Origin of the sequence: Vibrio sp. D431a, assembly GCF_030248655.1 — a bacterium.
Lineage (GTDB): Bacteria > Pseudomonadota > Gammaproteobacteria > Enterobacterales > Vibrionaceae > Vibrio > Vibrio alginolyticus.
The window spans coordinates 115,344-173,014 of sequence record NZ_JAHGAP010000024.1 but is presented as its reverse complement, the minus strand read 5'-3'; the positions used below and the strand labels follow the sequence as shown (position 1 = coordinate 173,014).

Sequence of the window (57,671 nt, the reverse complement as noted above, 5' to 3'; positions counted from 1 at the left end):
ACGTTGATTAACATCATCAGCGGATTGGTCACTCCAAGGCAAGGGTATGTTGCGGTTGGTGAGCATGTTTTGTTTGACAGTGAACAGGGAATCAACCTACCAACGCACAAGCGTGGTATTGGTTATGTGTTTCAGGATTCACGTCTGTTTCCTCACTATTCGGTTCAAGGCAATTTGTTATATGGCGTTAAAGAAAAAGATGACGAGTATTTTGATGCAGTCACCGAACTCTTGTCTATCAAACCGTTACTAAAGCGCTTTCCGGTATCACTTTCTGGTGGTGAAAAGCAACGTGTTGCGATTGCGCGCGCATTGCTATCTAAACCCAATTTGCTTTTGATGGATGAGCCACTTGCCTCACTCGATATGCCAAGAAAGCGTGAGGTAATGCCTTTTCTTGAGGAGTTGTCGGAGAAGGTAAATATCCCTATTATCTATGTCACACACAGTCTCCAGGAAATTTTAAGGCTTGCTCAACACCTTGCAATTATTGACCAAGGTAAAATTTCGAGTTCAGGTAAGCTTGAGGAAGTGTGGGCTTCTCATGCTATGCGTCCATGGCAATCTTTCTCAGATCAAAGCAGCTTATTTGAAGGCCGGATTGCTGAACATCATGAACGTTATGCACTGACTTGTATCAGCCTTGCACCTAATGTATTCCTGTGGGTGCAAAAGATCGACGGAACACCAGACACGCCAATACGCTTGCAAGTGCGTGCCAACGACGTTTCTATCACGCTCGAGCAACCCAAGGCGACGTCGATTCGAAATATTTTGCCTGCTATTGTCGATTCCATCGAGGCGTTTAACGCAGCCGATGACAAGCAGAGTATTAATGTATCACTCAAGCTAGACGAGAAATGTTATTTGTGGGCAACGATCACACCGTGGGCCCTTGATGATCTCAACCTAAAAGTTGGTAGCCGTGTTTTTGCACAAATTAAAGGTGTCAGTGTGACACAAAAAGATATGGCACTAGCGCCTCATTAACCGTTTAGACTGATTTACGCTTCATGATCAAAAAAGGCCGCAAAGTGCGGCCTTTGTTACTAGAAGAATGTCGGAATTACTTCGCGAATACTTCTTTGAATTCACGCTTAAGAAGTGGGTCACGACGTGCTTTCTTAAGTTGCTTAACCATGTCTTTCACACAGTTGTGAAGCACATTATCAAGTAGTTGAGCACGGTATTCTTCTTTATCTTCATCTGTCATGTTTTCTGGCAGATTAAGAGTCGGAAACTCTTCCATCACATTAATACCAGCGAATGCTTGGCCTACAGAAACTAGAGCATGAAACTGTTCAAAGTTGTCTAGAATGTTCTGTGCACTTGCTGGCATTTCGTCCCATGATTCACGTACCGCTTCTTCAGACACTTCATGGATAGAGGTAACCATTTCGAACATTTGCTCTGGAACTTCGTCAAATTCGATAACTTTACGTAGCTCTGGAGAAATGCTGGCTAGATCGATTTTTTTGCTTTCGCTGTTAGTTGCTTCTGACATGGTGTGTCTCTCATTACAAAAAGGCGGGAATATTAATACCAAATGCATCAAATAGCTATACCCATTAGTCCGCAAGATGACCAAAGTGAATGAGTTTGTTGAACTTCTGCTCACAGGCCATGATTAGATAGGGTAACGTCCAGTCTAACTGCTTTATGCAATGGATTCCGTGATATTCAAACAAAAATATAGCACTTAATTATGAGTCGAATGCAACAACTCTATGAGTATGGTATATGTTTAATAAAGACATAATTAAAAATGGAACGCGTTATGCAACCGACAGGGACATCGATGCGAATCCTTCTGGTTGACGATGTTCAGCTAGACAGGATGCAGTTGGCTATTCGTCTAAAGCAACTTGGACATATTGTAAAAGCCGTAGGTAGTGGACTAGAGGCGTTAAATACCTACGAGAGTTTTGATCCGGAACTGGTGTTACTCGATATATCAATGCCAGATATGAACGGTTTTGAAGTCTCTCTTCATATAAGAGAAACGTTTCCGGATTGGATCCCAATTATTTTCTTGAGTAGTCACGAAGAGCCAGAAATGATTGCTAAAGCCATAGACGCGGGCGGTGATGACTATTTAATTAAGCCGGTAGATAAACTGGTACTGAACTCCAAACTTATCGCAATGCAGCGTATTGCTCATATGAGACGAGAGCTTAAGCAAGCGACAGCTCAATTAGAGCAAGTTAATCAACTTTTGACTCAACAAGCGAATGAAGATGGCCTAACCAAACTCTATAACCGCCGTTATATCGACCATAAGTTGGAATCGATGGTTGCATGGCATGGTCGTCACAATATGCCAATGGCTTTGATTCTATTGGACGTCGATTTTTTTAAACCGTTTAATGATAATTACGGTCATATTGAGGGCGACCGTTGCTTGCAAGCGATTGCGAATCAACTAAAGGCGACGTTTTGTCGCTCTGGGGAATATGTAGGTCGATATGGTGGAGAAGAGTTTGTCGTGTTGCTAGGGTGTACCGACACTCAAACAGCAGAAAGAGAAGCCGAGCGTATACAAGAGGCTATGTATTTTCTCGATTACCCACATGAGTATTCTAGTGTGTCAAATAGGGTGACAGTGTCACAGGGTGTTTTTGTTTTTCAACCGACAGGGAAAGAAGTGCAATCAGACTTGTATGCGACAGTTGATAAAGCACTATATACATCAAAATCTTTGGGAAGAAACACACATACTGTGGTTAATTCTTTTTAAAAACAAAATCTTATGAATATCACTCCTTTTGTTGCGTTGTCACTTTTTGGTGGTTATTTTAAAGCTAACTCAAAGTAAGATAGGCGACACAGTGCGAACGGAATGTCGCAATCAGGCGTATACCTTATACCTTTGATTAGATAGATAACATCGGGATAGTGGCAACGATGAGTGCAGTTATTATGCTGATGGGGAAGTTCGGTTTTGTTTTAAACCCGGACAAGCTTGTTAACTTTCACGATTGGTGAGGGTCTAACGAAGCTTTATGCAGTTACGTCCGGCCTTTTTCGCTTTGTAAAGTGCTTCGTCCGCTAATTTAATGACGTCCAGAGGAGCTTGCCCATTCCGGCTATCAGCAACTCCGAAACTTGCGGTAACAAAAACCGACTTTCTTTTCGAACTGTTGCTACCACGACGTTTTTGTCCTTGTTTATGGTTCTCAGGGCGAGATTCTTCATCGCGTAATATCATCTCGTATTCTGCAATCGATTTGCGAGCTTCTTCCAAAAAGTTCTTACATTCGTCAGCGTATTTGCCTTTAAAAACGATGGTAAATTCTTCTCCGCCAAATCGATAAACTTTTGCGCCGCCTGGGGTTTTAGTGAGGCGCGAAGCGACCATTTTTAGAACGTCATCACCAGTATCGTGACCGTAGGTGTCGTTAAACTTTTTAAAATGGTCAACATCAAGCATTGCGATCGTGAACTTCTTACCCATGTGTTTTAGATCGAGATCAAGTGCACGTCTGCTCGGAATCAGTGTTAGACTATCGGTGAAAGCTAGTTGATGGCTAGCGGAAGCGGCATAAATAATGATAAGCAGCCCTGTTAGCGTAAACATGGTGCTTGATATGTACTGCACATCAAAGAAAATGAACGTCGCAGACGCCAATACCATGGCAGAGTAGGTCATCGCATGGATAATTTCATTCTTCTTTAAAACAAGGATTCCAAGAAAACAGACAATACCCACGCAATATAAAACAAGAATTAAAGGCAGTTTAGAGACCGTAGGTACAATAAATAAAATACCGCTTGTCCATTGTTCAAACCCTCCTTCAACGTAATATGCTAGCGTTAGATAAGACCAAAGAACGAACATTGCTAACATCAAGATGTAAGTCAACATGGCTCTAGAGTCAAAACCTTCTTTACTAAACAAAAATACCGTAAGAAACGAGACAGGAAGTAACGTGGCTAAAATGGTTAGCTCAAGTAAAGCGGTACCACTTTGAAGCGGGACTTGTAGGCGGTGCTGTATCACGAAGTAGGCTAGCAACATTGCCAAGCACACCATGGACTCTCTGCCTTGCTTAAATGAATAACAAAGGAGTAGCGCACAACCTAATAGTATGTACGGCAAGTTTGCGGCAATGCCCCAGTTTGCCTGAGTCATCTGAATAATGCTGTCCATGCCCGAACTCACTATGCCCAGTAGCAAAAAAGGGAATAAGAATCTGAAGCCTGATGAAGTCATTGACGATGAGGACATCTATTACAAACTGCCTGAAAATAGTTGACTATATAATTGGTTAGGTAAATCGTTTTATCAATATGGATATTTATCCGTTATTGAATTTCGAACTTTGAGAACTAGCAAGAATACGTCTATTTGTTCCTTTTCCCAAGTATTTTGGAAGACATTACGGCAAAAAGAGAGAGATTGATTAAATTAAGAGCAATCAATAAGTTGTTATAAACAAGTCGTTGCTATACTCATTTCATAGGAAAAAGGAGATTTACAGATGCAGATAAGCTCAGATGTGCACAACTACATGGAAACATTAGTAGGCCAGGTTCTCAGTTTGCCCGAATTTTTAGAACAGTATGACAACGAACAGTTAGCCGATATTGCTTGCCTTGCGCTTATCCAGCTCAAGCCTGTCTATATCCGTCATGATATTGATTTTTTGTCTTCACTTCCTGAACAAAAATTAAGCCAGTTTAAGCAAAGCGCGGATATAGCGGTGAAAAACGCCGCAGAAATGGTGAAAGAAGACAGGCGTAAGAACCGAGAGTATGATGTGCCTGTAATTTTTTCCCATACTAGTTATGATGATGACAAAGAGTTGGATTGGTATGAAAAACCGATCCTTAACGTTAATATTAAGTAAGAGTCGCTCAGTTGACTAGTGAGCTGACCCAAGGAGGAATCGTGGGATTTTTTTCGCGTTTGTTTGGTGGTAGTGAGAAAACGGTTGAAGCCAAAAATATCGAACCAGTTGAATATAAAGGTTTCCTTATTTACCCAGAGAGCCTTTCAGAGGGCGGACAATATCGCATCGCTGGTCGAATAGAAAAGCATGACGATGATGAAGTGAAAACACATCGGTTTATTCGCTCCGATTTGCTTGGCTCAGAGCAAGATGCCAATGACCTTATGTTGAAGAAATCTCAAATGTTTATTGATCAAATGGGCGATAAAATCTTCGACTAGCAATTTACTGCAATTTGATTCCAGTCATCTTAAAAAGAGCCATTAGTGTATATGCTAGTGGCTCTTTCTTTTTAACGCTTAAATCTCTGTTAAGTCAGTATTTAATCGTTACCTGGTTAGACCTCAGTCTAGTACGGTGTTGCGTTGTTATTTTTCGTGCACAGAGCGACAATCATTCATTACTTAGCGTTATATGTAATGAAATTTAGTATTTAAATTACAAAACACTTGAAGTAATGAGACGCGTTCGATACAAACAGAATAATAACAGGGCTGTTAGTCAAGGTGTTATTATGCAAATGGGTGTCCCCAAACATCATCTTTCGTTTGCAATTGTCTTGCGTGGTAAACAGATAGAAATAAAAAAGAATTAGAGTAGAGCGACGCTCTGTTTTGGGACTAATTTATTGATATGTATACAAGGAGTATGCGTTTTGCAAATCGGTGTACCTAAAGAGATACTCGCGGGTGAATCGCGAGTGGCTGCATCGCCGAAGTCGGTTGAGCAGTTAATAAAATTGGGATTCGATGTCGCGATTGAATCCCAAGCGGGGGTGCTAGCGAGTTTCGATGATGCCGCTTATGAAGCAGCTGGTGCGAAAATCGTTTCTAGTGAAGAAGTTTGGGCATCTGGCCTTATTTTAAAAGTTAATGCGCCAATTGTGGATGATGAGCAAGACATTGACGAAATTGCGTTACTGCAAGATGGAGCAACACTGGTTAGCTTTATTTGGCCGGCTCAAAATGCTGAGTTGATGGAACAACTTTCCAGTAAGAACATTAACGTTCTTGCCATGGATTCCGTTCCTCGTATCTCACGTGCACAAGCCTTAGACGCGCTATCTTCGATGGCTAATATCGCTGGTTATCGTGCAGTGGTTGAGGCAGCTCATGAGTTTGGTCGTTTCTTTACAGGTCAAATTACGGCTGCCGGTAAAGTACCTCCAGCGAAAGTATTGGTTGCGGGTGCTGGCGTCGCTGGCTTGGCGGCTATCGGTGCTGCAGGTAGCTTAGGTGCCATTGTCCGTGCGTTTGACGTCCGCCCAGAAGTAAAAGAGCAAGTTGAATCGATGGGCGCTGAGTTCCTGACCGTTGACTTTCAAGAAGAGTCAGGCTCTGGGGATGGCTACGCAAAAGAAATGTCTGATGACTTCAACAAAAAAGCGGCAGAGTTATACGCAGAGCAAGCTAAAGATGTTGATATCATTATTACGACCGCGCTCATCCCTGGTAAACCTGCGCCGAAGTTGATCACCAAAGAAATGGTCGACAGCATGAAAGCGGGCAGTGTAGTTGTCGACTTGGCAGCTGCTAATGGCGGTAACTGTGAATATACAGTGAAAGACCAAGTTATCATGACGGATAACGGCGTAAAAATTGTTGGTTACACTGACATGGTTGGTCGTTTGCCAACACAATCTTCTCAGCTTTACGCGACAAACCTTGTCAATCTTCTAAAACTGCTGTGTAAAGAGAAAGATGGCAACATCAATATTGATTTTGAAGATGTTGTTATCCGTGGCGTTACCGTGGTGAAAGCAGGTGAAGTTACTTGGCCAGCGCCACCAATTCAGGTTTCAGCTCAGCCGCAAGTGAAACAAGAACAGCCTGTAAAGCCAGAGCCTAAAGTAGAAGAACCTACGTCTCCAACGAAGAAAATTATTGGTGTGGCAGCGGCTGTTGGAGCCTTTGCATGGGTAGCATCGGTTGCTCCGGCAGCGTTTCTTTCTCACTTTACTGTATTTGTTCTAGCGTGTGTTGTCGGATACTACGTAGTATGGAATGTTACCCATGCACTTCATACTCCACTAATGTCAGTAACGAATGCTATCTCTGGCATTATTGTCGTTGGTGCATTACTGCAAATTGGACAAGGTAATGGCGTCGTTTCATTCCTATCTTTTATTGCCGTATTGATCGCGAGTATCAATATCTTCGGTGGTTTCACCGTCACCAAGCGTATGCTTGAAATGTTCCGCAAAGATAAATAGGAGTCACAATGTCTGCAGGATTAGTACAAGCAGCTTACATTGTTGCTGCATTATTTTTCATCATGAGTTTGGCGGGGCTTTCAAAGCAAGAGTCTGCTCGTAATGGTAACTACTACGGTATCGCTGGTATGACGATCGCGCTAATAGCGACGATCTTTAGCCCAGATGCGCAAGGTTTTGGTTGGATCATTATCGCGATGGCGATAGGTGGTGCGATCGGTATTTTCTATGCGAAGAAAGTAGAAATGACCGAGATGCCAGAACTGGTTGCGATTCTACACAGTTTTGTAGGTTTAGCTGCGGTTTTAGTTGGCTACAACAGCTACCTAGATGCGCCAGAAGCAGCAACACATGCTGAGCATGTTATCCACCTTGTAGAAGTATTCTTGGGTGTGTTCATCGGTGCCGTAACTTTCACCGGTTCAATTGTCGCATTTGGTAAGCTGCGTGGTGTGATTTCTTCGTCGCCACTTAATCTGCCTCATAAGCACAAAATGAACCTCGCAGCGGTTGTTATTTCTACGCTTCTTATGATCTACTTCGTAAAAGCAGATGGCAGCATGTTCGCTCTTATTGTGATGACTTTGATCGCGTTCGCATTCGGCTACCATTTAGTCGCTTCAATCGGTGGTGCAGATATGCCAGTTGTTGTCTCTATGTTGAACTCATACTCAGGTTGGGCAGCAGCGGCAGCAGGTTTCATGCTAGCAAATGATCTATTGATTGTAACAGGTGCTTTGGTAGGTTCATCAGGTGCGATTCTTTCTTACATCATGTGTAAAGCAATGAACCGTTCGTTTATCAGTGTTATTGCCGGTGGTTTTGGTCAAGAGATAGTGATTTCAGGTGACGAAGAGCAGGGCGAATATCGTGAAACAACGGCTGAAGAAGTTGCAGAGATGTTGAAGAACTCAAAATCAGTAATCATCACTCCAGGATATGGCATGGCAGTAGCTCAGGCACAATACCCTGTTCATGAAATTACTGATGTACTTCGTTCACAAGGTATTGAAGTTCGCTTTGGGATTCACCCAGTAGCGGGTCGTCTACCGGGGCATATGAATGTGTTACTCGCTGAAGCAAAAGTACCGTATGATATCGTTCTTGAAATGGATGAAATCAATGATGACTTTGCAGAAACCGATACCGTATTGGTTATCGGTGCTAACGATACGGTCAACCCAGCCGCACTGGAAGATCCGAACAGCCCAATCGCTGGTATGCCCGTATTGGAGGTATGGAACGCGAAAAACGTAGTGGTATTCAAGCGCTCAATGAATACTGGTTACGCAGGAGTACAGAACCCACTGTTCTTCAAAGAAAATACATCAATGCTATTTGGTGATGCGAAAGAAAGTGTTGAGTCTATTTTTAAAGCACTTTAACCATTCTTGATTTAAAACTATACAGGGTCAGCAATCGCTGGCCCTTTTTTGTTCCGTTTCAATGTTATAGTAATGCAAATCCTTCTGTTAGCAGATGTCAATTGCTTGTAGATTGATGTATAGTTTTGGCTAATGTAACAAGTGACGGTAACAGTTTGATTAAAAAGTTTTTGCTCGGTTTTGCAACTGTATTGCCGCTTTTTTCGGCACCTGCATTTTCCGATTCACTACCAGAAAGAATAGATACGTTTACAGAGCTATTTAACTATGAAGTAGCTCTTAAGTCGTACGATATTCGTATTCTGCAATCAAATTATCCTACCAAGTTACTTGCGCCAGATTCGCTTCTGCCGCAAACGTCTGACTATCCGTTAAAAGATATCCAACAGCTTTACAGCTTGGCGAATACTTGTCGTGGCAAATTACCATTAAGTCCTTTAATTACTGAGCCTTTAGTATTTACAAGGGCGATTTGTAAAGGGACGCAGCTGACACCTCGTTGGTTCTCGCGTAGTGGTCTCATTCACCCTGGTGGTGGGACGTATGCGGCACGTTATGTGGATAAGTATCCAGAACTCAAACCCAAACTATCTCAGTACATGCATATAAAAGAGCGTGATAACGAGGAAGGGGATGAGTTGCTAGAAAGCTTGAAAAACATGGATGACGACGCCATTAATGCTTTGATTGCAGGCGCGAGCATGTTTATTGAAGGTAACGAACTTTGGTTAAGACGTGGTGACCGTTACTTTGTTTTCGAGAAAGATATCTGGCAAGAGAACGTAGCGAATGCGGGTCTGTCATACGCTCTAGCGTCTCAAAGCAAAAGTTGCTTTGTTAAACGAGGTAATATTTGTTGGGATGTAGAAGATCACTCGCAAGTTTTGCGGATCAGTATGATCATACTGGTAATCGCCAATATTCTTTTGGTGATTGGTTGGGCGGTGTACCGTTGGAATAGCAAGCGAGAAGAACTACGTAGTAGAATGCTCGTGTTGCAAATTTTAACGCATGAGCTCAGAACACCGATTGCATCTCTGTCACTAACGGTTGAGGGCTTTCGTCGAGAGTTCGAGCATTTGCCTGAAAGTGTGTATGACGAATTCCGCAGATTGTGTGAAGATACGCGCCGCCTGCGTCAATTGGCAGAAGCGAGTAAAGATTATTTGCAATCTGATAACCAAATGCTTGCAACAGACTGGGTACCATCCGTTGCAGATTGGTTAGAATTTAAGATCGAAGAAGAATTTGATAGTGCCGTGCTTTTTAACATCAATGAAGATGTGGCTGCTAAAGTTAATGTGTACTGGTTAGGAACTTGTATCGATAACTTGCTTCGTAATGCGCTTAAGTACGGTGTCGCACCGGTTGAATTGGATGTCTCAACTAGTGAAGAAAAAATAGTATTCCAAGTCCGAGATGCAGGAGGCCTAACGGCTAAAGATTGGGCAAATTTGAAGAAACCGTTCGTAAGTAAGAGCGGGTTAGGACTTGGATTAACAATCGTTGAATCTATGGTAGGCCGCATGGGCGGAAAAATGTCCTTAATGGGACCACCTACAACTTTTATATTGGAGATACCTTGTGAAACAGACTCTGCTTCTCGTTGAGGACGATAAAAACTTGGCTGACGGCCTGTTAGTAAGCCTGGAACAAGCAGGATATGAGTGTTTACATGTGGAGCGTATTGCAGACGTAGAGCCACAATGGAAAAAAGCTGACTTGGTAATTCTCGATCGCCAACTCCCTGATGGTGACTCTGTACAATGTCTCCCAGAATGGAAACAGATTAAAGACGTACCAGTTATCTTGTTAACGGCACTTGTTACCGTAAAAGATAAAGTTGCAGGCCTTGATTCCGGCGCGAACGACTACTTAACAAAGCCTTTTGCTGAGGCGGAGCTTTTTGCGAGAATCCGTGCACAGCTACGAGCACCGGATTCAGCAGAACAAAGCAACGCTGATAAAGTGATTACAAAAGACTTAGAGATTGACCGCTCGACTCGTGAAGTGACTTATAAAGACGAGCTAATTACGCTTACTCGAACAGAGTTTGATTTGCTGCTTTTTTTGGCGTCAAACTTAGGTCGCGTGTTTACTCGTGATGAGCTACTTGACCACGTTTGGGGTTACAATCACTTCCCGACAACACGTACGGTTGATACACATGTACTACAGCTTCGTCAAAAACTGCCAGGACTGGAAATTGAAACACTTCGTGGTGTTGGCTACAAGATGAAAGCATAAGTCGTAATGAAAATACTACTCCCTGTAGTTCTCTCATTAGCGTTAGTGAAACCAGTCCATGCAATGGACTGGTTTCAAACTAACACGCCTTTAACACAGGCACATCAACACTTACTTGAAGATGATCTTGCGGGTATGTTCAACTCTCTTGTTGAACTCTGGCAAACGGAACCAAGTAAAGATTTGACTCCTCACCTTAATGATCTTCTTGGTCAGTCACTATCTAAAAACTGTGGCAAGGCTCTCACTGGTGTAACGCTGCCTGATTGGATAAGTGGTGTGAACGTTATTCGTCAGACTATTCAAAGCCCTGGGCGAGATACATTTAGATTGGTAATCAAGCTAAGAGCTACAACTGACATCGAAAATATTTCATTTAATCGATGGGTGGATGATTCTATATCCGCGGACAGTTCATTCAGCTATGAACAACAGCCGAGCGGGACAGAACTTGCCAACGAGCGTAGCTACTCGAAACGCTATAACTTAACAGGTAAACTTGAAGCTGGTTTATATCACTTAACCGTTGTTTCTACTGATAAACAAGAGTATCGAACTTGGGTAATACTTGGAGATTCAAACTCTTCTCAATATGTTCGTTGGACATCTAAAGAGAATTGGAAAGTAGAAAAGAGCGCACTTCGTAATCCCCATTGTCCATTACCGCAACTTGAAGTCGGTTTGTATGACTACATTGATGGCCAGTACGAGCAAATGTGGAAAAAGACTTACGAGTCTAACTATCCAAATTCATTGGAGCTAGCGGGTGTCCCAAACGATAGATACGTATTGGCGGTAAGTATCAATAGTCGCCGTTGGCAGGGCGATATAATTGTTGAGCAGGCTCAAACTATTAGCCGAACCTATGATCTTTCCCAGGAAGAATAGTTAAAGAAATACTACTTGTGCCGATAAAGGTTCAGGACGAACTAAAATCATAAGTGTAGTATGAAAAACAAATATAAAATTCTTGCCACTTCTGTTGCTACTATTCTTTTCGCTAATGCTGCTTCTGCTGCTACTTATGCGATAGAGGCTCGTAGTGATGCAATGGGGGGCGTTGGTACCGTATCAGCAACTTATCTAACTGCGCCTTTTTTCAACCCCGCTCTTACTGCGATTTATCGCCGAAATGACGATGCAGGCATGATCGTGCCAAGTTTTGGTGGCAGCTACGATGATCAATATGATCTAGTTGATGAAATCGAACGCATCAGCAAATTGACAGACGTCGATGAAATCAAAAAATCGATGGATGCTATCGATGGGAAAAAGACAGACTTTGATCTTGGTGGTGTCGTTGCCATTGGTATCCCCAACAAATTCTTATCTGCAACTGCATACGGTAAGCTATACACTGAATCATTCGTACAACCAAATGTTGATACCTCAGGTACTAATCCATTAGATGATAGCTATGTACAAGGTGTTTCTATTGGCGTGGCTGAAGCTGGTATTTCACTTGCTAAATACACTAATTTCATGAACCAACACCTTTCTTTTGGTGTTACTCCTAAACTTCAGCGTATATACACATACTCATACGCCACGAGTTTTCAGAATTTTGATACTAAAGACTTACGTGAAAATGAGACCGCGGAAACGATGTTTAACTTAGACGCAGGCGCACTTTGGTTCTTTGGCCCATATCGTCTCGGTATTTCAGCGAAAAATTTGATCGGAAGAGACGTTAAAACAAAATCATTCCAATATGGCAGCGATACGATAAAATCATACGAATATAGCATGCGTCCTGTATACACCGTTGGGGCAGGGATTGTTGCCGATTACTTTACGATGAGTGTTGACTACGATCTTAACGAAGAAAAACGTTTTTCATCCTTTGATGATAATACGCAAATGATTCGAGCTGGTATTGAATTTGATATTTTGCGTCAAATGGCATTACGAGCAGGGTATATGAAGAACTTAGCTCGAAGTAAGGACGAAGGAACCATTACTGCTGGTATCGGGTTGTCTCCACTTAAGTTGTTCGAATTGGATATCGCAGCTCAGTACACAAACGAGAACGCTATGGGTGCATCCATTAATTTCCTTGCTACCTATTAATTGAATCGTTATAGTCAGCTCCTCAAAATGAGGAGCTTTTTATGTTTGACGATTTACCCCCTCTATCTCACCAAGAGCAACAACAAGCTGTAGAGAGAATTCAAGAATTGATGGCGAAGGGCACAAGTACTGCAGAAGCTATCAAAATTGTTGCCGAACGGATTCGTTCTGAGTACGCAGAAAAACAACAGCAACAAAACTAATCAATTCATGGACAGGGCATACGCCCTGTTTTTTTTGCCTTTCTATTTTCAATTCCTTTACATTCCCAAACACCACCCTAGTTACGCTGTAACTACAATTTACTAAACCTATATGATTTTAATCTTGTTCAATTGCCTTTAAGACTAAATAGCGAGTTAGTAAAATTTTACCCAATCGTGTTAACCTTAGTTTTCGTAGCACAGGTAATTAGGCGTTTTTTAAAGAACTCATAAATTAAACTCAATAATATCAATTCTTTACCTCGGGCATTTAATCTGCCGACCATATTGGTTGCGATTAATCTTGTAATTTAATTACAAAGTGCGTGAGGGCTTCGTTCCCAGGTAGAGGATTATGCTGAAAAAAGAAAAAAAGATACACCGTAACTTATAACGGTAATTAAACTAGACTTATTAAATAAGCGATATAAGAACAGTAAGCACTCGCAGACATATGTAATAGATGAATCGAAGTTCATCTTATTGAGCTGCTTTTTTAGCCGAAATACGTCTCCTGGATTTGAGCGGAGCGTTACATATTGAACACGCTTAACCTAAAGTAGTTTTACTAAACTAGGCGACGTTGAAGTGGGTAATATGAAACCTCAAGAGTAGTAGAAATCAAGAGCAGTAACGCCTATTACAACGTAACGTTTCCTGACGTCCTTCCTGTTAAATAGTCCGATAATTAGAGAAGAAATTGGGAAAACATCGTTGATCTTTGGATGAGTAGCAGTAGTTTTGATGTTGTGTTCGCTCTATGTGGACTAGACTTAATATGAGAACAAAAACTAACCAAGGGAGGAATGATGGGTTACAAGCACGTTTTGGTTGCTGTCGACTTATCTAAATCTAGCCAAGCCGTTATCGAAAAAGCAATAATGCAAGCAGATAACTCAAGCAGCAAACTCTCATTTGTTCACGTAGATGTTGATCGCATAGTCATGGAAGCGAAGGAAGAGCAAGAATTGGAAAGAAGGCTGCAAGAGCTCGCTGATAAATGCTTATACCCAGTAAACGAGACCATGGTAGTAATCGGCGATCTTCATATAAAACTATCGGGAATCGTCAAAAAAGAGGGGATAGATTTAGTTGTCTGTGGTCATCATCACAACTTATTGAGTCGCTTTTTTTCATCGATACCAAAGGTTGTGAACGAAGTTGAAGCTGATTTATTAATCGTCTATTTAGACGAGTGATCGACAACTCTTGTTCGCACTCATCATTTTTTGTCACTAACAAGCCGAACGTTTATGTTCGGCTTGGTGTATCGGTGATAATAAAAGTTTTTAGCCAGGAATGATTGATGCCTCATGAGATAAAACAGATGCAGACTCCGCGTTTGACTGCAGATCAAAATGTACGTTAACTTGCACGCCTTCTCGCTCAAAAGTGACATCATCAAAATCGGTCATAGCGATTTTGAATCCATTTCTAGCAAAAAAGCCAGTCACCATAGTTCGCTGCTTAATTTCTAATGCAGACGCGAGTAGCTTATCCATGGCATTCTCCTTGGTTATTGTGGGGATATGGGTAGAAGATACACATAGATTGGTATGAAATCAATTTTATATAAAGTTGCTTTTGATGAAAATTTTAATGTAAGTCAATCTATCGTTTACCCCACGTGATTTATTCCACGCAAAACCTTGATAACAAGACGGCAGAGCATCTCACATTGTGATAGCAAGCATAAAGATGGGGGTGTTAATAAATACCGCCGAAACAATATGTTACAAAGATTAGTGTTAGGCCTAGTTGAGTAGACAACGCAAAATTCTAAATCTGAACAACCGCCCTAAAATGACTCACTCTTCAATACTTGTGATAACTCAGACCTAATAAAAGTAGATATCTCAGCTAGCTTTCTTGGCAAAGGGTTTTGATAAGGGTAGGCAATATACATGGAACGTTCTATATCAAAAGTTTGCGATATTCGGATGTTTTTGTCTATATAATTACTTTTAACAAGATAGTTTGGAATGACACCAACCCCAACTCCCTCAGAAACAAAGTTTATTAAAATAGAGGTGTTATCAACTTCGATAACATCAGTATATTGATTTTTAATTGATTCCTTATTCGAATGATGTTTGTAGATTAATAGTGTTTTGTTGTTAGTATTACTTATCCTAGATATCAAAACATCACTATAATCACCAATTTTATGTGCAATAAGAGTGTCATCAATAACATTATTAAGCCTAATCGCTAAATCTACATTGCTTTCTAATAAATTTTCTACATTGTTACTTGACGATATTTCAAAATCAACTTTTGGATATCGTTCTTTTAAGTCTTTAAGAACAGAACCAAAAATAGAAGAGGCTATAGAGTTGGGCATTGTGATTTTAAACTTTCCATCAATGCATTCACTCAACGAGCTAGCTCTGTAATTTAACTCGTGCAAACTCTCTAACGTCTTGATAGCAAGCTCTCTAATGCTTTCGCCATGATCAGTTAAAACGAGTTTCCTTGTTGTTCTGTGGACGAGTGTTACGCCAAGTTGTTTTTCTAATGCTGCTAGCTGCCTGCTGACTTGAGCTTTAGACTTTCCAAGTTCTTTTGATGCCTCTGTAAGAGAGAGGTGTTTACAAATGGCTGCAAAGCAGATCAGCTCATTGTTCATCAATTCCATGATTGTTACCTTTTTGCAACTCTGAGTCACGTTGTCTTTTAACTGGTGGGAAAGTATAACTTGCATCATCGGAGGGGGACAATGATATTTAAAAGCCGCCATGAAATAATGGCAGACTACTATCTTAATAAAACCATATTGGATATTAAGTTAAACCGATATCCTGAAGGAATTAACTCAATCGGATTAAATATAGAAATAAAGATTTAAAAATAAAAAAAATTGTCTCGCGAAATTACTAAGTTGGATTCGGGTGATTTAATTGTTGATTGTGCATCATTGATAATGACTCATTCCATATCGGAAAAAGTAATAATAAAAGTTGAAATTGATTCTTTAAATTATAAAGTTAAACGTGTGAGGATATTTAAATATGAAGACTGCAATACAAAATTCGAAAAGATCTGTTTATCAGAAAGATACATTGTATAGAATTATAAATAATATTAGTACTTTGTATACCAAATCACTAGTAAAATTATTTGGTGAAGAGTTGAGAATCCATCATTGCAAACATAAGATTAATGTAAGAACCACTAACGAGTTGAGTGAACATATGAAGAAAGATCTAGGTATAGATTGAAAAGTAGAGAGTTTACATCTGTTAGATTCCTTGTTCCTATAAAACTAATGTAGTACTTACACGTTTGAGTTAAGCAAATGCGTGTCCATGTTGACTCATGTTGAATGAGCAAGATGCAGAACCAACGTGTACAGTGTTGAACGTAACCCAAGATACAATGAAGGAACTTAATCAGCCACACGGTTTTAAAGTTGATGACTGGTTATTATCAAGTTGTCGCTTTGGTGAAATCGAAGTTCACGGTCCATACAAGACAGCTGATGAGGCTTGCAAAGCAGCAACAGCCAAATACGGTGTAACTAAACTGACTTCACCAATGCTAATCTTCTAACTCTTAAGATCGCATTATGTATATTATGTTAAATTGTATATCGCCGTACGCTAAATGTTGTCTGAGTATGCTCCTATTCCCCTGCAGATTTTAAATTTAAGGGCCTTACTGTGAGCATTAAACATAATGGTTATTTACCATAAAATAGCTAATATCGATCTATCAATCTACGATTGCTTGCTCTTCAATTAGCAACTTATAAAAAATGGCGCCTATTTCTTTAGACGCCATTTTTGTTTACTGGAAATATTAAATTAGCCACCGGCTAATTTGACTGTCATGCCTTTCTTTTCAAGATGTGCCTTGATCTTGTCTCTAGCATCACCTTGAATCTCGATATTGCCATCTTTTACAGAGCCACCACAGCCACAGACTTTTTTGAGTTCTGCCGCTAATAACTTTAAAGGTGCATCATCCAAGTCTAAACCTGTAACAATGCATACGCCTTTACCTTTACGGCCTTTCGTTTGCCGCTGAATCCGAACAACACCATCGCCTTTAGGGCGAGATACTTTTTCTTCTTCCGGTTTAATTCGACCGGTTTCTGTTGAATATACCAGAGTCATTCTATTGTTTCTTTTGTTGTTGAGCTTGCATCGCTTTTTGCTTTGCAATCAAATAAGCTTCGATATGGCGTTGAATAGCGGCTTTACTGCCCTTAATCAGTTTACCATTAAACATACAGTACCAAGAGTTAGGTTGGCCTGTATCGTTTTGAATAGTATAGCCGTTAAAGACCTCTGATTTTGCAACACCAGTTTGCTGCACTCTTTGTCCGAGTGAAGCAAACTCTTTGGGATCAATAATCGATGCGGTGTCACACCACCAATCAATGCTTTTCTTTACCGCCGTCAAACTGCCCTGTAAAACGTGGTTCTTGATTTTAACCTTCCAAACACTGCCATCTGATCCGACTGACTGCAGGTTAAAACCTCTATAATTTGAAATCGCCATACCACTGAGTCATCTGTTTAATGCGTTGATATAATCATAATTGCTACTGAGCAATATTCAAATACGGCTTGAATAATCCTTGCTCTAGAAAACAACTTGTATCATAAAACGCGTCTCGATAACGTTAATCACTTTGCACTGTTTATACAATCTTCCAAGAACTCATGAAATTTGTGCCCGTTGTTTTGAAGCATTTTAGGGAACATTGAGATCGGAGTCATTCCTGGAAATGTGTTTACTTCGTTTAAGTAAATCTCATCATCTTCCGTTAGGAAAAAGTCGATACGAGATAAATGACGAAGATTCATTTGCTTAAATACCGTTTCTGACGCGTGTTGGATGGAATCTAATTGTACTTGAGTTAGATTCTTCGCCTCAACTTCTGTGAGCGAGTGACTTGAACTGCTGTACTTTTCATCGTACGAGTAAAAAGCACCATCAGGCGCGATGACCTCGCCTGGCTTAGTGATATGTAGTTGGCCATTCATCTCATATGCAGCAACTTCAAGTTCTCGAGGTTTTACTGCTTTCTCAACCAACACTTGGTCAGAAAACCCAAAAGCATCATTTACTGCACTAGAAAGCTTGTCTTTTTCTGTGACACTGTAACAGCCAACGGAAGAGCCTTGGCGAGCGGCTTTAACAAAAACTTTTCCCCACTTTTCAAAGGCTTTATGAGCTTGAACGTGAGCTTCTTCATCGTTTCGCGTTAAGAATAAGTATGGCGTATTGGGTATGCCAATAGCGTCGTACCAAAGCTTAGATGTGATTTTATTGAAACTATTGCTACTCGCTTCTGGCCCGCAGCCAAGATAAGGAATACCTGCGATTTCAAACAGAGATTGAATGTCGCCTGTTTCGCCAGGAAAACCATGTATACAAGGCACGATGAAATCAATGGTTTGATTAGATTCACTTGAGCACAACTGCTTGGTATTGAGATCCAAGTAAACCAACTCACCTTGGTTGGTCATCCAACCTTCGTTTTTTATTTCTACGCGTGTAACGTGAACGTCTTCAATAAGATTTAGTTGTTGTTCGACAAAGTTTGCAGACAATAATGAAATCTCGTGCTCAGAAGAGCCACCGCCGCATAGTAAAAGAATATTTTTAATCATGAATCCATCTTTCCGTGACCTACAAAAGATACTATTTATTATGATAAACCTTTGAAGTGTGACGTACAGTAATTTTAATGTGAGGAATGTTGTTCGAATAGGATTTGAGCAAATAAATAAGGGAGCTATTCGCTCCCTTATTTGATGTGTTAATTTAATTTGTTAAGCGTTGGGTAAGCTGAGTTTTTGATTGCATCAATGCTTTTAACAAATGGTCTTAACTGCTGAAATTGAGCTGGCAAAGTCGAAATCGCTTGCTTGGCTTCTGCGCTTGTTGCGTAGTCTCCGTATAAAACTGAGAACCACTTAGTACCGTTTACAACTTTGTAGTTTTCCCAAATTGGCTGACCGTTCTGTGGCAGCTTATTTGCAAACTGATCGACTTTAGCTTGGCTACCCACAGCTGCGACTTGAATGGTATAGCCGAATCGTTGAATGCCAGCTTGCTTTTTACTTGGTGGTACGATCTTAACTGGCTTCGCCTGCTCTTTTGGCGTTAGCTTGACTACTTTCTTTTCTTCAGGCTTTGCCGTCATTTTCACAACAGTTGGTTGTACGTCTTTTTCTACTACAGCGTTTTCAGACGCCATAATTGGTTTAGAGATACGATCTGATTTGTAGTCCTCTCGGTAACTTTCTGAGGTCACATCCGTGATGTAAGTTTCAGATGCACAAGCAGAAAGCAGAACTGACAAGCCGATGATTGCGATTTTTTTCATGAAGTAACAAATGCTCTGGATAAATATTACGATAAATCATGCCGATAGCAGGGCCGTTTATCAAGCATCAAATACAATAATCTGTGATTTTGATGTGATGAATAACACAAACTCCATAAGCATCGTACACATTTTCTGCAATGTCTGGTCTGAAGATGTTTTATCAGTAAATTATTCGTTATGATTGATATGAAACCGAGAAGCCAACGTGACTTACAAACGGCCAGGAGTCAGCATGAATAAACTACATAAACTCTTTAAACCCAACTCTGTGGCCGTTATTGGGGCATCTCAAAAAGCATTGCGAGCAGGACATGTTGTGATGCGCAACCTTCTACAAAGTGGATTTGGTGGCGCGATTATGCCAGTAACGCCGCGATATAAAGCCGTATCTGGCGTGATCGCTTACCCTGATGTAGCTTCCCTGCCCTATACGCCAGATATTGCAATTTTGTGTACGAACGTTTCACGTAACGAGCAATTGCTTAAAGAGCTAGATGAGAGAGGCACACCGTTTGCGATTGTTATCTCTGATGACCCTAATCCTTTAGATATCTCATCATTGAACATTCGAGTCTTAGGCCCAAACAGCTTAGGTATCATCCTTCCTTGGCACAATTTTAACTGCACGTTTTCCCCTGTTGCAGCTAAACCCGGAAAAATTGCTTTCATCTCACAATCCGCGGCGGTTTGTACCACGGTTTTAGACTGGGCAAATGATAAGAACATTGGTTTTTCTTCGTTCATTTCGATTGGGCGCGGACAAGATATCGATTTTGCAGATTTGCTCGACTATTTGAGTATGGATGGAAACACTGAAGCTATTCTGCTTTATGTTGATAATATCCAAGACGCTCGCCGATTTATGTCTGCTGCGCGCGCCGCTTCACGTAACCGACGTATATTGGTGCTAAAAGCGGGCCGATCTAAAGAGATGAATACTTTTGAGCAGCAAGACGGAGATACACTTGACGTAATTTACGATTCTGCTATTCGCAGAACTGGTATGTTACGAGTCAGCAATACGCATGAGCTTTTTGCCGCGGTAGAAACACTCACGCATTCTGTGCCACTTCGTGGAGAGCGTTTAGCGATCATCACCAATGGCGGCGGCCCTGCTGTTATGTCCGTTGATACTTTGATTGAACGTGGTGGCCAACTCGCAACGCTTGATGACGCTTCCATTGAGCAATTACAAGCAGTACTTCCATCCAACTGGCGTGCTCGAAATCCAATTGATCTGTCTGGTGACGCAACCCAAAAACGCTATATTGATACCATTAACGCACTGATGAATAACGACTGTGCAGATGCGATATTGATTATGCATAGTCCTTCTGCTGTTTCTGATCCTCTTGAAACTGCTCAAGTCGTTATTAATGCCATCAAATCTCACCCTCGGCATAAGCATTTTAATATCTTGACCAACTGGTCAGGAGAACAAACGTCGAGAGAAGCGCGACTGGCCTTTACTCAAGCAGGCATTCCAACCTATAGAACACCTGAAAGTGCGGTTGTAGCATACATGCACTTGGTCGAATACAGACGAAACCAGAAACAACTAATGGAAACGCCAACGACGGCAGAGCCATTACATTCTGGAAGTGTGAGTTCAGCAAAAGAATGGGTAAACGAACGACTACTGGATAAAAACACAGTCACCTTGGATACGCATCAAACCAGCCCATTATTTAAGCTGTTCGGGTTTAACGTTTTGCCTACGTGGATTGCATCTGACGACATTGAAGCCGTTCATATGGCAGAAAATATTGGATATCCTGTTGCGGTTAAATTGCGTTCTCCAGACATTCCTCATAAATCGGATGTTCACGGTGTTGCTCTAAATTTAAGAAACAGTCGAGAAGTTTCCAACGCAGCGCTATCCATTTTAGATACCGTAAAGCTCAGTTACCCTTCCGCCAATGTACATGGGCTGTTAGTACAAGGGATGGCAAAGCTCGGCAGCGCTGAAGAGCTACGGATTAGTATTGCAGTAGATAAAGTCTTTGGACCAGTGATCTTGCTTGGTCAAGGCGGCTCTGAGTGGAATATCGCCCAAGATGCCGTCGCTGCACTTCCTCCTTTGAACATGACGCTTGCGCGCTACCTTGTCGTTGTTGCCCTAAAGTCTGGAAAGATTCGCCTGCAGAAACACAAAGATGCGCTCGATATTACTGAGTTGTCGAAGTTCTTGGTTCGTATCTCCCAAATGGCAGTTGAGTTACCAGAAATACAAAAACTGGATATCCATCCAGTACTAGTGTCCGGAAGCGATTTAACTATCCTTGATGCAGATGTCACACTGTGTAAGTACGAAGGAGACGCCCAAAAACGGCTAGCGATTCGCCCTTTCCCGGCAGAGTTTGTCGAAACGGTGACGCTTCGAGATGGCCAACCTATCCTGCTCCGTCCTATCTTGCCAGAGGATGAGCCGCTGCATGCTCAATTCATTAATAGCGTATCGAAAGAAGATCTCTATAAGCGTTTCTTTTCTGAAGTTGGAGAGTTCAACCATGAGGCTTTGGCAAACTTTACTCAAATCGACTACGACCGCGAAATGGCGTTTGTTGCGGTAGCGTTTAATACTGACGGACCGTCTATCATAGGGGTAGCCCGCGCATTGATTACACCAGACAATAGTGACGCTGAGTTTGCTATTTTGGTTCGTTCAGATTTGAAAGGAAAAGGTTTAGGCAAAGTGCTGATGCAGAAAATAATCAGCTATTGCAAAGTTAAAGGCACAAAGCAAATGTCTGGAATGACCATGCCAACAAACAGAGGGATGTTGATGTTGGCTCAGAACTTGGGGTTTGAGATCGATGTCCAGTTTGCAGACGGTACGGCAGATATGGTGCTCCCTTTAAATCGAAAAGCGCAGCATTAGTCTTACATTCGGTAATCAATGGGAATCTAAGAAGTAAAAGTTACGTTGTTACTTTAGTTTCCAATTCTTTTTTAAGTACTGAATACACCAGGATTTTGCTTCACCCATAGTGTTCCGGCGCCATGCCAAAATAATATCCATCGGCTGTTCTTCAGTGCCTTCGATTCGTTTCAATACACCACTATCAATAAGAGGTTGTGCAATTTGGCTTGGTAATGTACCAATACCTAAACCTGCAGTGAGCGCTTCTACTTTTGCCGTAAAGTTGGTGACGGTCAAGCGAGGCTGTTTTTGAATGATATTAATTGAGAGCGCTGGTTGCTCACGTGCGGTATCTGCAATAGCAATAATCCGATACTTTTCTCGCGCTGCTTCATCAAACTTACCACTACGCTTGTGAACATAGTGATCAGCGGAAGCTACCCAATACATACTCATTTTACCAATTTTTTCTGACTTAACTTCTTGAGGAAGCGTATCCAGTGATGGGCAAATCAGTAAATCAGCTCTCCCCGTATTCAACGACTCCCAGCTACCAGCCAGAATCTCCTCTTGCAGCCTGACTCGAGTTGAGCTGACCTCGGCCAGCGCATCAACCATCGGGAAAAAATTGGATATAGGAATAATGCCATCAAAGGCAATGGTAATATCCAGTTCCCAACCATTCGCCAATAACGTTGCATCGTTCACTAACTTTTCACTGGCTTGTAAAATGGCTCTTCCTCTTTCAAGAATAAGCTTACCTGCTTCAGTAAAATGGGCTTTGTGACCAGAGCGATCGAAGATAATAATGTCTAAATCTTGCTCGAGTTTCTGGATTTGATAGCTCAGCGATGACGGGGCTCTGTCTAACTCATTCGCAGCAGCAGCAAAACTCCCTCTTCGATCAATAGCATCTAGAATATGGAGTGCTTCTAACGTAATTGGACTCTGCACATGGCCTCTCTTAATGTGACATTTATCACATTCGTTGTATTTGGATGAACTTATCAAGAACTAACGACAAATTATATAACATATTGATAACTAAAGACTAGGAATGCTAATAGCCTAAGAAGAAGATTCAATACAAATCAATAAATGACAATGGTAATGATAGTAATTACCATTTAGATCCATTAATATCCGCGTGTTGTTACCTATTATGGATCTAAGGTATTGAAGCCAATGTATAAAAAATCAATTTTGTCAGCCTCCATTTTAGTTGCCCTTTCCCATACTGCTTATGCGGAAGAAGCTTCTAAGTTTGAAGAAGTCGTTGTGTCGGCCACCCGTACCAACCAAACCATAAACACTGTTGCTGCTTCTGTTGCTGTTGTATCAGAGAAAGACATCGAAGAAAACATGGTAAAGGACTTGAATGATCTATTCGAGTATACGCCAGGTGTTACTGTTAATGGCACTCAACGCCAAGGCGTCCAAAGTATTAACATTCGCGGGATGGAAGGTAAACGAGTTAAAATCTTAGTAGACGGTGCATCTCAACCAGGTGTATTCAGCGGTGGACCATATTCGTTTATCAATTCTAGTGCCGTTACTGTCGACCCCGATATGCTAAAGAGTGTCGAAATTGTTAAAGGAGCAGCTTCTAGCCTACATGGTAGTGATGCAATTGGCGGTGTTGTCGCATTCGAAACAAAAGATCCGAAGGATTTCCTCAAAGATGGCAAAGACTTTGGTGGTCAAGCTAAACTCTCTTATTCATCGGAAGATAACTCTTTTAGTGAGCATGTAGCTTTAGCAAAGCGTTTCGGTAGTACAGAAGCACTTGTAGCCTTTACACGCCGTGATGGTGCAGAGCTACAAAATTTCTCTAAGGCGCCTTACGATAACTATTCTGTGGACAACCAAGATTATTACAAAAACGATCTATTGGTAAAACTTCAATCTCAATTGAATGACGCTCATCGCTTGGAGTTTTTGGGAGAAGTTATTTACAACGAGACTGACTCAGAGATCGCACATAAAAGTTACAAAAACTTCAACGCTGAAGACACAACCAAGCAAAATCGCATTGGGCTCAAGCACATTTGGTTTGCAGATGCAGCTATCTCGGATACGATCACGTCCAAGCTTACATGGATTGGTAAAGAAGAAAACGGCGTCTCTAATCGCTTTATCGAAGCTAGCCCTGGTTACCCACCTTACGTACCGGCTAGTGGTGACAACCAACAGAAAAAAGATTACGAATATACTGAAGACAAATTTGAATTCGAAACTCAGTTAGATAAAGAGATTCAAAATCACTATATTGTTTACGGAATATCGTACAAACATAGTGACATCAGTAATACCAATCGCGAGTTTAATTCCGATCCTGGCACGCCAGATACTGTTTACGTTTACACACCGGATGCAAAAGAAGAAAGCTTTGGTTTATTCTTGCAAGATGAAATTTCGCTTCTTAATGACAAGCTAATTCTGACTCCAGGTGTGCGTTACGATTACTTCTCTACTAATCCTTCAAATACTTCTGAAGAGTCATTCGAGAAGTTTAGCGACTCTGCATTAACTGGTCGTTTAGGAGCAACTTACTCTATATCGCAACCAGGCACGATCTTCGCGCAAGTGAGCCAAGGGTTCCGAGCGCCATCGTTCGACGAGCTTTACTACACCTACGATAATCCGGCTCATGGCTATACCAACCGCCCTAACCCAAATTTGGGATCTGAAAAGAGTTTGTCTTATGAGCTTGGTTACCGTCATAACACTGCAGCGTCGGCAACTGAAGTAGCGTTCTACTACAGTGATTACAGTGACTTTATTGAGCAAACGTCATCAAACAATGGTGGTTTAACTGAATTCACAAATATCAATATTAGTGAAGCAAACATTAAAGGGGTTGAGCTCTCTAACCGTCTTGATTGGCATGCCATTGCTGGTCTTCCATCAGGCGTGACAACTCGCTTTGTTGCAGCATACACAGAAGGTGAAGATGGTGATGGTAATCCTTTGAACAGTGTAAACCCATGGAATGCCGTAGCTGCTGTAAATTACGATTCACCAAATGCACTTTGGGGGACAAGCCTAAAAGTAAACTACACGGCTAAGAAATCGAACAGTGATATCAACTCTGATGGTGATAAAGGCGGAATCAAAGACCAAGTTGCTTTGCCGTCTGCGACAGTCGTTGACTTAACGGCGTACTACAAACCAATGAAAGATATAACCATTCGTGCTGGTGTTATGAATCTAACGAATGAAGAATACCATCTTTGGAACGATGTTCGCGGTAAGACTGAGTTAAGTCGAGACAAAACGCAAGCTGAGCGTAATTATAACATTAGTGTTAAATACGAGTTCTAAACCTTAAAAACACAAAAGCCAGCGTAATGCTGGCTTTTTTTATGGCTTTCATTTCAAAAATGTAAAGAAAAGTATGAAAAATGAAAGTTTACTGTTTTGCCATCTCTTTTTTCACCATTACTGCTGCTGCAATGATGAAAGTGATGATCAGACCGAGTTCCATGAACTACCCCAATAGCTATGAGAAAATTTATAACCCAAATTAAGAGTCGGGCATAGTTTAACAGCTCTATATATACTTGCTACCTTTTAACCAGTAATTTACGATTTTTTCCGATTTGGATCAAAAAAGACGCAATCACGCGCCTTTTTGTTACTATTATGTAAATTAAAGATTAGGCATCTGGATAACCTTGAGGGTTAGTAGACTGCCAGCGCCATGTATCGCCAGTCATTTCTTCTAGAGTGCGAGTTGCTTTCCAACCTAACTCATTCATCGCTTTTGATGGATCCGCCCAACACTCTGCAATATCACCTGGACGACGCTCAACAAGTTGGTATGGGACATCTTTACCACTTGCGGCTTCAAATGCTTTCACCATGTCCAGTACACTGTAGCCGTTACCAGTACCGAGGTTATAGATATGAAGGCCAGCTTTGCTACCTACTTTTTCTAATGCAGCAACGTGACCATCAGATAAGTCCATTACATGAATATAATCACGTACGCCTGTGCCATCTTTGGTCGGATAATCACTACCAAACACAGAAAGGAACTCTCTGCGCCCTACCGCAACTTGAGAAACAAACGGCATTAAGTTGTTTGGAATACCTTGAGGATCTTCACCTAGCTCGCCTGTTGGATGTGAACCTACCGGGTTAAAGTAACGAAGAAGTGTAATGCTCCAGTCAGGGTTCGCATTTTGGAAGTCGGTTAAACACTCTTCTACCATTAATTTGCTGCGCCCATATGGGTTAGTTGCGCTAGTTGGAAAGTCCTCTGTGATGGGTACAGATGCAGGATCACCATATACAGTCGCTGATGAACTAAATACCAACGATTTAACTCCGGCTTCACGCATTGCATCAACCAATACTAAAGTGCCATTAACGTTGTTGTCGTAATACTCTAAAGGTTTTGCTACAGACTCACCGACGGCCTTTAAACCTGCAAAATGGATAACAGCTTCAATATTGTGCGACTTTAGTGCTTCTACCATCGCCAATTTATCTCTGATATCGGCTTTAATGAAGGTTGGCTTTACACCACATACCTTTTCAATTCGATCTAATACCGTAGATTTACTGTTGTACAGGTTGTCTAGAATCACTGGCGTCATGCCAGCTTCGATCATTTGAATACACGTATGACTACCGATATAGCCCATACCACCCGTAACGAGTACTTTCATTTTATTATTCCTTCTGACGCGAATTGAGTTAGTTTAAAGCTTTGACGTTACGATTTAAACTGTCTCTTGTAATTCGCATCCCATTAATATTGCTTGGCCTTTTCCGGCTTTCTTTGCTTGATACATTGCCGTATCCGCACTTTTTAAAACTCGAGTAGCATCGCGCTCATTTACGCCGACTAATTTTACGCCGATACTAACGCCAACTTTGAGTAAGTGACCTTTGTACTCAATTGGAGCACATATGCTCTCGAGCAACTGTTCTGCTATTCGGGTGACCACTTTTTGATTGGCGGGATTTACCAACATGACAAATTCATCACCAGAAAGTCTTGCGATTAAATCACTATGTCTCGTCGCAGATGTTAGACGCTCGGAAACTTTTTTCAAAACTTCATCACCTGCATCATGACCGTAGGTATCGTTAACTTCTTTAAATCCATCCAGATCGAGGTACAAAACTGCAAATTCGTCACGCAAGTATCCAGAGCGTTGTACTAGTTGTTCCAACTCTAAATGGAACTTAGATCGATTGGCTAACCCCGTTAAAGCATCGTGATGAGCTAAATGCTCCAATCGTTCCATCTCTTTTGCGCCGGAAAGGTCGGTAAGAACAATAACCAGATCATAGAAACCATAGTCTTCACACTTAACGATACGATTGACTCGAGCAAACATCGGTACAAACTGACCAATATGGTTCTTCTCGATAACTTCACCTTGCCAAACGCCATAATTTTCTATCGACTCGATGATACTAGGCATCATTTCCTGTAACTTGCGCCACTTTAGCGTTTGGATGAATGATTTCCCAATAAGCTGATCCACCTCTAAGCCGACTAACTTAGTGACGGCAGGGTTTGCCATCGTAATGACACCGCGATGATTAAGAACAATGAGACCATCTTGGCTGCTTTCAAAAACACGCCCCGCAACACGTTGCCGGTTTATGGCTTCTTCAATTTCGGTGATATCTTGAATCGAAAACAGTAAGTATTCATGTGTCGAGAGGCGACGACTGGTTAGGCTCAACTGCTGTTCGTTATCTGCATTTTTGAGGTGAATATCATCGCACTCTAGGCCTCGACTCAGGATCTGACTCAGCTCATTCGGTGTTTTGGTTTTAATTAGATCACGAATATTGGCATATTTAAGTTCATCTAATTTTTTTTGAAATATTTGCTGGGTCGCCGTATTACAATGAATAACACGTCCGGAATTGTCGGTAATAACTAATGCATGCTGAACAGATTCGATAACCTCTTCTGAAAATGCGCGCTTTTGTTCTAGTGTGTCTAGCGAATGTTGCCGCTGCTTCTCACGTACTGTTAACCTATTCATCATTTGATTGAAAGAGCGCGCGAGGTCTCCAATTTCATCCTTGGCGTAATAGCGAGCTTGATTTTCCGTGTTTCGTCCGTGTGTCACATTCTCTATTACGCGGTTGAGTTCCATCACGGGCCTGAGAACAAGCCTCTCGATACTTATGTAAAAAACAGTGCCACCAGCGATCAGAAACAGAAGAAGTAAAGCGCCATCTTGAAGTAAAGATTGTATGGCTTCTACAATTGGGCGATGAGAAAGCGTAACTCTCATGCTACCAATGACATAGCCATCATGGATAATCGGCTCTAGAACATAAAGAAATTTGGTTGATAAGGCATAGCCTAGAGCGTGCAACCTACTTCTTTCGGTTTGACTTGGAACGGGTGCCAGTGCCCCACTTATCTCCATAACAGCGAATGGTTGGTCATCTTGGTCATAAAGTTTGACCCGAGTTACATTTGGCTGGTTTAAAAAGTTGGCGAGAATAGTTTGAGCTTTTTGCTTGTCCTTTGTCGTCAGCGCATCTTTAATTGAGAAAGAAACGTTGTTAATCAACTTTCTTGTCTGCTCGACCAGTTCATGCTTAGACGATTGGTATACAGTATACGAGGTGTAACCTTTTGAGATAACAAAGATAGCCGTTAAAAAGACCAGAAGAGGCCAAATAAGCTTCGCTCGTAATGACATATATATTCCTGTCGCAGACAACCACAAAAATGACAGAAGAACCATTATGCAATCTATCACCCATGAAGGGCGACAAGATTAACACGATGCTAATGCAAAATAACCTTAAATTCTCAAAAATTGGATGGAAAAGAAACGAAATACCTTAAAATTCGGATCAACTCAAATAACGGCAACATCTTTATGGACTAACGTGATCTTTTTCGCCAGCTATCTGCTCAAAAAGCTTCGTTTTCATGATAGAAGAATGAAGTGAGTCACTGAACCTAGATGCATTTTCCTGCATCGTAAACCCATTGCTTGTGTAGAAATAAAACGTATGACATTGAATAAACAGCAACTTACATTGAACTGTGATATGGGCGAGAGCTTTGGCTCTTGGAGTATGGGCGCAGATGAAGACGTGATGCCCCATGTTGATATGGCGAACATCGCGTGTGGTTTTCATGCCTCCGACCCTAATGTCATGCACGACACCATCACCCTAGCGAATGACAACGATGTTGATATTGGCGCACACCCAGGTTACGCCGACCTACAAGGCTTTGGCAGACGAAGCATAAGCATGACGGGTGATGAAATTACGAACATGGTTATATATCAGGTTGGTGCGTTACAAGCATTATGCCGGGCGCAATACACAGACATCAGTTACATAAAGCCTCATGGCGCTCTATACAACGACATGATGAAAAGTGATGCGATATTTAGAGCGGTAGTTAAGGCGGCAGCACTGTTCAAAGTACCGTTAATGATCCTAGCTTCACAGGAAAACGAAAAATACTTAGAAATCGCAGACGATTATGATGTTCCCTTGCTATTTGAAGCATTTGCAGATCGTTTGTACCAAGATGACGGCTTACTGACTCCTAGAACACAGCCCAATGCCGTGTTAAAAAGCGAGCACGCGATATTTGAGCAAGTCCGGACCTTAGCTGACTCTGGGCGTGTCAAAACCGCTTCAGGCGGTTACATATTATTGGAAGCCGACACAATTTGTGTTCATGGTGACAATGAAGAGTCGATCGCGCTGATCCAAAAGATCCGCCAAAGCCTATACGCTGGAGGAAATTAATGCATAAAGAGAAATTTAATATCTCTTTGATCTCCGAGTGCAGTATTTTCATTAAGTTTGATGAGAGTATTTCTGAAAATGCAGTAGGAGAGCTTGCTCGCAGCATAAGAGAAACTTTCGCTTCAATTGTTATGAACGTTGTCCCCTCCTATCAAACTATTCTCATTGATTACTTACCTTTTCGAATCAACGAAAAGAACTTAGCCAATGAGCTGCAACAAATCGTGAGCCAGTTTGATACTCAATCACTTAAGCTTTCCCAGCCAAATCACATTACTATCCCTGTATATTACTCTGAAGAAACCGCGTTAGATCTATCTCGTTTTAAAATGCGAGGTCTGTCATTAGACGATCTTATTACCCTGCATACGAAAACCGAGTACGCGGTTTCTGCAATTGGCTTTGCTCCAGGCTTTGCATTTCTCTCGGACGTTGATACTCAATTGCACATGGCAAGGCTTGCCACACCAAGAACTCAAGTGCCGGCCGGAAGTGTAGGAATCGCAGACTCTAAAACGGCCGTCTATCCATCAGATAGTCCTGGCGGATGGAACATTATTGGTAAAAGCCCGCTTGCGCTCTTCTCCGACTCTCCTCCTTTTATACCGTTTGAAGTGGGTGACAAGGTCACCTTTAATGCTATTTCAAAACAAGAGTTTATCGATTTAGGAGGCGTACTATGAGTTACGGTGGATTACTGGTGGAAAAGCCAGGACCGCTCTCTTTAGTTCAAGACTTTGGTCGTTTTGGCTTAGCGCATGTCGGTGTGACTCAAGGTGGCCCGGTCGACGACTATGCTTACAGTTGGGCCAACCATTTGCTTGGTAACGTAGTCAATTGCGTTGCGATTGAAATTACTCTGGGTAACGCTTGTTTTATTGCATTGCATAACTGCCACCTTGCTATATGTGGCGGTGATTTAAATGCAAAAATAGATGGTGAACCTATTTCAAATTGGTCTGACTTTACGTTGAAAAAAGGACAGAAGCTTCAGTTCGGAGTCGCAAGGAATGGACTTCGCTCCTACCTAGCGGTTAAAGGTGGATTCAATGTTGCTCAGCACTTAGGAAGCGCATCGACCGTCTTGCGAGAATCTCTAGGTGGTTATGATTCAAATGGTGGCGCTTTGAAAGCTGGTGATATTCTTCCCTTTGTCCCTCATAACTTACCGAAACGTAAACCAAGGCAAATGACGTTTCGCTTTAAGCCAGATTACAACTTACCCATTAAGCTGAGAGTGATTGAAGGCTATCAGAACGAGGACTTTGATGAAGACGCTCGCCAAGCATTTTATAACAAAGCATTCATCATCTCCCCCAATTCGAATCGCATGGGCTACCGTCTTGAGGGCAATAACATTCGTCCACCTTACGAAGGCGTACTATCAGAGGGAATTGCGTTAGGTTCAATTCAAATACCTAGCGATGGTAACCCTATTGTGCTGCTCAACGATCACCAGACTATTGGCGGGTATCCTAAATTTGGCTGCGTAGCTCGTATTGACTTACCTAGACTGGCACAGGCGAAACCCGGACAAAAAGTCAATTTTGTGAAAGGAGATAGACTAGGCTTGCAAGAAGTATGGTGCCAATGGGCTCAGTTTTTTGGGTATTAATACAACCACTGAGCCCAAACACAGCCGATTATGCAGGCATACCATAACGCACTGCTAAAGCTTGTGGATAGCCTCGCTCTTGAGTGAGTTTAATCGCGTACTGCTCGATCTCTTGTTCAGACCACTTTACAGCGACCGGATGCTGTGTTTCCACATTTTGGTTAGGATCGATGTCAAACCAGAATTGAAGCATTTTTTGCGCTGCGAGTAGTGTCGATGACGCTTTTACCACCTCTATTCTCGCGTAGTGGTTATCTTCAAAAGTCACATCTGCCGCTCTGAGTACTGGATCTGTTCCGGGAATTTGCTGAGCGCCAAATAATGCTTTTCCTCCTTTTACAGCGGAGTGATAGTCGGGAATAAACTGCGCCATGTGTTTGATGGCGTTGTTCGTTCGCTCTTCTAACACTTCTTCTCTCCAGCCGTTACGGATCTTCGAGAGTAAAGGCATAGGCAGTTCAGGTTGAGCAGATGAGTTCGTGCTCTCCACTAAACCATCTTCAAACAGCGTGATTCCTTTTGTCATACCATGAAGTTGAAAGTAACCATCGCCATAAGGCGTCAATTGAGCCATTCCTTTATCGGTTCCACGCGGGCCATGAAAAATAACTTCTGGCCATTGTTGTTGACAGTCTGCCCACCTCGTAACGTAAGCGGCTTTAAACTCCACCAACCTGTCACGCTTGGCACCAACTGTGTTGTCAATTGAACCTGTTTCAAAGCCACACGCGTTAACCAAGTAGTCGCATGTCATAAGGTAATCGATACCTTCACGTTCATAGCCAAGTTGCCAGTGTTCCCCCATCCAATCGGCTTGCTTGAACGTTGCTTGTGTGAAGACTGAAGCATTAGGAAGCGTATCTAGTGTTAAGTTGGCAATTGCAGCGAGGCGAAAAACACTCCAACCATATTCTTGAACTGCGACAACCGGATACTTTAGCGCTTCAAGATCAGCATGTTGAGCAAAAGGAATGCACCACTCATCGAAGTTTGTAGGATGACTTGGTTGAGTACGTTGCGCGAGAGCTTCTAGCTCCGCTTTTGAATACAGTTTGTAGTATTCGCTTGGCTCGCCGAGCACTTTATTACTCTCATCTTTATCAACGAGCGTCTGATAAGCACTTTTCACAACCTCTAATCGCGGAATTAGTGTGGATGGGTCTCCACCATCGGAATGAGGAACCGCGATGATTGTCGGACGAATATTCAGTGAAAGCGGATACAGGCGAACAGTATCAATAGATTGTGCTAACAAGTCTAAGCATTGTTGCTCGGAAATCTCTCGATATAAATTACCACCAGCATGCAAATGACAAATGGGTGGACCATTTACTAGTGATACGCCCTTCTCTATTACGGAAACTTTAAAACCCAGCTCCGCAAAATGAATTGCTGCTGTTGCACCTGCTACACCGCCACCAACAACAGCGATATGCTTATCTTTATAACTTGGAAACTCAGACTTCATTGCTTCACTAAAAATTTTATAAGGAAAATTCTTTACTAACGGTGAATTCTACTCGTGTTTGGACTTGATTAAAATCACAAAAAGTTCATGGGTTTGCGAAATATCCAACAGCGCCTGTAAAGTGCATTAAAGTAGAAAAAATTTGCGAAAAAGTACTTGACGACATGGTTAAGAAGACACTTTTTTGTGTCTATGTGAATAAGAATTTCACTGTAAGACCCATGGCGCAAAGCCTGCAGAAACACCCCACTTTTTACCCCATTTAGTTATCCCAAAAGTTATCCACTGTTTTTGTGGATAACTAAAATAAAAGTGTCATGGAGTGTTCCAAACTTGATAACACTCGCTGCGATTAAGTGTTTACTGGCGTTAACAATCTTTTCAACAAACTCATCACTACAAGTGCCAACGTAACAAATGTTGCAAGCGGTAAAGCTATCCACAATTCGGGGTGAATTTGTGCATTGAGATCGAATCCATATGTCATGACTGCGGCCACACAAACTTCCGCAGCGAATACCGCAACACCACTAGCAATCAACGCCATAATTCCGTACTCGGCCCACAGGGTTGTGTTGATCCGTTTCTTACTTGAACCTAATGTGCGATACAAACGAATCTCTTGTTGGCGTTGGGACAAGCTTAACCTCAGTAGCGTAAAGATGAGCAGCAGACCAGCAACAACGCCTAAAAGAGCAAGGATGGTGATTGCTGATACGATTTGCTGAATCAAAGCCTGAATTTTCTCGCCCATAGTTCGGATATCTAAAACAGAGACCGTTGGGTGAGCACGTGACATTGACGTCAACAACGCTTCATTTCCTTCTTCAATCCTATAACTGATGAGGTAAGAACCAGGTAAATTAGCCATCACGTCAGATGAGAAAATAAAATAAAAGTTAGGCTTCATGTCACGCCATTCGACATAACGGATGGTATCTACTACTGCATCGTAATTCTGACTGTTTATTACAAAGCGCAGCGTATCACCGAGTTTGATGCCTAAGTCATTTGCTACATCCGCTTCTACAGATACACTCCCTTTGTTTGTCCATTCACCCGAAAGCACATCATTATATTCTGGTAGGGTATCTCCCCATGTCAGGTTTAGCTCTCGACGTATCGCGTCAGAACCTTCTCCTTCGTAATCAATCTCTTTGACGTTTTGACCGTTAATCTCTGTTAGTCGTCCACGAATTATTGGATAAGCTTGTGACCGCGTAACTCCATTTTTATCTAGGGTTTCTAGGTAGTTATCGAGCTCATAATCACCAATGTTCAAAGCGAACACATTTGGCGCGTCTGCAGGTAAGGTTCTCTCCCAATCCGCGAGAATATCGCTGCGCACAAGCCAAATGATAGACAGCAACATCAAAGATAATGCCAAAGCACCAAACTGTAGGCCGCTGGTTACTGGCGTCCGGTTGATACGACTCAACGCAAGCTTCATTGCAGGATGGGTTGACACACGTGCAAACAGCTTTGTGAGTATGACGCTAACTGCTGCGAGTACCACAAACAGTACCGCTATACCAGTGAGCACGATCCAAACTAAGGTGTTATCTGCATACAGTAAAAGCAATGGAACAACGGGAACTAGAACAAGTAACATTCGCTTCCAAGAACGTTGCGCTTTACCCTGCTGTAGCACTTCTAACGCGGGAGTTTTAATCAAGCCTAACAATGGTATACCGAGAGCAGGCACCGTAATCAAGACTGCTGAGATAAATGCCACCAAAAATGGTGTGACACCGTAACCAGGGAGTGGATCGGGTAATAAGTCTTTGAGTGGAATGCGTAATAAATATTCCAGCCCGCTCCCTAACAATAGACCGACGACACTGGCACTAATGAGAAGGATTGTGACTTGAATAAATAACCACTTTTCAATCCATCGGCGACTCGCACCAAGACTTTTCAACATCGCGATAGTTTGTGTCCGGCTGTTCACGTAATTTTGACAAGTAAGAACCAATGTTGTCGCTGCCATAATGATGACAATCGCTACGGTCAACGACAGATACTGCGTCGTGCGTTCAAAAACCTCATTACTACGACTGGCAGTATCTTGCGTGCGCCAGCGATCGCTCGGAGAAAGCTGCGTATCATCTTGTAAGCTCTTTAGTGTTTTATCATCGGCTTGTAAAAACAGACGGTATTGAACTCGGCTCCCAACTTGAATTGCTCCTGTTTTATCTACGTCACTTTGATGAATGTATGCAGAAGGCATTTGCTGAAATGGATTAAAGCTCAAGCCAGGTTCCATCAATACTGCGCCTGATACAGTAAACTCGGCATCGCCTATCGTGACGCTGTCACCTGAGTTTACGTTTAGTTGAGTCATAATCCGCTCATCAAGCCAGAGTTGGTTCTCTTTAACGCGACCGGCCGGATTATTTTCAAGAACGAGCTCTCCCATTAAAGGGTAATTATCATCCACCGCCCTTACAGAAATAAGCTGCATACCATTATCGCTAAATGCCATAGTGGCAAATCGCGTCATCATCGAACGTTCAAGGTTTTCAGTCGAGGTTAACAACGTGTCCGGAATGGGATTAGCAGACACAAACACCGCATCTGCCGTTAATGCATCCTTCCCCTGCTTGACGATCACCTGCTCCATTCGTTCTGCTAATGCAGAAAGCGCAAAGATACTCGCAATCACGAGAATAAGAGCAACGCTAATAGGCCAAAGATTCCCCTGCCTTATTTCGCCGAAACTCCAACGTATCAAACTTTTATTCGACGAGTGCTGTGTTGTACTGTTTTGCTCTGTGGATGTTGCTTCACTTGATGATACTGCAGACATTATATCTCCTCCTTAAGCTCACCCGCCTCCATACGATAGATACGGTCACATCGGCTTGCTAGATGACCATCGTGTGTTACTAAAATCAGAGTTGTCCCGTGCTGTTCATTAAGATCGAATAGCAGCTCAATCACTTTGTCTGCGGTTTGATGGTCAAGATTGCCGGTAGGCTCGTCTGCGAACAACAGCTCAGGCTGTGTCATAAATGCACGCGCTAGCGCAACTCGCTGTTGTTCACCACCAGATAACTGGCTTGGTAAATGGTCGACACGTTTTTCCAATCCAACAGCAGCTAATAATTCCGCTGCTCTTGCTTCATCTTCGGCTTCACCACGTAAAAGACAAGGAAGCGTGACATTACGTAATGCACTCAAACTCGGGATTAACAAGAAACTTTGGAAAACGAAACCTAAAGAGTCAGCCCGAATTTTCGCACGTGCTTCATCGTCCAGTTTTGATAATTCATGACCTAATAAAGTAATTTCGCCTGATGTCGGCGTATCAAGACCAGCTAGCAACGTCATCAATGTTGACTTACCTGCACCGGAAGTTCCGACGATGGCGATTTTTTCTCCTTTTCGGATGTCAACATTTACGTCTTTGAGGATTGTTAATTGTTCTTGATTAGTAGAGACTTGTTTAGAAACCAAATTGGCTTGAACAATAGGTGCATTAAGTACAGGTGTTTGCATGATTCGTATACTTTCCTTAGTTCTATTTTTTTGTTTTTCCGCTACTGCACATGCGAGCGAAAAACTACTTGTCTTGGGTGATAGCTTGAGTGCAGGCTATCAGATGCCGATCGAAGAGAGTTGGCCTAGCTTACTCCCTGATGCGTTGTCAGAACATGGTCAAGATGTAACAGTTATTAATGCCAGCATTTCTGGCGATACCACTGGCAATGGCTTAGCACGGTTACCTCAGTTGCTAACTCAGCATAGCCCTGACATGGTACTTATTGAGTTAGGTGCCAACGATGGCCTAAGAGGTTTCCCTCCTAAACTTATTACGTCGAATCTTTCAAAAATGATTACCATGATAAAAGATTCTGGTGCGGACGTTGTCATGATGCAAATTCGGGTTCCGCCTAATTATGGTAAGCGCTATAGCGATATGTTTTACGATATCTACCCTAAGCTTGCACAGCATCAACAAGTTGCCTTGATGCCATTCTTCTTAGAGCATGTTGTCACCAAACCAGAATGGATGATGGATGATGGCCTTCACCCAAAACCAGATGCACAACCTTGGATCGCTGATTTCGTTGCTCAAGAATTAATTAAACATCTCTAATTTTAATGGTCTAGCTCAATAAGTTTTACGTAACTTTACGTTAATCTATTTTCAATTCCACTCATCGAGGATAGATAACAACATGCGAATAGAACCGTTAATTCAAGGTGTTGTTGCTCGCTCTGCGCACCCCAAAGGGTGTCATGCATCTATTAAAGAGCAAATTGAATACGTAAAGCACGCCCCACAGATCAAAAAAGGCCCAAAACGGGTTTTGATTATTGGTGCCTCCTCTGGTTTCGGCCTAGCGGCACGAATAGCCCTAACGTTCGGTGGCGCTAACGCCGATACCATTGGCGTCTCATTTGAGCGTGGCCCTTCAGAGAAAGGGGTTGGGAGTGCGGGTTGGTATAACAACGTCTTTTTTAAGCAAGAAGCAAATCAAGCCGGGCGTACCGCAATAAATATTGTTGGCGATGCATTCTCTGGTTCGGTGCGCAATCAAGTGATTGAAGCCATTGAAACGTACTTTGAGGGTGAAGTTGACTTAGTCATCTATAGCTTGGCAACCGGTGTTCGACCTAAACCTGAATCTGATGAGTTTTGGCGCAGTGTCATTAAACCTATTGGTGAACCTGTCACTGGCGCTTCTATCATGCTGGAGAACGATAAGTGGATAGAAACCACCTTAACGCCTGCAACAGAAGAGGAAGCCAATGCCACCATTAAAGTAATGGGCGGCGAAGACTGGGAAAGCTGGATTGACACACTCATCAATAACGACTCTATCGCAAACGGCTGCAAAACCATCGCCTTTTCTTACATGGGCCCTGACATTACGCACCCAATTTATCTCGATGGTACGTTAGGTCGAGCGAAAATCGATTTACACCAAACCAGTCATTCATTAAACCTCAAACTCGCCAACTTTGACGGCGGTGCTTACGCAACCGTGTGTAAGGCGTTGGTGACGAAAGCCAGTGTATTCATCCCTGCGCTAAGTCCCTACCTGTTAGCGCTTTATCGAGTGATGAAGGAAAAAGGTACTCACGAACGCTGTATTGAACAAATGCAGCGACTGTTTACTACGAAGTTATACGATCAAGAGAAAGTGCCAGTTGACGGCGAACGCTTGATTCGAATAGATGACTTGGAACTTGAACCGCAAGTTCAACAAGAAGTCCACGCTCTTTTAGAACAGATGAATGCTGAAAACTTTAAAGAGATTGGTGATTACCAAGGTTTTAAAGATGAGTTTATGAAGCTCAATGGCTTTAACTTTGAATATGTCGACTATTCGCAAGACATTTCTATTGAATCGTTAATGTCGCTTAAGCCTTGATGCTTGTTACCTGTTTCAAGGATGAGATATGTGACAACTATTCCTAGTCCTGAACACTTTTCAGGACTTTTTTTTGTTTCGAGCCCTAGCCACCCTATACTTAATTAAAAAGCGAGAACAAAATAGAGCAGTCTGCATTTTTAATTCACAGGAAGTGAAACCACGTAAAGGATGACCTATATGGGGAGATTGCAAACATTAGACTACGAAATCCCTGAGTCTATGCGAAGAAGTTGGCAGGAAATCGTCAACTTACTGGCTCAAATAACACACGTACCCACCACATTAATTATGCGTATCCATCCGGATCGCATAGAAGTAAATACATCTAGCGAAACTCTAGGTAATCCTTATCGTACTGGCGATGCAGAGCTGCTTGGTAACGGTTTGTATTGCGAGCAAGTTATAGAACAGAAAGGCGAGCTTGTAATCCCCAATGCGCTTGAAGATGAAGAATGGCAAAATAACCCAGACATCAAACTAGGCATGATTTCTTATTGCGGCTTACCGCTATTCTGGCCAAATGGGGAAACATTTGGAACAATCTGTATGCTTGACTCTGAGAGAAACGAGTACAACGATAGTTACCGTCAGTTGCTTGAAACTTTCAAAGATTCAATCGAAGCACAGCTTTCAGTTGTGTACCAACAACATAAACTTCAGCGACTTAACACCGAGCTAAAGAGTCGAATTGAAAATCGTACCACGGATTTAGCCCAGTTAAGTTACTCCTTAACACAAGAAATTGATCGCCGTAAAGCCGCGGAAAAACAAGTGAGCTACCAAAAAACACATGATCAGGGAACTGGGTTTCTAAATCGCTCTGCACTTGAGAACATTGTCCAATACACCTTACAGTCCCTTGATAGTGATCAGCAATCGCTTGTGGTCATCAACATTGGTTTTAGTAACGCTCGCAGTATTCAGACCAGGCACGGGTTCGAGGTCTTTGACAACATTTTAAAAGAATTTCACTCCAGATTAACCAGACACGGTGCTAGCGGATTTATCACTGGTAGACCAAGTTCGAATGACATGGTTTTATTGATTTGGGGAGAGGATATTGAAGCTCGGTTAAATCAACTATTAGATGATATCACTAAAATTAGCGTAGATGGATTTGTCTTCAACAAAACAGAAATACATTTGCACACGTATATCGGTATAGTTCAAGCTTACAAAGATTGCAGCAATGCTAAGCGTATCCTTCAACATGCATGTTACGCGATGCTTCTATGTAAAGAATCCGGCGAACCTTTTAGTTATTTTAGAGAAAATCATTCGGCGGATCTCAATAGTCACAATGAACTGGAAAGTTACCTTTTACAAGCAGTGCGTAACGACGATTTAGTGTTGTACTTTCAACCTCAAGTAGACTCCAAAACACGTAAATGGATTGGCGCAGAAGCCTTGCTTCGCTGGAGACATCCAATACTTGGCGACGTTTCCAACGAAGCATTGATACATATGGCCGAACAAAACGGGCTTATCTTTGAAGTTGGCTCTTTTGTTCTGCGTACCGCGATAGACAAAGCGAAACAATGGTCTGAGTTAATCGATAACTTCAAAATTGCCGTCAACGTTTCTCCCATTCAATTACAAAACGTAAATTTTGCAGAACAAGTGCAACACCTACTCGACACTTTCCATTTGCCAGCACACTTTCTCGAACTCGAAGTAACCGAGAGCGCTCTAATTGCCGATGAAATAGTAGCACGCACAACGTTAAATAAGTTGCACAAACTAGGTGTGACATTGTCACTTGATGATTTTGGTACAGGATATGCCTCGTTCAGCTATTTAAAGAAATATCCATTTGATGCCATCAAAATTGATAAAAGCTTCGTCCAGCAAATGGAAAAGTCGGACGATGATCGCGCGATAATTTGTTCTATCATACACATTGCGAAAAAACTGGAACTCCAAGTCGTGATCGAAGGCATTGAATCTCCCCAACAAGAGCAGTTTCTCATTGGTGAGGGCTGTGATATCGGACAAGGTTTTCTTTATGGTAAACCTATGCCTTGTAATGAATTTGAGCAAAGTTTGTTTAATCAGCGCCTTTCTGGCGGGCAATACGCCTACTCTTCCTAAGCATTCTCTTTACTATGAGGGCGGTGGTTTCTATAATCGCCGCCCGCTTCTATTAAAAGGCTAATATCTTCATGGATCAGTTGACTGCCACGCTTAAGAAAATTGAAAAGCAGAACTATCGAGCTTATCAGCAAATCAAAGGTCAATACGACTTCACTGATTTCACTTTGTTTATCGATCATGTACAGGGTGACCCTTATGCATCGGCGTCACGTTTTCGTGCGACTCGCGCATGGTCTTTGACTGGTCTTGAGTGGCTAAGAGACGAGTCTCCTGCATTTCAAAGAGCTGCACGTGATTTTATTGCGCGTAGTTTTGAACAGTTTGCTAAACAAGAAAACTCAGTATCAATTTCACTGACAGGCCAAACTGTACTGGATAGCACCGCGGTGTTGTTTACTGAAGAAGGTATTGAACTGCGTTTTCGAGTTAACTTACCAGCCGAAGGTCGTTCAGTATTGGGGAAAAAAGCCAACAACATACTGACTTTCCACCTGCCTAAGTTTATCCGTCGAGCAACTTTAGAGCGTGAACTCGACAAAGCCGCTTTAATTAAGCACTGCCAAGTTGTTGAAGACCAAGATGCCCTGCGAGAACAGTTGGAGGCCAATAACTTAGTCGCGTTTGTCGCAAACGGCAGTATCCTTCCTCGAATTGCAGGTAATTGCGACCTTCCTATGAAAGAAGCCGTTGAGTTTAAAGCCCCTGAATCTCTACAAGTCACTTTACATGCGCCAAACAAGGGCCATGTCACAGGATTAGGAATTCCAAAAGGTATCACACTGATCGTAGGTGGCGGCTTCCACGGTAAATCTACCTTATTAAATGCAATAGAGCGTTCAATTTACGATCATATTCCAGGAGATGGTCGCGAATACATTGTTGCCGATAACAAGGCTATGAAGATTCGTGCCGAAGATGGCCGATGCGTACACCACTTGAACCTGTCGAACTACATCAACCATTTACCAATGGGTAAAGATACGGCGGACTTTTCTACTCAAGACGCATCAGGCTCAACGTCGCAAGCCGCTTGGCTTCAAGAGTCTATTGAAGCGGGTTCAAGCACATTATTGATTGATGAAGATACTTCTGCTACCAACTTCATGATTAGAGATGAGCGTATGCAGGCATTGGTGGCAAAAGGTGATGAGCCAATTACTCCTCTCGTCGACCGCATTGGTCAATTACGAGATGATCTTGATATCTCTACCATTATCGTTATGGGTGGGTCGGGCGACTACTTAGACGTTGCCGATACCGTCATTCAAATGCACGACTACCAAGCCGTTGATGTGACTGAAAAAGCGAAAGAAGTTATCGCTCAGCACCCTACTCAACGCCATAACGAGTCAGAAGAACGTTTACAGACCTTCCCACCTCGAGCACTGAACCGCGTTGCGTTGATGAATATTCTGACTGACGGCAAGTTCCGTGTGAATGCGAAAGGCAAAGAGTCACTTCGATTTGGTAAAGAGTTTACTGTTCTTAGCGCTTTGGAACAGATAGAGTCAGCCGATGAAGTCAACACAATTGGCTGGTTATGGTTCCAAATTGCTCAACTTCCAGGTTGGTGTAATCATCCGGCGAAGGAGATTGAAGAAATGCTGTCTGGTGAGTGGCATGCCGCTCTTCCTAAGCAAGGCGACTTAGCCAAACCACGCACACTAGACGTTATGGCTGCCCTCAACCGCATGCGAAAATCTCAGTTTAAGTCATCATGCTAGTTTTGATACGCTGACAGAGACAGTTCAATCAAAAGGCAGCTATAGTTAGCTGCCTTCCTTTATCTTTATTCTTAGCGAATCATTCGTTTCTCAGTACATTCCACGCTTCACAAAGAACTCTAAATCTTTCTGCATCGCCATTTTCTCGATCAGGATGCCAACGAAGCGCGAGTTTTCGCCATTGTTTTCTAATTTCCGCAGGCGTAGCGTCAGTGTTAAGTTCAAATAGTGACAGTGCCTTTGTCTTATCTACGCTGGCTACTGACGAACCACCTATGAACTTTTGATAAGTTGTCCAAAATTCATTCAACAATCGACGCACTTCATCTTCGTCCGCTTCGTAATTGCGCCAATCTAAGTAATAATCACGCAAAGGATCATGAATATCGATCTTATGCCTCAAAGCTTCCATCGAAGACATGAGCTGAATATCCATGGCTTCGACTTGAAGCCAGCTATCCGGATACAGAGTGTCTTGCAGTTGATATAATGCATTCATGATCAGGAAATTTCTTTTGAATAAATCCTTATCGGGAGAGTCGTCCAGCTTTGAAATATAACCTTGTTCACCCAACCAGCTTGCCAAGGTGTGCACTTTCCAATTAGAGGGCTGTTTTCTCAGAATTTCTAGCATTGGCCAAAGCAGCGGATTTTCTATTGCATGAGGCTCAATACTACTGACAGTACGTTGTCCTTCCATTCATCCTCTCTGACACGAGTTTAGGGCCCCATTCACGGCACAAAAAACATAGTTTCCACTTTGTAGCATAAATGCAAAAAGGCCGATAGTCATTCACCATCGGCCTTTGTAAGGAGATCACGTAAAGGTTAAATAACCCCTAGCTCACGTAAACGTTCCATAAGGTAGCTATGTGCAGTATAGCGCTCAGATAACACCACTTCCGGCTTTGGATGCAGGAACAACGGTAATGAGATACGTGACTTTTCTTGACGGCCACCCGTAGGGTTGATTACACGGTGAGTCGTTGAAGGGAAATAACCACCTGACGCTTCTTGAAGCATATCACCAATGTTGATGATTAAGTTCCCGAAGTCACATGGTACATCGATCCAATCACCCTCTTTACTCTTTACTTGCAGTCCAGGTTCATTAGCAGCAGGCAAAACCGTTAACAGGTTAATGTCTTCATGCGCAGCAGCACGAATAGCGCCTGGCTCTTCTTCGCCTGTCATCGGTGGGTAGTGAAGCACGCGTAGTAATGTTTTGTCACTGTTATTGATCATTTCTGACAACGCGATAGAGAACTTCTCTTGAACGTCCTTAGGTGCGTACGCTTCAACCCAGCCTAATAGCTCTTGAGCAAATGCATTGGCACGCTCGTAGTACTCTAAGATTTCAGCTTTAAGCTGCTCTGGGATCTGACCCCAAGGGTAAACATGAAAGTACTCTTTGATGTCTTTCACTTTGTGCCCTTTTGCCACTTCAGACACAGAAGGTGGGAAGTAGCCATCTTGGGTGTCTACGTTAAAGTGAAAATCATTCTTTTGTTCTGAACAGAAAAACTCATGCCAGTTTTTGTAAATTGACTCTACAAGCTCTTGTGGAATCGGGTGGTTTTTCAACACACCGAACCCCGTTTCGCGTAAAGAGGTAACGAACTGTTGAGCAGCATCGTCAGCAAGATAATCGACAGTTTCCAGTTTCATGGCTTTACTTCTTTTTTATTAGACTGAATCATGGATTCTATGGATGGGCATGTTGTAAATCAAACTTTAATGAAAAGTGCACGCGCAAACGTTTTAATGTTGAGCAGTTTGCCAATAAATCAACATTTTCAGTGATCAAAAAACCCATTAAAATATCAATTGCACACCGTTCAATTAAGTGTAATCATTAACACAATCTATGGAGTCCCACTGTAAGATAAATTGAAGGATCAAATAACTCTATGAAAAGCACCTCGACACTCTTAGGATTAACGATTTTTTATGCCATCGTGTTTTTATTTTCTGCGTTGGAACCTAACTCACGTGCAGTTTGGTTTGCGGAGATTATCCCGGCGATTGGTATTCTTGTTGCTATTTGGGCGATTTCGATTCGCTATCAGTTCAGTAATACGGCTTACTTTTTAATGTTCATCTGGCTCTGTTTGCACACTATCGGTGCGAAATATACGTTCTCCGAAGTGCCGTTTGACTGGTTTAACGACATGATTGGTTCAGAGCGAAATAATTTTGATCGCGTTGCGCACTTTTCAATTGGCCTTTACGCATATCCGATCGCTGAATACTTGATAAACAAAAAACGGTTCAACAAAGCGTTCTCTTGCTGGTTTGCTTTGTTTGCTATCATGTCACTTGCTGCTGGCTATGAGATTATCGAATGGTGGTATGCGGAGTTGGCTGGTGGCGATGAGGGAATTGCCTTTCTGGGCTCGCAAGGTGACATATGGGACGCCCAGAAAGATATGTTGTGCGATACCGTTGGTGCAGTGTTGTCGTTATTCTTAATGTCGGCTCAACGTCGATTCTCTCAACCATTCTAAATAAGGGTTAAACCCATCAACAATTGGAACCTGTACGATTTGAGCGACCTCGTATTCGTGCAGGTTTTCTATTTTCTCTTCCACCAATTCATAAAGTTCTCGACGAGTCTTGATGACTAGCAACCATTCGTTGTCAGTACAAACCTCCCCTTTCCAAACGTAGTGGCTTTCAATAGGCATTGTTTGAATACACGCGGCTAATTGGGCATCTAGCAAACCTTTAATGATCTGATCTCGATTTTTTTCATTACTGGTTGTACTTAAAACCATGCAATAGTCATGTTTCATACTCATTTTCTAGCCCTTTATTATTTCATCGTCACTTTGCCGCCAATCATTTTGTAAGCGGGGGTTCCTCTTACTAGGGTATCTCTTGCAAACTCTTGTCCGCAAGCGGGGCAAATACATGGGGTTTGTGTGAAATCGTCAACAATGCGCTCTTTGAAGCATTTAACCAGTGCGCCTTTCCCGCCTTTACGGTACTTAAATAGTTGAGTTTTACATTTAGAGCAAAAGATATCGACGGTTTTCGTCGGTTGTTTTTTATTCGGTTTCGCCATGGTTACTTTCTATATCCGGTTTGACCCATACATTATTAAAATCAAACCAACCTAAGGCATTACACTTTGCATTTTGTAACGCACCGCTGTGGTCTTTATTCACGCCTAGCCAGCAGTGAAACATAGGAATCACCTGACAGCTTTTTACTAACTGTCGTCCTAGCTCACGCGCAGGAAAGTCTGTGTGCATCCCAGCACGCCATTGATCGACAAGTTTAGCCCATTCACTAAAATCGTAACCTGAACTGAACTTCTCAATATCACTGTAATCCAGGAGCCAGCCCGCCAACGCGTCATTTCGGTTCGTTGCAATGCCCATAGCTTTCACCCAGATATCCACTTCCTCCGGCGCGGGCGGTTGAGAATCATAACGAATAAACTCAACCTCTATACCGTGCGGTTTTAAGAGTGTCTTGATGGCCTTGGCAACTACTGGAAACATCGGATGCTTTTTCTGATACGCTACGGAAATTACCTTATTAGCCTGTGGTACGCTGCCCGCTTCCGCTGGCCTGAGATCAATCCAACCGGGCTTAAGGCCAAAGGCTTGCAATACTCCCAGTTCCATCACTTTATCTTGTGGAACATGCGCGTAAATCTGGTGACTGTTGAGGGTTTGCGAGAGGAACTCTGCCCAACGTGGATCTTTTGCAATCCCAGTGTTTTTGTTTAGTAATAGGAATGTACAGCCAGGGTCCAGCTCGACTTCATCGGATGAACCTTGTTTATCCATCTTCGGCTTTGACAGGCTTGGATAAACCATTGAAGAATAGGCTTCATCGATTACCCACACCTCCACTTGGTCAAGTAAAGGGCGAAAACCAAAGTAGCCATCAAAAGCCGTCAAAATAAGACGCTTATCATCATTCATTTTAACTTGGAACGGCCCTGTCCCTATCGGTTGTCTATCGAAGCTTTCAGAACGCAAAGCACTCGGTAGCAAAATTTTTGCTTGCGACTCACTCAGAGCCAGAGGCAGGTAGCGATCAGGACGGATGAGCTCAATATCAACGGTCCACTCTTGTGGCGAAGACACCCGCTTTATGTGAGAAAACAAGTTCAAGCTATTTAACGCAAGCACACTCTCAAGAACACAACTGGTTGTTAACGGTTCACCGTTATGAAAGCGTACTCCACGACGAAGATAAAAACGCCAATGTGTATCAGAAATTGCTTCCCACGTGTGGGCTAAATCTGGTTGAAGTTGTTCATTTTCATCAAGGCGAGTGAGTCCGCTAAAAATTTGTCTGGCGATGTGCTGTTCAGAACGCCGCATCGGTTTCTGCGGGTTTAACATCGACAATGGTCGATAATAAGGCAAACGCACGACCTGCTCGCCCTGTCGATGCTGAAGCCCTAAATAACCTTGGATAACCTGCGTCAATCGTGCCGCATCGTTATCAAGCGCATCTAGAGCCTGACCGATTTTCCCTTCATCGAGATAACGCCTGGCGAGGTTTTCGCTGACGTCGCTTCGATTACGTTTAAAAACGAGTTTCGAAAGTTTTCCTCGACCCGCTGCCGGATGCCACTCAATCCAGCCCTCTTCTTCAAGTTTATTTAGAACAATACGAGCATTACGACGTGTACAAAACAACGCTTCGGTGATGTCTTCGAGCTGAACGTCCGTATCGTGACCGGAAAATTTTTCAAACAGTGTTTCGAACTGAACACGTAAACGAGGGCTACTCATAAAGAGGAAATTCTTATCTTGTTGTCGATAAGCTAAGTTTCCTCATTTTTACCAAAAAGTGCAAACATCACACTATAAATTATTGAATATCGATACCAATTTCTCGCGAAAGTTCAGCCAGTTGTACCTCGTTGTCGAGCTTGATAGACCATTTGCACTCTGCTCCATGAGATAAAACAACGTTCGCTCCTCTACCCAGCAACTGAATTGCATCGGTTTGCGCTTGCAAGGTTACCATTGCACTACCGGAGAGCTTAATCACTATTTCACGCTGGGTTGCAATGATTTTTCCTAATGAAAACTCAATCACCATCTTAGTTTATACCGACTTTGTTTTGTGTTGTTTCACAGCGATGGTCAAGCGACTGGTACACACTAAACGGCCTCGCTCATCAGTGATATCGATTTGCCACACTTGCGTTGAAATACCCAGATGAAGCGGTTTTGCCGTACCAATCACATGACCACTTCGCATGGCTCGCACATGGTTCGCGTTAATATCTAAACCGACGCAGTAGCTGCCCTCATCGACAGAGAAGTTTGCAGCCAATGAGCCTAATGTTTCTGCGAGCACGACTGATGCACCACCGTGAAGCATTCCTAAAGGTTGATGAGTAAAGCTGCATACGGGCATGGTTGCTGTCAGGGAGTCGTCAGTGAAATCTGTATATTTAATTTGTAGGTGCTCGATCAGGGTATTTTTTGACGTGGCATTCAGAATCTCTATGCTTACGGGCTTTTTCCATATACTCATTGTTTTACTCTTAGTTTCACAAACTGGTTTGTTAGGTTGTAACGATGTACTGGGAAGCTAGCATAGACGCTACCTGGGCATAACTTCAAGACGTAACATCTCACCTTCTTTATCAATCAGATGAATAACTTGATCCATGCATCATGTTACTATTTGGGTATATACTATTGCTTCAAAACAAAAAATTAAATGGAGCCTATTATGAAGGTATGGATGAAAGCCTCTGCTCTTTTAACTATCGCGGGTTTAACAGCGTGTAGCGCATCACCGACGGGTCGCAACCAGATCCTGATGTTTTCAGATCAGGAAATGTCATCGCTTGGCGCTAAATCTTTCGAACAAATGAAGAAAGATATCCCAATCAGCAAAGACCGCAAAACGAATGCCTACGTTCAATGCGTTGCCAAACACATCACTGACACCATTCCCGCTCAATCTGGATTTAAAGACTGGGAAGTCGTTGTTTTTGATAGTGAACAAGTCAATGCGTTTGCTCTACCAGGTGGGAAGATCGGCGTGTATACCGGGCTTTTAGATGTCGCGAAAAACCAAGATCAGTTGGCAACAGTCATTGGTCACGAAGTCGCTCACGTCCTCGCTGACCACAGTAATGAACGTCTCTCACAAAGTCAGTTAGCAAATGCCGGGTTGTCTCTAGCAAACGTTGCCATTGGCGCTTCCGAGTACAAACAGTATCAACAAATGACGATGGCGGCACTTGGTGTCGGTGTCCAATACGGTGTTATTTTGCCATACGGTCGTACTCAGGAATCTGAGGCTGATATTGTCGGGCTGGAATTCATGGCAAAAGCAGGTTTCGACCCACGTCAAAGTGTCGATTTATGGAAAAATATGAGTGCTGCATCAGGTGGTTCTCAACCACCTGAATTCTTCTCAACCCACCCATCGCACAGTACGCGCATTAAAGATTTACAAGCAACCATAAATAAGCTGCCTGCGTATAACGCGAAAGCACCAAGGTGTGGCTAATTCATTGCTACTATCGTCTACTACTTAAGCTTGCCAAATAAAAAAGCTCCCTAGGGAGCTTTTAATGATTCTAATCAAGTGCCCAATATCTGTAGCGGCAAACTTAACAAACTATCTCCGAGAGTGGCAAAATACCAGATGATAGAAACAAAACCTCCGACAGAGACCAAGTACCAAGCCAGTGAGAATAGCTGCCCATAACGGGTTAATGGCAATAAATGGCTTTGATGTCGAGCTCTCCATTCCATCACCACTTCCAACATTCCCATTAACAATAAAAACCCTAGCAACGTCAGACCGAAATAGTAACTGATAAAAATGCCTAATAAAGCGGTCGCAATACTGCCAACTAACCCGACCCAAGTATTCATTGAGAAGGTAATACTTTTGAGCACATGGCCACCATCTAATGGTAAAATAGGCAGCAGATTAAATAGGTTTAGCAAGGCGTTAAACACGGCAAGCCCAGCGAAGATCACCTCACCAGTCATCCAATAAAGCAAAGTAAAAACAATACTAAGTACTAAACCGAAAAATGGTCCCATGATTGAGATAACCACATCCTGCCAGCGCGTGTTTATCTTTTCGTCACTTAGCGCCAAACCACCTAGGAATGGAATCAAATAGATTCCTTTGGTCTTCATTCCAAAATACTTCATCGCTCTAATGTGACCATATTCATGAAAAACCAAACAAGCGATCAACGCTAGCGCGAACTCGATGGAAAATAGCCAAGAATATGCAGCGAGACTTGTAGACGCTAACGCCACTTTAATAACTTTCGCACTTTTAAGTGCTTTCATCCCAAGAGATACGAGGCCTATTACACTTAAACGCTTTTCGGATGGTGGCGTAACTTCTGGCACTTGGCGCTCGATGTCTTTTTCATTTCGACAACCTTCATTGATGAGCTCACCGTTAATTGTGACCTTGTAACTCAATTCAAACGGTTGCCATATTAAAGAACACTCTAAATGACAGTTCAGGATTTCCTCACCCGCAGAGAGCCTAAACTGGTGTAGACAAGTCTCTGCGGTATTGTCACTGGCATCGATTTGAGACACCAACGTATTATCCCAATATAACTGCTGCCACCCAGCCATCGATCCTTCGAGCCTTAGCGAACGACCTAAAAATTCAACATTCAGTAATTCCAATGCGGTTCCTATTGCGTCTATTGAATAACTACATAGCGAGCGCGAATTATGCCTGTGAAGTGAAGAAACAGCAAAGCGAGCTATCTCTTGATTTGATCGTTATTTATCTATAAAGCTCGCAAAACAATTCTGGTCGTACCATTCTCTTCAAAAATATAACGATAATACATGCCCTTACAAGCCATCGTTTGACCTATGCATCATATTTAAAACGCAAAATACGCTCAAACTTTGACAAGTTATTAAACATACAATTAACATTACATTTACATCACCGTTGTATTTCGCGTATTAACAATTGGTGTAAGTACCACACAACAATTACAAGGACTTCGGTCCAGCATTATGACACCCTAGGAGGGTCAAGGATGAACAAGAAGCACTGCTCTCTGCTTACAATTTCAATATTGTTTGCGTGTAATGCCCACTCAGCGGGCTTCCAGGTAGCTGAACATTCGGCATCTGGTCTTGGTCGAGCATTTTCAGGTGAAGGGGCTGTCGCAGATAATGCCAGCGTCCTTGCTCGTAACCCTGCAGCAATGACACTTTTCAAAGAAGCTCAATTTTCGGGCGCGTTATCTATCATCGACCCTGAAGTCGATGTGTACGACACTGTAAACAATGAACACGCGAAAGATGTCGCCCCTTTACAGATCGTGCCAGCAGGTTATTACATCAGCCCTATCAATGATAACTGGGCTTGGGGCATCGGTATGTTCACAACATACGGTGTTGCCACTGACTATCCAAATGATATTTCCGCAGGTGATATGGCGGGTGACACTTCCCTACTTTCAGTAAACATCAACCCTAATGTCGCTTACCGTATCAACGAGTCTTTCAGTGTCGGTGGTGGTATCAACCTAGTATACGCTGAAGCAGAGCTGACTCGCCACAAAGGCGCACTCGCCGGTATTTTAGGTGGTAATAAGTCCGATAACCTTGTCGGCATGGAAGGTGAAACTTTCGCTTGGGGTTGGAATGTCGGCGCTTTATTTGAGCTAAATGAAAACAACCGTTTTGGCTTTGGCTACCGCTCTAAGGTTGATCTAGATTTTGATGACGGTGAGTTTAGTAGTTACGACTCTGGTCGAGCTTCATCACCAAAAGTTGATGGCCGTTTAAAAATCTCTCTCCCTTCAATTATCGAATTATCGGCTTTCCATCAACTGAATGAACAATGGGCTGTACATTACGGCTGGCAACAAACCGACTGGAGCACATTTAAAGAACTAAAAGCGACCAGTAACGAATGTAATGACGGAGTATGTTTCTTTAAACCTGAGAAATATGAAGACAACAATCGCTACTCCATTGGTGCAACTTACATACTTAATACAGACTGGACATTCCGTGCAGGCTTTGCGTACGACGAACAAGCAGGTGAAGCGACATTGAGTATTCCTGACAGTGACCGTTTTTGGTACAGCGCGGGCCTAACTTACGCAATAAGTGAGAATTTAACTTTCGATGCAGGCTTTGCACTTGTTAAGAGTAAATCAGGCTCTTTCACTGAGACAAATGCTCTGGGTGAAGAGATTAAGTTTGACTCAGAAGGTACTGCTTACATCAGCGCGGTACAGATGAACTACACCTTCAAATAATGGGATTACGGAGTAAACCAATGAAACACACGTTTAAATTATCAATGCTTTGTTCTGCAATCCTTCTTGCTGGTTGTGGTGATGATACTTCCAGCTCTGGTACTTCCGACAAAGTTCAATTTGAAGATGAAGTCCAAGCATTGCTTGATCGCGAAACATCCATCAGTTTTACGCTTCAAGGAGCGAACGCAGATGTACCGGCACCATCTTACTTATTAATGGACACAAGCGATGGTACGCTTGGTCTGCCAACTGATGGCGATGATGCTTTAACCAACCCTAGAGCCTCAATGAACACGATGGATGGATGGTCAACGTCTATGCCAATCGTTCTTAACTTCAACGGCGACGGTTTTGCAACGGGCATGCTGTCGTCTGGTGTTAAAGTCATCAAGATTAATCAACGCTTAACCGAGTGGGACCGCAAATCTAACCCAATCGAAGAAGAGCTTGTTCAGAACCAAGACTACGTAGTTCAAGCAAAAGGTAACTCTCTATACATCCAGTTCTTGGCTGCACTTGATGAGTCAAGCGAGTACATTTTTGCGGTCACACAAGATGTTACTGACGTAAATGGTGAGCCAATTGGTACATCTGCAAGCTATGCAACTGGTAAATCGAAAGAGATCGTTTATGAAACTGGCGACCTTGCTTCTGTTCAAGCAGTCACTCAGGCGGTTGAAGGAATTTTTGGTATTGCCAAAGTAAACCCTGCAGACATCGTTTATTCTTCATGGTTCAGCACCCAGTCAGTAGGTGATACGTTAGCGGCAGTCAAAGGAGTAACCGCTACTGGTTTTTCTACTGGCGCAAACACACTAAATACCGTTTACAAAAATGACTCAAACGAAGGTTCAGTAGACTTATCAACGGCCTACACAATAACGCTCGGTGAAACCCAAGACTTTAGCACTGCGCTAGACTCAGACGATGACTTTAGTAAATACATTAGCGATCTAGACGCAGCTAAAACGGCAATTAAAGGCCTTTACATGCAATCAGGTGCCGATGTAAGCGTGACACAAGGTGTGGTAAGACTGCCTCATTACTTGGAAAAAGGCGCAAGCTGGAACATGCAACCAATGGTATCTGCGATGCCAAGCCTAGCGAAGCTAAGCGCAGCATTAGCGGATCCGAACGAGCAAGCAAACATGGTTCAGCAGCTATCAACAGGCGTTTTTGCAAATGATCCTGTTGATGTGACAAAGCTTGCTACAGATCCTACAGAGCAGCTAAAACTTGTTGGAGCTAAGCTTACTCTTACCGATGGTACCCAGCTTGATAGTGAGCGTATTATTACTCGCTACTCGCCTGTTCCCGTAGTGAAATCGGTTGAAGATGTCGAAGTACTGGTCTTCACACCTAAATCTGGCGTCGCGACAGACGTTGTGATTTATCAACACGGCATCACCTCTGCGAAAGAGAATGCGTACGCGTTCGCGTTCAATATGGTAAAAGCAGGTGTGGCAGTTATCGCTATTGACTTACCTATTCATGGTACGCGCAGCTTAGATGAACAACGTTCCGCAAATGCGAATGTACTGGCTTATCTAAATCTTTCCAACTTAGCCGTTGCGCGTGACAACCTACGTCAAAGTGTTCTGGATGTGTTAGGTTTGCGCGCTAGCTTGGTAGTATCTGCTCAAGGCGGTCTTTTAGCTGGAGGTCCTCTGCAAGGCTTCAACCCAATGACGGGTTCAAAAGTCAAAATGCTAGGTCATTCACTTGGCGGTATTGTCGCTACATCTGCCGTCGCAGCAGCAAACAATACATTGGGCAGCTCTACTGCGGATGCGCTGTACACCTTTAGTTCTGCATCAGTACAGAACTCTGGTGGACAAATTGGTAATTTGTTACTGGGTTCAGACAATTACGGCCCTCAGATCAAACATAACCTCGCTTATGCAGCATCAAAAGACTATGCGAATTACGCTGATGCATCATGTGCGGATCTAGAAGATAAAACATGTTACGAAGCATTTGAGGCTGCGGCAACGGCAGCTCAAGTAGCAGCGCTAGAAGCAGGTTTCTCACAATTTATCTATGCAGCACAGACTACACTAGACACTGTCGATCCGTTCACAAACGCTTCAGATTTAGTGGCATCTGGTTCGCTAACGACACCATTCTTTATGACAGAAGTGGATGGCGATAGCACAGTACCAAACAGCGTTCCAAATGCACCATTCGCGGGTACTGAACCGCTTGCTAATAAGCTAGGGTTGAAGACTGTGAACAGTACGGACACTACTGTGAATGCAACTGCGAGCTTTGTACAGTTTAATGCTACTGCATCGCACAGTACTTTTGCTTCGCCAAATGGCACTTTGTCTGATATTGATCATCATGTAGAGATGCAGATGGAAAACACTGACTTCTTAATGGATGACGCACTAACAGGTGTCACTAACACTTCTGTTTTGAAGTAATCGCAACGCCCTTCCTACCAAAGCCCAGTTTCTACTGGGCTTTTTCATTTCAATTGTATTCAAACCCACTCATATTTCCTCTGCTATAGTTAAAACGATGTCTTTGCCTAACTCACTTGTTTAAAAGGAAAACTCTATGCGCGTATTGACTGTTATTGCCACTGTATTACTTCTTGCTGCATGCGGAAGTAGCCAATATCTGATGTCGACAAATGAAGGGAAAATTATTACCTCTTACGGTAAACCAGACCTGAACGAGGAAACGGGTATGTACGAGTATGAAGACATGGATGGTAAAGAAATGAGTATTTCAAAAGAGCAAATTGTCCAGATTGTCGAACGTTAACGACAGGCCCTCTGTAAATTAGAGGGCTATGTTCTAGCCACCCTCTCTCTACATTTACCTCTTTTAGGTTTGTAATCGTTGTAGAAATTGACACAACCAATTCATAAACCAAAACAATTAATAGTGTCTTTTATACTTCCGTATTATTTATTTAGCGAATATTTTACATCTTCACCTTAATCAGGTTGGAGTATTGTAAAATCTAATCTTTAATTCGCTAACACCCTTTTATTTCTCAGGATAAAGTGGATAATACCGCCACAAAATAACATTACTAAGGTGAGTCCTTATGTCTATTGAAGCTACTCTGCTTGCGCGCTGCGAGTCAAAATGTGAACTGTGTTCTTCTGAATCTCAACTAACTGCATACGCTGTCCCACCTCACGGTAATGTGACGGTTGATACTGCCATCATGGTTTGTGATAAGTGTCTGGGTGAGATCGATGAGCCAAAAGACATTAACCACTGGCGTTGTCTAAACGAAAGTATGTGGAGCCAGGTTCCTGCTGTACAAGTGACTGCATGGCGCCAACTCACTCGCCTAAACACAGAAAGCTGGGCTCAAGATGCTCTTGACATGATGTACATGGAAGAAGAGCAAATGAACTGGGCAATGAAAGGGATGTCTGCTGACGATAAAACGGTTGACTGTAACGGCACTGAACTTAAGAAAGGTGACGATGTAACAGTAATTAAAGACCTACCAGTAAAAGGCACTAACCAAGTAATCAAACAAGGTACCGTGATTCGTGGTATTAGCCTTGGCGATGATCCAAAGCTAGTTTCGGGTAAGGCAAATGGTGGTCAGTCGATGTACGTGATCGCAGAATACTGCCGCAAGAAGTAATATCGCACTTCAGTCATGTCAAAACGGGGCACCAATGGTGCCCCGTTTTTCTATACAACACTTAATCTACTATCATGTCTACCTCCTCTAGAGTGTTTCTTTTCTAGGGCGTAGGTTGAGTAGGCATGTTTTACAAATAAAAAAAATACCGGCTCATAGGCCGGTATTTCTTACACTATTTCAATATCAACGGTACATACCGATGTCTTTTTGAATATGTGCTGACAAGTCTTCTGCGTAGTAACTGCGTGGCGCAGTGTTATCTACAAATAGAATGTCCAGTAAGTGAGCAATCAGTCCTTTGAAGTTAACCGCGTAGGTTTTCTTATCCATAGAGGTTGGTAAAGCTACATTTGTCATTTGCATTGCTTGTGCCATGATTGCCTCTCTTTAAAAGCAGTAGTCTGTTTAGTTGGTTGTATATTAGTCAGTTTCTTATTGTTTAAGAAATGACAAATTTTACCCATTCAAATTAGAATTTCTAATAAAACAAACTCATTACAAAACTCAAAAATACAAATGAATAATAACGGCATAAATAATCACAATTGCTGTAATTACATTGAATAACTGAACATTACCTGCATAATTGCCCCTTAAGAAACAACATATATTTAACAATATTTTTCGTTATTTCTTTTGATTTTAGTGCTTACTTTATATTTTTTGATTAGTAATATTAACGCTAGTTTGACGCTTCGCTTTATTTTTTAGGAGTGATGCCACCACTGCCGATGTCATCACAACAACTAAAAATGTGAGAGACCATGCTGTCGGAATCTCATATTCTGTTCCAACCAATAGCATTTTTACCCCGATAAACATCATGATTACTGATAATGCTGGTTTTAAGTATACAAACTTGTCTAACATTGCTTGAAGAACAAAGTACAGCGATCGCAAACCCAGTAATGCAAATACGTTCGCGGCTAAGACTAAAAATGGCTCTCGCGTTACCGCGAATATAGCTGGTATAGAATCCAACGCAAACATAACGTCCATTACTGCAATGACACCAACAACGATCAGCATCGGTGTTGCCACCCACTTACCAGCTTGCTTTAAGATTAAGCGATTTCCTTGGTAGTCATCTGTAACTGGCAATACCTTTCGAATCAACTGCTCCGGATATGGATTAACCTCTTCTGCTTCGCCTTTGTCGCGAGCTAGCTTAACACCCGTCCAAATAAGAAAAGCAGCAAATAAGTACAATACCCAGTGATACTGTGAAAGTAACTGAGCACCAACCGCAATCATGACAGCGCGTAAAACTAGCGCACCTATCACCCCCCAAAGCAATGCTCTCGGACGCAAGTGCTCCGGCACACTGTATTGTGCAAAGATGATGGCAAACACAAACAAGTTATCCACGCTTAGCGACTTCTCTAGTAAGTAACCAGTTAAGAATGAAATCGTTGCTTTGTCGTTCGTATAAGCGCTATGTGGCGCGTAAAAGTCCCAGAATAAATAAATAGAACCTGCAAAAACAAAGGCAAGCAAGAACCAAAAAACACTCCAAACGATGGCTTTTTTCATCGTGATAACGCCACCACGTGTTTGATAGATATCAAGCGTAACAAGAACAAGGGTAAATAAACCAAAAGCACCATACATCGCTAATGATTCTTGAAGAGGCACCGATTGGCTCAATTGGGTGGTATTTTCGATAAGAGACATATTTCCTCCCATGGCGGAAGGACTTCGTTTGGTGACCTTCCGCAGACAATAACAACCAACAGCCACATAACGATTATGTGCTGCTAGTCAATGAATGCGTTGGTCTCGTTGAAGTGTTGACGTGAATGAACCACGTAACACCTTTACTTACCGGATAAGCTGATGCTTAACGAGATGACGATAAGTAAACTTGCGCTAACTACTCCCCAAACGCCGACATAATAACGCCGAGCGTCAGGCTTTCCAACAAAAAAGCCTTGTCTTATCGAAATAAAATTCTTATCAAAAATCAGGAAGCACTATAAAAAGAAAGAAATGGATTCAACCACCTGAACTTTAGTAAACAGACAAAAAGCAGCAAATGGCTCAAGACAAACTCTTCATTGGTTAGAGCCCTAACGGGGAAGATAGATACAAAAAAGGAGCATTACTGCTCCCTTTTGTAACATCCACATTCTTAGCAATTCAAAAGCCGCTTAGAGGCACAAAGTAGACCAGTGTTGACCAAATTGCGATCCAGGCAACCACGACTGCCGTATCTGCCCAATCTTTATTCCACATACTGCCACCCTCATCAACCCATGTAGTAAGTGGAGAGCAGCAAAATCAATACCAGTATCTATTATCGACGTCGCTTTGTGTAAAGTTTGTGACTTTGATTCAAACAGTTTGGCTCATCGGTCAGGAGTTCAATAAAACAATCAGCCATGGACAAACTGGTCACACGCCCTTCTCCTTTCATCTCCTGCAATGCGTCGTACCCCTCTTTCCCTTTCA

At 42.4% G+C, this 57,671-nt stretch carries 53 protein-coding genes (2 of these 53 cut by a window edge); 28 read left to right on the top strand and 25 right to left on the bottom strand.

The window, feature by feature from the left end:
* Nucleotides 1–990, top strand: the 3' portion of a protein-coding gene (gene modC / locus KJB35_RS19815; RefSeq protein WP_005388041.1) for a molybdenum ABC transporter ATP-binding protein ModC. 117 nt of this gene lie to the left of the window's left edge; 990 of the gene's 1,107 nt are visible here — the last part of the coding sequence; the start codon falls outside the window, past its left edge; the stop codon is at nt 988–990.
* 76 nt (nt 991–1,066) lie between these two features.
* On the opposite strand, the gene KJB35_RS19810 is transcribed toward modC, so the two are convergent.
* A complete protein-coding gene (locus KJB35_RS19810; RefSeq protein ID WP_005376232.1) occupies nt 1,067–1,504 on the bottom strand; it encodes a DUF3069 domain-containing protein in 438 nt (145 codons plus the stop codon).
* Nucleotides 1,505–1,777: 273 nt separating this feature from the next.
* Here KJB35_RS19810 and KJB35_RS19805 point away from each other — a divergent pair, with 273 nt between their 5' ends.
* On the top strand, nt 1,778–2,737 hold the full coding sequence (locus KJB35_RS19805; RefSeq protein ID WP_017634619.1) for a diguanylate cyclase: 960 nt from the start codon (nt 1,778–1,780) through the stop codon (nt 2,735–2,737).
* Nucleotides 2,738–2,989: 252 nt separating this feature from the next.
* On the opposite strand, the gene KJB35_RS19800 is transcribed toward KJB35_RS19805, so the two are convergent.
* Nucleotides 2,990–4,228, bottom strand: a complete 1,239-nt coding sequence (locus tag KJB35_RS19800) for a diguanylate cyclase (protein WP_064354791.1) — start codon at nt 4,226–4,228, stop codon at nt 2,990–2,992.
* Nucleotides 4,229–4,481: 253 nt separating this feature from the next.
* Between KJB35_RS19800 and KJB35_RS19795 the strand changes: the two genes are divergently transcribed.
* The 10 genes from KJB35_RS19795 (at nt 4,482) to KJB35_RS19750 (ending at nt 14,268) form a co-directional block, all read left to right on the top strand.
* Nucleotides 4,482–4,850, top strand: a complete 369-nt coding sequence (locus KJB35_RS19795) for a late competence development ComFB family protein (protein WP_005376241.1) — start codon at nt 4,482–4,484, stop codon at nt 4,848–4,850.
* 41 nt (nt 4,851–4,891) lie between these two features.
* Nucleotides 4,892–5,173 carry an HlyU family transcriptional regulator gene (locus KJB35_RS19790; protein WP_115386646.1) on the top strand — a complete coding sequence of 94 codons (282 nt, stop codon included), beginning with the start codon at nt 4,892–4,894 and terminating at the stop codon, nt 5,171–5,173.
* A 434-nt stretch (nt 5,174–5,607) separates the two neighbouring features.
* Complete coding sequence (locus tag KJB35_RS19785) at nt 5,608–7,164, top strand: Re/Si-specific NAD(P)(+) transhydrogenase subunit alpha (RefSeq protein WP_213907660.1); 1,557 nt, start codon at nt 5,608–5,610, stop codon at nt 7,162–7,164.
* 8 nt (nt 7,165–7,172) lie between these two features.
* On the top strand, nt 7,173–8,549 hold the full coding sequence (pntB, locus tag KJB35_RS19780) for a Re/Si-specific NAD(P)(+) transhydrogenase subunit beta (protein WP_005376248.1): 1,377 nt from the start codon (nt 7,173–7,175) through the stop codon (nt 8,547–8,549).
* Between the two features lie 155 nt (nt 8,550–8,704).
* Complete coding sequence (vxrA, locus tag KJB35_RS19775) at nt 8,705–10,159, top strand: sensor histidine kinase VxrA (RefSeq protein ID WP_262606059.1); 1,455 nt, start codon at nt 8,705–8,707, stop codon at nt 10,157–10,159.
* Nucleotides 10,134–10,796 carry a response regulator transcription factor VxrB gene (gene vxrB, locus KJB35_RS19770; protein ID WP_005376251.1) on the top strand — a complete coding sequence of 221 codons (663 nt, stop codon included), beginning with the start codon at nt 10,134–10,136 and terminating at the stop codon, nt 10,794–10,796. Before vxrA ends, vxrB begins: the two co-directional genes overlap by 26 nt.
* Before the next feature lie 6 nt (nt 10,797–10,802).
* On the top strand, nt 10,803–11,684 hold the full coding sequence (locus KJB35_RS19765; protein WP_017820158.1) for a DUF2861 family protein: 882 nt from the start codon (nt 10,803–10,805) through the stop codon (nt 11,682–11,684).
* A gap of 60 nt (nt 11,685–11,744) precedes the next feature.
* On the top strand, nt 11,745–12,866 hold the full coding sequence (locus KJB35_RS19760) for a conjugal transfer protein TraF (protein WP_053349901.1): 1,122 nt from the start codon (nt 11,745–11,747) through the stop codon (nt 12,864–12,866).
* A 41-nt stretch (nt 12,867–12,907) separates the two neighbouring features.
* Nucleotides 12,908–13,069 (top strand): YoaH family protein, encoded by a 162-nt coding sequence (locus KJB35_RS19755; protein WP_005376257.1) that lies wholly within the window; start codon nt 12,908–12,910, stop codon nt 13,067–13,069.
* An 809-nt stretch (nt 13,070–13,878) separates the two neighbouring features.
* A complete protein-coding gene (locus tag KJB35_RS19750) occupies nt 13,879–14,268 on the top strand; it encodes a universal stress protein (RefSeq protein WP_042520919.1) in 390 nt (129 codons plus the stop codon).
* A gap of 90 nt (nt 14,269–14,358) precedes the next feature.
* Here the strand turns inward: KJB35_RS19750 and KJB35_RS19745 are convergent, their stop codons facing one another.
* Both KJB35_RS19745 and KJB35_RS19740 read right to left on the bottom strand, forming a co-directional pair.
* Nucleotides 14,359–14,571 (bottom strand): hypothetical protein, encoded by a 213-nt coding sequence (locus KJB35_RS19745; RefSeq protein ID WP_005376260.1) that lies wholly within the window; start codon nt 14,569–14,571, stop codon nt 14,359–14,361.
* 296 nt (nt 14,572–14,867) lie between these two features.
* A complete protein-coding gene (locus KJB35_RS19740; protein WP_262606022.1) occupies nt 14,868–15,707 on the bottom strand; it encodes a LysR family transcriptional regulator in 840 nt (279 codons plus the stop codon).
* Nucleotides 15,708–16,387: 680 nt separating this feature from the next.
* On the opposite strand from KJB35_RS19740, the gene KJB35_RS19735 reads away from it, so the two are divergent.
* Nucleotides 16,388–16,621 (top strand): hypothetical protein, encoded by a 234-nt coding sequence (locus tag KJB35_RS19735; RefSeq protein ID WP_213907663.1) that lies wholly within the window; start codon nt 16,388–16,390, stop codon nt 16,619–16,621.
* Nucleotides 16,622–16,875: 254 nt separating this feature from the next.
* Here KJB35_RS19735 and yciH read toward each other — a convergent pair whose 3' ends face one another.
* From yciH to KJB35_RS19715, 4 genes are all read right to left on the bottom strand, one after another.
* Entirely contained in the window at nt 16,876–17,187 is a 312-nt protein-coding gene (yciH, locus tag KJB35_RS19730; RefSeq protein WP_005376292.1) for a stress response translation initiation inhibitor YciH, read from the bottom strand.
* A 1-nt stretch (nt 17,188) separates the two neighbouring features.
* Entirely contained in the window at nt 17,189–17,575 is a 387-nt protein-coding gene (locus KJB35_RS19725) for a DUF3319 domain-containing protein (RefSeq protein WP_213891331.1), read from the bottom strand.
* Between the two features lie 128 nt (nt 17,576–17,703).
* A complete protein-coding gene (locus KJB35_RS19720) occupies nt 17,704–18,693 on the bottom strand; it encodes a D-alanine--D-alanine ligase (RefSeq protein ID WP_213907670.1) in 990 nt (329 codons plus the stop codon).
* Nucleotides 18,694–18,842: 149 nt separating this feature from the next.
* The gene (locus tag KJB35_RS19715) at nt 18,843–19,412 is read right to left on the bottom strand and encodes an SPOR domain-containing protein (RefSeq protein ID WP_005390018.1); all 570 of its coding nucleotides are present in this window, start codon (nt 19,410–19,412) and stop codon (nt 18,843–18,845) included.
* Between the two features lie 235 nt (nt 19,413–19,647).
* Between KJB35_RS19715 and KJB35_RS19710 the strand changes: the two genes are divergently transcribed.
* On the top strand, nt 19,648–22,296 hold the full coding sequence (locus KJB35_RS19710) for a bifunctional acetate--CoA ligase family protein/GNAT family N-acetyltransferase (protein WP_161441563.1): 2,649 nt from the start codon (nt 19,648–19,650) through the stop codon (nt 22,294–22,296).
* A gap of 48 nt (nt 22,297–22,344) precedes the next feature.
* Here the strand turns inward: KJB35_RS19710 and KJB35_RS19705 are convergent, their stop codons facing one another.
* Nucleotides 22,345–23,232, bottom strand: coding sequence for a LysR family transcriptional regulator (locus tag KJB35_RS19705; protein ID WP_017634152.1), 888 nt, complete (start codon nt 23,230–23,232; stop codon nt 22,345–22,347).
* A 231-nt stretch (nt 23,233–23,463) separates the two neighbouring features.
* Between KJB35_RS19705 and KJB35_RS19700 the strand changes: the two genes are divergently transcribed.
* A complete protein-coding gene (locus KJB35_RS19700; RefSeq protein WP_238843171.1) occupies nt 23,464–25,602 on the top strand; it encodes a TonB-dependent hemoglobin/transferrin/lactoferrin family receptor in 2,139 nt (712 codons plus the stop codon).
* Nucleotides 25,603–25,937: 335 nt separating this feature from the next.
* On the opposite strand, the gene galE is transcribed toward KJB35_RS19700, so the two are convergent.
* Together galE and KJB35_RS19690 are read right to left on the bottom strand one after the other, a co-directional pair.
* Nucleotides 25,938–26,954, bottom strand: coding sequence for a UDP-glucose 4-epimerase GalE (galE, locus tag KJB35_RS19695; protein WP_005376309.1), 1,017 nt, complete (start codon nt 26,952–26,954; stop codon nt 25,938–25,940).
* 54 nt (nt 26,955–27,008) lie between these two features.
* Entirely contained in the window at nt 27,009–28,967 is a 1,959-nt protein-coding gene (locus KJB35_RS19690) for a diguanylate cyclase domain-containing protein (RefSeq protein ID WP_025767774.1), read from the bottom strand.
* Between the two features lie 319 nt (nt 28,968–29,286).
* On the opposite strand from KJB35_RS19690, the gene KJB35_RS19685 reads away from it, so the two are divergent.
* Genes KJB35_RS19685 through KJB35_RS19675 form a run of 3 tightly spaced genes read left to right on the top strand, consistent with a single transcriptional unit; the run spans nt 29,287 to nt 31,657 of the window.
* Nucleotides 29,287–30,042 carry a 5-oxoprolinase subunit PxpA gene (locus KJB35_RS19685; protein WP_285356539.1) on the top strand — a complete coding sequence of 252 codons (756 nt, stop codon included), beginning with the start codon at nt 29,287–29,289 and terminating at the stop codon, nt 30,040–30,042.
* The gene (locus KJB35_RS19680) at nt 30,042–30,725 is read left to right on the top strand and encodes an allophanate hydrolase subunit 1 (protein WP_064369254.1); all 684 of its coding nucleotides are present in this window, start codon (nt 30,042–30,044) and stop codon (nt 30,723–30,725) included. The genes KJB35_RS19685 and KJB35_RS19680 overlap by 1 nt, the downstream gene beginning before the upstream one ends.
* Entirely contained in the window at nt 30,722–31,657 is a 936-nt protein-coding gene (locus tag KJB35_RS19675) for a biotin-dependent carboxyltransferase family protein (protein WP_085569034.1), read from the top strand. The genes KJB35_RS19680 and KJB35_RS19675 overlap by 4 nt, the downstream gene beginning before the upstream one ends.
* A 28-nt stretch (nt 31,658–31,685) precedes the next feature.
* Here KJB35_RS19675 and KJB35_RS19670 read toward each other — a convergent pair whose 3' ends face one another.
* The 3 genes from KJB35_RS19670 to KJB35_RS19660 form a co-directional block, all read right to left on the bottom strand.
* Nucleotides 31,686–33,125, bottom strand: a complete 1,440-nt coding sequence (locus KJB35_RS19670) for an FAD-dependent oxidoreductase (RefSeq protein WP_213907671.1) — start codon at nt 33,123–33,125, stop codon at nt 31,686–31,688.
* A gap of 352 nt (nt 33,126–33,477) precedes the next feature.
* Nucleotides 33,478–35,934, bottom strand: a complete 2,457-nt coding sequence (locus KJB35_RS19665; RefSeq protein WP_053303614.1) for an ABC transporter permease — start codon at nt 35,932–35,934, stop codon at nt 33,478–33,480.
* A complete protein-coding gene (locus KJB35_RS19660; protein ID WP_005376323.1) occupies nt 35,934–36,626 on the bottom strand; it encodes an ABC transporter ATP-binding protein in 693 nt (230 codons plus the stop codon). The genes KJB35_RS19665 and KJB35_RS19660 overlap by 1 nt, the downstream gene beginning before the upstream one ends.
* Between KJB35_RS19660 and tesA the strand changes: the two genes are divergently transcribed.
* From tesA to KJB35_RS19640, 4 genes are all read left to right on the top strand, one after another.
* Nucleotides 36,625–37,227, top strand: coding sequence for a multifunctional acyl-CoA thioesterase I/protease I/lysophospholipase L1 (tesA, locus tag KJB35_RS19655; protein ID WP_005376324.1), 603 nt, complete (start codon nt 36,625–36,627; stop codon nt 37,225–37,227). The genes KJB35_RS19660 and tesA overlap by 2 nt on opposite strands.
* Before the next feature lie 82 nt (nt 37,228–37,309).
* The gene (gene fabV / locus KJB35_RS19650; RefSeq protein ID WP_005376325.1) at nt 37,310–38,509 is read left to right on the top strand and encodes an enoyl-ACP reductase FabV; all 1,200 of its coding nucleotides are present in this window, start codon (nt 37,310–37,312) and stop codon (nt 38,507–38,509) included.
* A 180-nt stretch (nt 38,510–38,689) separates the two neighbouring features.
* Complete coding sequence (locus tag KJB35_RS19645; RefSeq protein WP_005376326.1) at nt 38,690–40,603, top strand: sensor domain-containing phosphodiesterase; 1,914 nt, start codon at nt 38,690–38,692, stop codon at nt 40,601–40,603.
* 71 nt (nt 40,604–40,674) lie between these two features.
* Nucleotides 40,675–42,330: an ABC-ATPase domain-containing protein gene (locus tag KJB35_RS19640; RefSeq protein WP_213907673.1), complete on the top strand. Its 1,656-nt coding sequence runs from the start codon at nt 40,675–40,677 to the stop codon at nt 42,328–42,330.
* 79 nt (nt 42,331–42,409) lie between these two features.
* Here KJB35_RS19640 and KJB35_RS19635 read toward each other — a convergent pair whose 3' ends face one another.
* Nucleotides 42,410–43,030 (bottom strand): DNA-J related domain-containing protein, encoded by a 621-nt coding sequence (locus KJB35_RS19635; protein WP_213907675.1) that lies wholly within the window; start codon nt 43,028–43,030, stop codon nt 42,410–42,412.
* Nucleotides 43,031–43,158: 128 nt separating this feature from the next.
* On the bottom strand, nt 43,159–43,998 hold the full coding sequence (locus KJB35_RS19630) for an isopenicillin N synthase family oxygenase (RefSeq protein ID WP_005386285.1): 840 nt from the start codon (nt 43,996–43,998) through the stop codon (nt 43,159–43,161).
* A gap of 242 nt (nt 43,999–44,240) precedes the next feature.
* Here KJB35_RS19630 and KJB35_RS19625 point away from each other — a divergent pair, with 242 nt between their 5' ends.
* Nucleotides 44,241–44,837, top strand: a complete 597-nt coding sequence (locus KJB35_RS19625; protein ID WP_005376330.1) for a DUF2238 domain-containing protein — start codon at nt 44,241–44,243, stop codon at nt 44,835–44,837.
* On the opposite strand, the gene cutA is transcribed toward KJB35_RS19625, so the two are convergent.
* From cutA to KJB35_RS19600, 5 genes are all read right to left on the bottom strand, one after another.
* Nucleotides 44,799–45,131, bottom strand: coding sequence for a divalent-cation tolerance protein CutA (cutA, locus tag KJB35_RS19620; RefSeq protein WP_017634166.1), 333 nt, complete (start codon nt 45,129–45,131; stop codon nt 44,799–44,801). The two genes, KJB35_RS19625 and cutA, sit on opposite strands and share 39 nt — an antisense overlap.
* Before the next feature lie 14 nt (nt 45,132–45,145).
* The gene (locus KJB35_RS19615; RefSeq protein WP_005376334.1) at nt 45,146–45,397 is read right to left on the bottom strand and encodes a hypothetical protein; all 252 of its coding nucleotides are present in this window, start codon (nt 45,395–45,397) and stop codon (nt 45,146–45,148) included.
* The gene (locus KJB35_RS19610) at nt 45,381–47,090 is read right to left on the bottom strand and encodes an SgrR family transcriptional regulator (RefSeq protein ID WP_033907082.1); all 1,710 of its coding nucleotides are present in this window, start codon (nt 47,088–47,090) and stop codon (nt 45,381–45,383) included. Before KJB35_RS19610 ends, KJB35_RS19615 begins: the two co-directional genes overlap by 17 nt.
* A gap of 79 nt (nt 47,091–47,169) precedes the next feature.
* Nucleotides 47,170–47,403, bottom strand: a complete 234-nt coding sequence (locus tag KJB35_RS19605) for a DUF3389 domain-containing protein (RefSeq protein WP_005386281.1) — start codon at nt 47,401–47,403, stop codon at nt 47,170–47,172.
* 6 nt (nt 47,404–47,409) lie between these two features.
* Nucleotides 47,410–47,844 (bottom strand): hotdog fold thioesterase, encoded by a 435-nt coding sequence (locus tag KJB35_RS19600; RefSeq protein ID WP_005376340.1) that lies wholly within the window; start codon nt 47,842–47,844, stop codon nt 47,410–47,412.
* Nucleotides 47,845–48,045: 201 nt separating this feature from the next.
* Here KJB35_RS19600 and KJB35_RS19595 point away from each other — a divergent pair, with 201 nt between their 5' ends.
* Nucleotides 48,046–48,834: a M48 family metallopeptidase gene (locus KJB35_RS19595; RefSeq protein ID WP_017634168.1), complete on the top strand. Its 789-nt coding sequence runs from the start codon at nt 48,046–48,048 to the stop codon at nt 48,832–48,834.
* A 74-nt stretch (nt 48,835–48,908) separates the two neighbouring features.
* Here the strand turns inward: KJB35_RS19595 and KJB35_RS19590 are convergent, their stop codons facing one another.
* Nucleotides 48,909–49,937, bottom strand: a complete 1,029-nt coding sequence (locus tag KJB35_RS19590; RefSeq protein ID WP_238843173.1) for a site-2 protease family protein — start codon at nt 49,935–49,937, stop codon at nt 48,909–48,911.
* Between the two features lie 422 nt (nt 49,938–50,359).
* Here KJB35_RS19590 and KJB35_RS19585 point away from each other — a divergent pair, with 422 nt between their 5' ends.
* The 4 genes from KJB35_RS19585 (at nt 50,360) to KJB35_RS19570 (ending at nt 55,217) form a co-directional block, all read left to right on the top strand.
* Nucleotides 50,360–51,595 carry an outer membrane protein transport protein gene (locus KJB35_RS19585; RefSeq protein ID WP_213907677.1) on the top strand — a complete coding sequence of 412 codons (1,236 nt, stop codon included), beginning with the start codon at nt 50,360–50,362 and terminating at the stop codon, nt 51,593–51,595.
* A gap of 20 nt (nt 51,596–51,615) precedes the next feature.
* A complete protein-coding gene (locus KJB35_RS19580) occupies nt 51,616–54,024 on the top strand; it encodes a VolA/Pla-1 family phospholipase (protein WP_213907678.1) in 2,409 nt (802 codons plus the stop codon).
* Between the two features lie 136 nt (nt 54,025–54,160).
* Complete coding sequence (locus KJB35_RS19575; RefSeq protein WP_005376349.1) at nt 54,161–54,370, top strand: YgdI/YgdR family lipoprotein; 210 nt, start codon at nt 54,161–54,163, stop codon at nt 54,368–54,370.
* Between the two features lie 289 nt (nt 54,371–54,659).
* Complete coding sequence (locus KJB35_RS19570) at nt 54,660–55,217, top strand: PhnA domain-containing protein (protein WP_005376350.1); 558 nt, start codon at nt 54,660–54,662, stop codon at nt 55,215–55,217.
* A gap of 186 nt (nt 55,218–55,403) precedes the next feature.
* On the opposite strand, the gene KJB35_RS19565 is transcribed toward KJB35_RS19570, so the two are convergent.
* The 3 genes from KJB35_RS19565 to KJB35_RS19555 form a co-directional block, all read right to left on the bottom strand.
* Nucleotides 55,404–55,595, bottom strand: coding sequence for a hypothetical protein (locus KJB35_RS19565; protein WP_005376351.1), 192 nt, complete (start codon nt 55,593–55,595; stop codon nt 55,404–55,406).
* A gap of 279 nt (nt 55,596–55,874) precedes the next feature.
* Nucleotides 55,875–56,894: a TerC/Alx family metal homeostasis membrane protein gene (locus tag KJB35_RS19560; RefSeq protein WP_062730983.1), complete on the bottom strand. Its 1,020-nt coding sequence runs from the start codon at nt 56,892–56,894 to the stop codon at nt 55,875–55,877.
* Nucleotides 56,895–57,516: 622 nt separating this feature from the next.
* Nucleotides 57,517–57,671, bottom strand: the end of a protein-coding gene (locus KJB35_RS19555) for a bifunctional UDP-sugar hydrolase/5'-nucleotidase (RefSeq protein WP_171342931.1). Its footprint extends 1,588 nt past the window's final position; the window shows 155 of its 1,743 coding nt (coding positions 1,589–1,743); its start codon lies beyond the right edge, outside the window; its stop codon occupies nt 57,517–57,519.

Bases quoted from the DNA above. Each gene is read 5' to 3' on its own strand.
- KJB35_RS19740 (WP_262606022.1), bottom strand. From the start codon at position 15,707: ATGGAATTGATGAACAATGAGCTGATCTGCTTTGCAGCCATTTGTAAA.
- KJB35_RS19630 (WP_005386285.1), bottom strand. From the start codon at position 43,998: ATGAAACTGGAAACTGTCGATTATCTTGCTGACGATGCTGCTCAACAG.
- KJB35_RS19725 (WP_213891331.1), bottom strand. From the start codon at position 17,575: ATGGCGATTTCAAATTATAGAGGTTTTAACCTGCAGTCAGTCGGATCA.
- KJB35_RS19595 (WP_017634168.1), top strand. From the start codon at position 48,046: ATGAAGGTATGGATGAAAGCCTCTGCTCTTTTAACTATCGCGGGTTTA.
- KJB35_RS19570 (WP_005376350.1), top strand. From the start codon at position 54,660: ATGTCTATTGAAGCTACTCTGCTTGCGCGCTGCGAGTCAAAATGTGAA.
- KJB35_RS19610 (WP_033907082.1), bottom strand. From the start codon at position 47,090: ATGAGTAGCCCTCGTTTACGTGTTCAGTTCGAAACACTGTTTGAAAAA.
- KJB35_RS19665 (WP_053303614.1), bottom strand. From the start codon at position 35,934: ATGTCTGCAGTATCATCAAGTGAAGCAACATCCACAGAGCAAAACAGT.
- KJB35_RS19635 (WP_213907675.1), bottom strand. From the start codon at position 43,030: ATGGAAGGACAACGTACTGTCAGTAGTATTGAGCCTCATGCAATAGAA.
- KJB35_RS19750 (WP_042520919.1), top strand. From the start codon at position 13,879: ATGGGTTACAAGCACGTTTTGGTTGCTGTCGACTTATCTAAATCTAGC.
- KJB35_RS19645 (WP_005376326.1), top strand. From the start codon at position 38,690: ATGGGGAGATTGCAAACATTAGACTACGAAATCCCTGAGTCTATGCGA.
- KJB35_RS19660 (WP_005376323.1), bottom strand. From the start codon at position 36,626: ATGCAAACACCTGTACTTAATGCACCTATTGTTCAAGCCAATTTGGTT.
- KJB35_RS19585 (WP_213907677.1), top strand. From the start codon at position 50,360: ATGAACAAGAAGCACTGCTCTCTGCTTACAATTTCAATATTGTTTGCG.
- KJB35_RS19760 (WP_053349901.1), top strand. From the start codon at position 11,745: ATGAAAAACAAATATAAAATTCTTGCCACTTCTGTTGCTACTATTCTT.
- KJB35_RS19755 (WP_005376257.1), top strand. From the start codon at position 12,908: ATGTTTGACGATTTACCCCCTCTATCTCACCAAGAGCAACAACAAGCT.
- KJB35_RS19715 (WP_005390018.1), bottom strand. From the start codon at position 19,412: ATGAAAAAAATCGCAATCATCGGCTTGTCAGTTCTGCTTTCTGCTTGT.
- KJB35_RS19735 (WP_213907663.1), top strand. From the start codon at position 16,388: ATGTTGAATGAGCAAGATGCAGAACCAACGTGTACAGTGTTGAACGTA.
- KJB35_RS19810 (WP_005376232.1), bottom strand. From the start codon at position 1,504: ATGTCAGAAGCAACTAACAGCGAAAGCAAAAAAATCGATCTAGCCAGC.
- KJB35_RS19605 (WP_005386281.1), bottom strand. From the start codon at position 47,403: ATGGTGATTGAGTTTTCATTAGGAAAAATCATTGCAACCCAGCGTGAA.
- KJB35_RS19805 (WP_017634619.1), top strand. From the start codon at position 1,778: ATGCAACCGACAGGGACATCGATGCGAATCCTTCTGGTTGACGATGTT.
- KJB35_RS19710 (WP_161441563.1), top strand. From the start codon at position 19,648: ATGAATAAACTACATAAACTCTTTAAACCCAACTCTGTGGCCGTTATT.
- tesA (WP_005376324.1), top strand. From the start codon at position 36,625: ATGATTCGTATACTTTCCTTAGTTCTATTTTTTTGTTTTTCCGCTACT.
- KJB35_RS19700 (WP_238843171.1), top strand. From the start codon at position 23,464: ATGTATAAAAAATCAATTTTGTCAGCCTCCATTTTAGTTGCCCTTTCC.
- KJB35_RS19625 (WP_005376330.1), top strand. From the start codon at position 44,241: ATGAAAAGCACCTCGACACTCTTAGGATTAACGATTTTTTATGCCATC.
- KJB35_RS19745 (WP_005376260.1), bottom strand. From the start codon at position 14,571: ATGGATAAGCTACTCGCGTCTGCATTAGAAATTAAGCAGCGAACTATG.
- KJB35_RS19565 (WP_005376351.1), bottom strand. From the start codon at position 55,595: ATGGCACAAGCAATGCAAATGACAAATGTAGCTTTACCAACCTCTATG.
- KJB35_RS19800 (WP_064354791.1), bottom strand. From the start codon at position 4,228: ATGTCCTCATCGTCAATGACTTCATCAGGCTTCAGATTCTTATTCCCT.
- KJB35_RS19590 (WP_238843173.1), bottom strand. From the start codon at position 49,937: ATGGCTGGGTGGCAGCAGTTATATTGGGATAATACGTTGGTGTCTCAA.
- KJB35_RS19690 (WP_025767774.1), bottom strand. From the start codon at position 28,967: ATGTCATTACGAGCGAAGCTTATTTGGCCTCTTCTGGTCTTTTTAACG.
- KJB35_RS19575 (WP_005376349.1), top strand. From the start codon at position 54,161: ATGCGCGTATTGACTGTTATTGCCACTGTATTACTTCTTGCTGCATGC.
- pntB (WP_005376248.1), top strand. From the start codon at position 7,173: ATGTCTGCAGGATTAGTACAAGCAGCTTACATTGTTGCTGCATTATTT.
- KJB35_RS19675 (WP_085569034.1), top strand. From the start codon at position 30,722: ATGAGTTACGGTGGATTACTGGTGGAAAAGCCAGGACCGCTCTCTTTA.
- KJB35_RS19580 (WP_213907678.1), top strand. From the start codon at position 51,616: ATGAAACACACGTTTAAATTATCAATGCTTTGTTCTGCAATCCTTCTT.
- KJB35_RS19615 (WP_005376334.1), bottom strand. From the start codon at position 45,397: ATGGCGAAACCGAATAAAAAACAACCGACGAAAACCGTCGATATCTTT.
- galE (WP_005376309.1), bottom strand. From the start codon at position 26,954: ATGAAAGTACTCGTTACGGGTGGTATGGGCTATATCGGTAGTCATACG.
- cutA (WP_017634166.1), bottom strand. From the start codon at position 45,131: ATGAGTATGAAACATGACTATTGCATGGTTTTAAGTACAACCAGTAAT.
- KJB35_RS19670 (WP_213907671.1), bottom strand. From the start codon at position 33,125: ATGAAGTCTGAGTTTCCAAGTTATAAAGATAAGCATATCGCTGTTGTT.
- yciH (WP_005376292.1), bottom strand. From the start codon at position 17,187: ATGACTCTGGTATATTCAACAGAAACCGGTCGAATTAAACCGGAAGAA.
- KJB35_RS19640 (WP_213907673.1), top strand. From the start codon at position 40,675: ATGGATCAGTTGACTGCCACGCTTAAGAAAATTGAAAAGCAGAACTAT.
- KJB35_RS19720 (WP_213907670.1), bottom strand. From the start codon at position 18,693: ATGATTAAAAATATTCTTTTACTATGCGGCGGTGGCTCTTCTGAGCAC.
- KJB35_RS19600 (WP_005376340.1), bottom strand. From the start codon at position 47,844: ATGAGTATATGGAAAAAGCCCGTAAGCATAGAGATTCTGAATGCCACG.
- KJB35_RS19795 (WP_005376241.1), top strand. From the start codon at position 4,482: ATGCAGATAAGCTCAGATGTGCACAACTACATGGAAACATTAGTAGGC.
- KJB35_RS19685 (WP_285356539.1), top strand. From the start codon at position 29,287: ATGACATTGAATAAACAGCAACTTACATTGAACTGTGATATGGGCGAG.
- KJB35_RS19765 (WP_017820158.1), top strand. From the start codon at position 10,803: ATGAAAATACTACTCCCTGTAGTTCTCTCATTAGCGTTAGTGAAACCA.
- KJB35_RS19560 (WP_062730983.1), bottom strand. From the start codon at position 56,894: ATGTCTCTTATCGAAAATACCACCCAATTGAGCCAATCGGTGCCTCTT.
- KJB35_RS19680 (WP_064369254.1), top strand. From the start codon at position 30,042: ATGCATAAAGAGAAATTTAATATCTCTTTGATCTCCGAGTGCAGTATT.
- fabV (WP_005376325.1), top strand. From the start codon at position 37,310: ATGCGAATAGAACCGTTAATTCAAGGTGTTGTTGCTCGCTCTGCGCAC.